This window comes from Psychrobacter sp. LV10R520-6, from assembly GCF_900182925.1.
GTDB lineage: Bacteria > Pseudomonadota > Gammaproteobacteria > Pseudomonadales > Moraxellaceae > Psychrobacter.
Map to the genome: position 1 here is coordinate 229,519 of NZ_LT900024.1, position 57,671 is coordinate 287,189.

46 protein-coding genes, 4 tRNA genes and 3 rRNA genes (2 of these 53 only partly in view) are annotated in these 57,671 nt (G+C 42.9%); 33 read left to right on the top strand and 20 right to left on the bottom strand.

Translation table 11 applies throughout. From position 1 onward, the window contains the following. The 4 genes from U1P77_RS01050 to U1P77_RS01065 form a co-directional block, all read left to right on the top strand. Nucleotides 1-118: the 3' portion of a cold-shock protein gene (locus U1P77_RS01050; protein ID WP_010196799.1), read on the top strand. 95 nt of this gene lie to the left of the window's left edge; the window shows 118 of its 213 coding nt (coding positions 96-213); the start codon falls outside the window, past its left edge; it ends in the stop codon at nt 116-118. Between the two features lie 371 nt (nt 119-489). Beyond that, the gene (locus tag U1P77_RS01055) at nt 490-969 is read left to right on the top strand and encodes a DUF421 domain-containing protein (protein WP_321155602.1); all 480 of its coding nucleotides are present in this window, start codon (nt 490-492) and stop codon (nt 967-969) included. Nucleotides 970-1,417: 448 nt separating this feature from the next. Continuing rightward, the gene (locus tag U1P77_RS01060; RefSeq protein WP_321155603.1) at nt 1,418-2,167 is read left to right on the top strand and encodes an electron transfer flavoprotein subunit beta/FixA family protein; all 750 of its coding nucleotides are present in this window, start codon (nt 1,418-1,420) and stop codon (nt 2,165-2,167) included. 143 nt (nt 2,168-2,310) lie between these two features. Then, entirely contained in the window at nt 2,311-3,252 is a 942-nt protein-coding gene (locus U1P77_RS01065; RefSeq protein ID WP_321155604.1) for an electron transfer flavoprotein subunit alpha/FixB family protein, read from the top strand. Between the two features lie 78 nt (nt 3,253-3,330). On the opposite strand, the gene U1P77_RS01070 is transcribed toward U1P77_RS01065, so the two are convergent. Both U1P77_RS01070 and U1P77_RS01075 read right to left on the bottom strand, forming a co-directional pair. Continuing rightward, a complete protein-coding gene (locus tag U1P77_RS01070; RefSeq protein WP_321155605.1) occupies nt 3,331-4,125 on the bottom strand; it encodes a TrmH family RNA methyltransferase in 795 nt (264 codons plus the stop codon). A gap of 78 nt (nt 4,126-4,203) precedes the next feature. Then, a complete protein-coding gene (locus U1P77_RS01075; protein ID WP_321155606.1) occupies nt 4,204-5,187 on the bottom strand; it encodes a class 1 fructose-bisphosphatase in 984 nt (327 codons plus the stop codon). Nucleotides 5,188-5,621: 434 nt separating this feature from the next. Between U1P77_RS01075 and U1P77_RS01080 the strand changes: the two genes are divergently transcribed. The 3 genes from U1P77_RS01080 to U1P77_RS01090 all read left to right on the top strand — a co-directional run bounded on the left by U1P77_RS01080 (nt 5,622) and on the right by U1P77_RS01090 (nt 8,593). After that, complete coding sequence (locus U1P77_RS01080) at nt 5,622-6,698, top strand: aspartate carbamoyltransferase catalytic subunit (RefSeq protein ID WP_321155607.1); 1,077 nt, start codon at nt 5,622-5,624, stop codon at nt 6,696-6,698. Nucleotides 6,699-6,861: 163 nt separating this feature from the next. Beyond that, nucleotides 6,862-8,043, top strand: coding sequence for a dihydroorotase (locus tag U1P77_RS01085; protein WP_414479056.1), 1,182 nt, complete (start codon nt 6,862-6,864; stop codon nt 8,041-8,043). A 55-nt stretch (nt 8,044-8,098) separates the two neighbouring features. Then, nucleotides 8,099-8,593, top strand: coding sequence for a DUF2127 domain-containing protein (locus tag U1P77_RS01090; RefSeq protein WP_414479057.1), 495 nt, complete (start codon nt 8,099-8,101; stop codon nt 8,591-8,593). Between the two features lie 123 nt (nt 8,594-8,716). Here the strand turns inward: U1P77_RS01090 and U1P77_RS01095 are convergent, their stop codons facing one another. The 3 genes from U1P77_RS01095 to U1P77_RS01105 form a co-directional block, all read right to left on the bottom strand. Then, a complete protein-coding gene (locus tag U1P77_RS01095; protein ID WP_321155609.1) occupies nt 8,717-9,994 on the bottom strand; it encodes a cation:proton antiporter in 1,278 nt (425 codons plus the stop codon). Between the two features lie 145 nt (nt 9,995-10,139). Next, nucleotides 10,140-11,753: a DUF2254 domain-containing protein gene (locus U1P77_RS01100; protein WP_321155610.1), complete on the bottom strand. Its 1,614-nt coding sequence runs from the start codon at nt 11,751-11,753 to the stop codon at nt 10,140-10,142. Between the two features lie 90 nt (nt 11,754-11,843). After that, a complete protein-coding gene (locus tag U1P77_RS01105; RefSeq protein WP_321155611.1) occupies nt 11,844-13,400 on the bottom strand; it encodes a YihY family inner membrane protein in 1,557 nt (518 codons plus the stop codon). 326 nt (nt 13,401-13,726) lie between these two features. Between U1P77_RS01105 and wrbA the strand changes: the two genes are divergently transcribed. Together wrbA and U1P77_RS01115 are read left to right on the top strand one after the other, a co-directional pair. Then, entirely contained in the window at nt 13,727-14,344 is a 618-nt protein-coding gene (gene wrbA / locus U1P77_RS01110; RefSeq protein ID WP_321155612.1) for an NAD(P)H:quinone oxidoreductase, read from the top strand. 261 nt (nt 14,345-14,605) lie between these two features. Continuing rightward, nucleotides 14,606-15,001 (top strand): hypothetical protein, encoded by a 396-nt coding sequence (locus tag U1P77_RS01115; RefSeq protein ID WP_414479058.1) that lies wholly within the window; start codon nt 14,606-14,608, stop codon nt 14,999-15,001. Nucleotides 15,002-15,135: 134 nt separating this feature from the next. Here the strand turns inward: U1P77_RS01115 and U1P77_RS01120 are convergent, their stop codons facing one another. Further along, nucleotides 15,136-15,906 (bottom strand): DUF3108 domain-containing protein, encoded by a 771-nt coding sequence (locus U1P77_RS01120; protein WP_321155614.1) that lies wholly within the window; start codon nt 15,904-15,906, stop codon nt 15,136-15,138. 406 nt (nt 15,907-16,312) lie between these two features. Here U1P77_RS01120 and U1P77_RS01125 point away from each other — a divergent pair, with 406 nt between their 5' ends. The 3 genes from U1P77_RS01125 (at nt 16,313) to U1P77_RS01135 (ending at nt 19,135) form a co-directional block, all read left to right on the top strand. Further along, complete coding sequence (locus tag U1P77_RS01125) at nt 16,313-16,603, top strand: co-chaperone GroES (protein ID WP_321155615.1); 291 nt, start codon at nt 16,313-16,315, stop codon at nt 16,601-16,603. Between the two features lie 157 nt (nt 16,604-16,760). Continuing rightward, entirely contained in the window at nt 16,761-18,407 is a 1,647-nt protein-coding gene (gene groL, locus U1P77_RS01130; RefSeq protein WP_201556562.1) for a chaperonin GroEL, read from the top strand. A 341-nt stretch (nt 18,408-18,748) separates the two neighbouring features. Next, nucleotides 18,749-19,135 (top strand): hypothetical protein, encoded by a 387-nt coding sequence (locus U1P77_RS01135; RefSeq protein WP_321155616.1) that lies wholly within the window; start codon nt 18,749-18,751, stop codon nt 19,133-19,135. Nucleotides 19,136-19,498: 363 nt separating this feature from the next. Here the strand turns inward: U1P77_RS01135 and yaaA are convergent, their stop codons facing one another. Next, nucleotides 19,499-20,299, bottom strand: a complete 801-nt coding sequence (gene yaaA, locus U1P77_RS01140; RefSeq protein WP_321155617.1) for a peroxide stress protein YaaA — start codon at nt 20,297-20,299, stop codon at nt 19,499-19,501. Between the two features lie 392 nt (nt 20,300-20,691). Between yaaA and U1P77_RS01145 the strand changes: the two genes are divergently transcribed. The 6 genes from U1P77_RS01145 (at nt 20,692) to U1P77_RS01170 (ending at nt 25,490) form a co-directional block, all read left to right on the top strand. Further along, complete coding sequence (locus U1P77_RS01145; protein ID WP_321155618.1) at nt 20,692-21,861, top strand: NAD(P) transhydrogenase subunit alpha; 1,170 nt, start codon at nt 20,692-20,694, stop codon at nt 21,859-21,861. 116 nt (nt 21,862-21,977) lie between these two features. Further along, nucleotides 21,978-22,328 (top strand): proton-translocating transhydrogenase family protein, encoded by a 351-nt coding sequence (locus U1P77_RS01150; RefSeq protein WP_321156577.1) that lies wholly within the window; start codon nt 21,978-21,980, stop codon nt 22,326-22,328. Between the two features lie 14 nt (nt 22,329-22,342). Further along, nucleotides 22,343-23,725 carry an NAD(P)(+) transhydrogenase (Re/Si-specific) subunit beta gene (locus U1P77_RS01155; protein WP_321156578.1) on the top strand — a complete coding sequence of 461 codons (1,383 nt, stop codon included), beginning with the start codon at nt 22,343-22,345 and terminating at the stop codon, nt 23,723-23,725. Nucleotides 23,726-24,017: 292 nt separating this feature from the next. After that, nucleotides 24,018-24,554: an acyl-CoA thioesterase gene (locus tag U1P77_RS01160; RefSeq protein ID WP_321155619.1), complete on the top strand. Its 537-nt coding sequence runs from the start codon at nt 24,018-24,020 to the stop codon at nt 24,552-24,554. 157 nt (nt 24,555-24,711) lie between these two features. After that, entirely contained in the window at nt 24,712-24,924 is a 213-nt protein-coding gene (iscX, locus tag U1P77_RS01165) for a Fe-S cluster assembly protein IscX (protein WP_321155620.1), read from the top strand. Between the two features lie 56 nt (nt 24,925-24,980). After that, on the top strand, nt 24,981-25,490 hold the full coding sequence (locus U1P77_RS01170; protein ID WP_321155621.1) for a GyrI-like domain-containing protein: 510 nt from the start codon (nt 24,981-24,983) through the stop codon (nt 25,488-25,490). A gap of 166 nt (nt 25,491-25,656) precedes the next feature. Here the strand turns inward: U1P77_RS01170 and U1P77_RS01175 are convergent, their stop codons facing one another. After that, nucleotides 25,657-27,834: a TonB-dependent receptor family protein gene (locus U1P77_RS01175; protein ID WP_321155622.1), complete on the bottom strand. Its 2,178-nt coding sequence runs from the start codon at nt 27,832-27,834 to the stop codon at nt 25,657-25,659. Nucleotides 27,835-28,214: 380 nt separating this feature from the next. On the opposite strand from U1P77_RS01175, the gene U1P77_RS01180 reads away from it, so the two are divergent. Then, a complete protein-coding gene (locus U1P77_RS01180) occupies nt 28,215-28,694 on the top strand; it encodes a GNAT family N-acetyltransferase (RefSeq protein WP_321155623.1) in 480 nt (159 codons plus the stop codon). A gap of 219 nt (nt 28,695-28,913) precedes the next feature. On the opposite strand, the gene dapE is transcribed toward U1P77_RS01180, so the two are convergent. Further along, nucleotides 28,914-30,161, bottom strand: a complete 1,248-nt coding sequence (dapE, locus tag U1P77_RS01185; protein WP_321155624.1) for a succinyl-diaminopimelate desuccinylase — start codon at nt 30,159-30,161, stop codon at nt 28,914-28,916. Between the two features lie 121 nt (nt 30,162-30,282). After that, a complete protein-coding gene (locus tag U1P77_RS01190) occupies nt 30,283-31,077 on the bottom strand; it encodes a 2OG-Fe(II) oxygenase (RefSeq protein WP_321155625.1) in 795 nt (264 codons plus the stop codon). A 130-nt stretch (nt 31,078-31,207) separates the two neighbouring features. Between U1P77_RS01190 and U1P77_RS01195 the strand changes: the two genes are divergently transcribed. The 7 genes from U1P77_RS01195 (at nt 31,208) to rrf (ending at nt 39,157) form a co-directional block, all read left to right on the top strand. Then, nucleotides 31,208-32,083: a 23S rRNA (adenine(2030)-N(6))-methyltransferase RlmJ gene (locus U1P77_RS01195; RefSeq protein ID WP_321155626.1), complete on the top strand. Its 876-nt coding sequence runs from the start codon at nt 31,208-31,210 to the stop codon at nt 32,081-32,083. Nucleotides 32,084-32,093: 10 nt separating this feature from the next. Continuing rightward, nucleotides 32,094-33,005: a CDP-diacylglycerol--serine O-phosphatidyltransferase gene (gene pssA, locus U1P77_RS01200; protein ID WP_321155627.1), complete on the top strand. Its 912-nt coding sequence runs from the start codon at nt 32,094-32,096 to the stop codon at nt 33,003-33,005. 715 nt (nt 33,006-33,720) lie between these two features. Continuing rightward, a 16S ribosomal RNA gene (locus tag U1P77_RS01205) occupies nt 33,721-35,259 on the top strand. Between the two features lie 158 nt (nt 35,260-35,417). Beyond that, nucleotides 35,418-35,494 (top strand) — tRNA-Ile (locus U1P77_RS01210). 97 nt (nt 35,495-35,591) lie between these two features. Then, nucleotides 35,592-35,667, top strand: a tRNA-Ala gene (locus U1P77_RS01215). A gap of 346 nt (nt 35,668-36,013) precedes the next feature. Further along, nucleotides 36,014-38,873, top strand: a 23S ribosomal RNA gene (locus U1P77_RS01220). Between the two features lie 169 nt (nt 38,874-39,042). Beyond that, nucleotides 39,043-39,157, top strand: a 5S ribosomal RNA gene (gene rrf / locus U1P77_RS01225). The 16S, 23S and 5S rRNA genes sit together here with 2 tRNA genes alongside, the layout of an rRNA operon. A gap of 109 nt (nt 39,158-39,266) precedes the next feature. On the opposite strand, the gene U1P77_RS13480 is transcribed toward rrf, so the two are convergent. After that, nucleotides 39,267-39,383 (bottom strand): hypothetical protein, encoded by a 117-nt coding sequence (locus U1P77_RS13480; protein ID WP_414479027.1) that lies wholly within the window; start codon nt 39,381-39,383, stop codon nt 39,267-39,269. A gap of 307 nt (nt 39,384-39,690) precedes the next feature. Here U1P77_RS13480 and U1P77_RS01230 point away from each other — a divergent pair, with 307 nt between their 5' ends. The 5 genes from U1P77_RS01230 to U1P77_RS01250 all read left to right on the top strand — a co-directional run bounded on the left by U1P77_RS01230 (nt 39,691) and on the right by U1P77_RS01250 (nt 44,542). Then, on the top strand, nt 39,691-42,309 hold the full coding sequence (locus tag U1P77_RS01230; RefSeq protein WP_321155628.1) for an AAA family ATPase: 2,619 nt from the start codon (nt 39,691-39,693) through the stop codon (nt 42,307-42,309). 143 nt (nt 42,310-42,452) lie between these two features. Then, nucleotides 42,453-42,701 carry a hypothetical protein gene (locus tag U1P77_RS01235; protein WP_321155629.1) on the top strand — a complete coding sequence of 83 codons (249 nt, stop codon included), beginning with the start codon at nt 42,453-42,455 and terminating at the stop codon, nt 42,699-42,701. Between the two features lie 271 nt (nt 42,702-42,972). After that, nucleotides 42,973-43,383 carry an OsmC family protein gene (locus tag U1P77_RS01240; protein ID WP_321155630.1) on the top strand — a complete coding sequence of 137 codons (411 nt, stop codon included), beginning with the start codon at nt 42,973-42,975 and terminating at the stop codon, nt 43,381-43,383. Nucleotides 43,384-43,387: 4 nt separating this feature from the next. After that, nucleotides 43,388-43,852, top strand: a complete 465-nt coding sequence (locus U1P77_RS01245; protein WP_321155631.1) for a flavodoxin family protein — start codon at nt 43,388-43,390, stop codon at nt 43,850-43,852. Between the two features lie 12 nt (nt 43,853-43,864). Next, nucleotides 43,865-44,542 carry a DUF938 domain-containing protein gene (locus tag U1P77_RS01250; RefSeq protein ID WP_321155632.1) on the top strand — a complete coding sequence of 226 codons (678 nt, stop codon included), beginning with the start codon at nt 43,865-43,867 and terminating at the stop codon, nt 44,540-44,542. Between the two features lie 113 nt (nt 44,543-44,655). Here the strand turns inward: U1P77_RS01250 and U1P77_RS01255 are convergent, their stop codons facing one another. Beyond that, complete coding sequence (locus U1P77_RS01255; RefSeq protein WP_321155633.1) at nt 44,656-45,447, bottom strand: dienelactone hydrolase family protein; 792 nt, start codon at nt 45,445-45,447, stop codon at nt 44,656-44,658. A gap of 544 nt (nt 45,448-45,991) precedes the next feature. Between U1P77_RS01255 and U1P77_RS01260 the strand changes: the two genes are divergently transcribed. Next, complete coding sequence (locus tag U1P77_RS01260; protein ID WP_321155634.1) at nt 45,992-48,079, top strand: catalase; 2,088 nt, start codon at nt 45,992-45,994, stop codon at nt 48,077-48,079. A gap of 326 nt (nt 48,080-48,405) precedes the next feature. Here the strand turns inward: U1P77_RS01260 and U1P77_RS01265 are convergent, their stop codons facing one another. Both U1P77_RS01265 and U1P77_RS01270 read right to left on the bottom strand, forming a co-directional pair. Then, complete coding sequence (locus U1P77_RS01265; protein ID WP_321155635.1) at nt 48,406-49,560, bottom strand: RNA-guided endonuclease InsQ/TnpB family protein; 1,155 nt, start codon at nt 49,558-49,560, stop codon at nt 48,406-48,408. After that, nucleotides 49,557-50,168, bottom strand: coding sequence for an IS607 family transposase (locus U1P77_RS01270; protein WP_321155562.1), 612 nt, complete (start codon nt 50,166-50,168; stop codon nt 49,557-49,559). The genes U1P77_RS01265 and U1P77_RS01270 overlap by 4 nt, the downstream gene beginning before the upstream one ends. 295 nt (nt 50,169-50,463) lie before the next feature. Between U1P77_RS01270 and U1P77_RS01275 the strand changes: the two genes are divergently transcribed. Beyond that, a complete protein-coding gene (locus U1P77_RS01275) occupies nt 50,464-51,252 on the top strand; it encodes an MBL fold metallo-hydrolase (protein ID WP_321155636.1) in 789 nt (262 codons plus the stop codon). Nucleotides 51,253-51,576: 324 nt separating this feature from the next. On the opposite strand, the gene U1P77_RS01280 is transcribed toward U1P77_RS01275, so the two are convergent. The 6 genes from U1P77_RS01280 to U1P77_RS01305 all read right to left on the bottom strand — a co-directional run. Further along, nucleotides 51,577-51,652: transfer RNA gene (locus U1P77_RS01280), tRNA-Lys, on the bottom strand. 189 nt (nt 51,653-51,841) lie between these two features. Beyond that, a tRNA-Lys gene (locus U1P77_RS01285) sits at nt 51,842-51,917 on the bottom strand. Between the two features lie 428 nt (nt 51,918-52,345). Continuing rightward, complete coding sequence (locus U1P77_RS01290; protein WP_321155637.1) at nt 52,346-54,346, bottom strand: MacB family efflux pump subunit; 2,001 nt, start codon at nt 54,344-54,346, stop codon at nt 52,346-52,348. 83 nt (nt 54,347-54,429) lie between these two features. Then, nucleotides 54,430-55,818 carry a permuted SH3 domain-containing protein gene (locus tag U1P77_RS01295; RefSeq protein ID WP_321155638.1) on the bottom strand — a complete coding sequence of 463 codons (1,389 nt, stop codon included), beginning with the start codon at nt 55,816-55,818 and terminating at the stop codon, nt 54,430-54,432. A gap of 179 nt (nt 55,819-55,997) precedes the next feature. Further along, complete coding sequence (locus U1P77_RS01300) at nt 55,998-57,092, bottom strand: DNA polymerase III subunit delta (RefSeq protein ID WP_321155639.1); 1,095 nt, start codon at nt 57,090-57,092, stop codon at nt 55,998-56,000. A 48-nt stretch (nt 57,093-57,140) separates the two neighbouring features. Further along, a protein-coding gene (locus U1P77_RS01305) for an LPS-assembly lipoprotein LptE (RefSeq protein WP_321155640.1) crosses the window boundary here: on the bottom strand, nt 57,141-57,671 show its 3' portion. 198 nt of this gene lie beyond the right edge of the window; only the last 531 of its 729 coding nucleotides appear in the window; the start codon falls outside the window, past its right edge; the stop codon is at nt 57,141-57,143.

A 57,671-nucleotide genomic window follows, 5' to 3' on the forward strand; every position in this document is an offset into this window, starting at 1 on the left:
TCACTACAGCGCTATCCAAGGTGGCGGTTTCAAAACCCTAGCTGAAGGCCAAAAAGTGTCTTTCATCTTAGGTGATGGCAAAAAAGGCCCACAAGCTGAGCAAATCGAAGCTATCTAATCTTAACTGCTGCTAAGTGTGGCTGATTTATTAGTCGACCTTACTGCTAGAAGATATACAGATACTTAGATCGGTATGTTGTTAACGCAACAAAAATATTGTTTAGATTGTATACTAAAAGCAGCCTCTTATCGGGTTGCTTTTTTTTGTCAAAAAATAAGCTTATAATTCTGAGCTAGCTCTGGGCTAATTTTTAATTAAATGGCTGAATACCTCATTCAGTAATAAACACCAATTTAGCAATTATAAAGAACACGATTACAAATAACACAATGCAATAAGGTAATACTATGAAGTGGGAATCGTGGTTTGCAATAGACTGGTAACAAGTTCTTGGTATCTCTTTATCCGTTATAGGATTCTACTTTTGCTTGATATTATTTACCCGTATTGTGGGTCTACGTAGTTTCTCAAAGCTCTCAAGTTATGACTTTGCGATGACCATAGCTATCGGTAGTATCTTAGCATCAACGGTAACATCCGACTCACCGTCACTGCTCCAAGGTCTGCTTGCTGTTGGTCTGTTATTTATGTTACAAGCACTAATCTCAATGATCAGACGTAGAGTCAAACCTATAAAAGCCTTACTTGATAACCGACCTATTATCTTGATGGCACATGGTGAATACTTCTGGGACAATCTAAAAGAAGCCAATCTAAGTACTAGCGATGTACAAGAAGTGCTGCGGAAGAACGGCTTAAAATCGAAGACTGAAGTGTTTGCGGTTATCATGGAAACCACTGGTGATATGAGTGTGATTAAAAATAATGAAGCAACGCCAGATTGGACCTTATTTGATGATATTCGTGATAGTGAGCTTTTAATTAGACCCATCAAAGATTCTTCGTAGGATGGATAACTATAATAAATAACAACAAAGCGTTAAGTAAACAAAGACCTAACAATGCTATAAAGGTGGGAAGGTTAGAGTAATAAATCAAAGAAAATGATGAGTTTATAGGCTGAGATGTCATTTTTTAAAGAAGGGTGACAAATTTATGACGCATTATTCACGGCGTTGTCTTGACCTTATCGGTGGGCTCACGCAAGATAGATAAGTCTAATAAATAATGGCGGGCTTGGATTCAGCAGGATCAGTTAGCGTCTATTGTTATAAAAGTATAATTTGTTCTGCTATTGATTGTTTGGTATTAGTTGATAGTATGTTACAAACAGTTCTCTGTTAACTAAGTTACAATCTTCAAGTGGCGGCCTTCAAGTAAAATTTTGAACGACAATGAACCAAGGGTTCTTAGTTTACAACTTTTTAATTCATAACATTAACAAACGAGGAACGTATGAAAGCATTAGTAGCGGTCAAGCGTGTCATTGATTATAACGTCAAAGTTCGTGTAAAAGCTGATAACTCTGGTGTGGATTTATCCAATACCAAAATGTCAATTAACCCTTTCGATGAAATTGCGGTAGAAGAAGCAGTACGTCTAAAAGAAGCGGGTGTGATTGATGAGATTATTGTAGCCTCAATAGGCCCAAAAGAATCACAAGAGCAAATCCGTGCAGCCTTAGCATTAGGTGCTGATCGCGGTATTTTAGTAAAAACTGACGATAAGCCATATCCGTTACAAGTAGCCAAAATCCTAAAAAGTATCGCTGAGCAAGAAAGTGCTGATATTGTCTTATTGGGTAAACAAGCTATCGATGATGACAACAACCAAACCGGTCAGATGCTGGCAGCGTTCATGGGTGTCGGTCAAGGTACCTTTGCTTCAGAAGTCAAGGTCGAAGGCGATAAGGTAAATGTTACTCGTGAAGTTGATGGCGGTTTGCAAACGCTTGCCCTGACTCTTCCTGCGATCATCACTACTGACTTACGTTTAAATGAGCCACGTTACGCTAAATTGCCTAACATCATGAAAGCCAAGAAAAAGCAGCTTGATGAAAAAGCGCCATCAGATTTTGGTGTTGATATGGCCTCTAAGCAAGAGATTGTCAAAGTCGTGCCACCTGCTGAGCGTAAAGCGGGTATCAAAGTGGGTTCAGTTGATGAGTTGGTCGACAAGCTAAGAAATGAAGCAAAAGTAATCTAGTTTTTTGCTCGGGTTTGTAAGGGTTTATCAAACCCTCAAGCCTACATTTTAGAAGCTATTCGCATACAGGGTTACGCGAATATTAGTTATGCGAATAAATGACCACACGAATCGATGATACGAATAAATAAAGGATAAAAACCATGGCAATTTTGGTATATGCAGAACATGACAATGCCAGTCTAAAAAAGGCAACTTTAAATACTATCGCTGCCGCCAAGCAAATGGGCGATGATATTCATGTATTAGTTGCTGGTAGTGGTAACCAAGCGGTTGCTGATGAAGCAGCTAAAGCAGAAGGCGTCACCAAAGTACTACTAGTAGATAATGCCGTCTATGAGCACCAAATGGCAGAAAACATCGCGCTGTTGGTTGCTGATATCGCTGGTGGTTCAACTGATTACAGCCATATTATTGCGCCAGGTACAACAACGGGCAAAAACTTTATGCCACGTGCGGCTGCGTTACTTGACGTGAGCATGTTGTCAGAAATTACAGCAGTAATCGATGCTCAAACGTTCGACCGTCCTATCTATGCTGGTAACGCTACCGCAACAGTTAAGACCACAGAAGATAAAATCGTCTTAACCGTACGTACTACTGCCTTTGATCCAGTAGCAGCTGAGGGCGGCTCAGCATCTATTGAGACTATCGATAATGTACAAGATTCTGGTAAATCAAGTTTTGTTAATGAAGAAATGGCAAAATCTGACCGTCCTGAATTGACCTCAGCCGGTATTGTTGTTTCTGGTGGTCGCGCCTTAGCAAACGGTGAAAACTTCACTAAATATATCGAGCCATTAGCCGATAAACTTGGTGCTGCTGTTGGTGCATCACGTGCTGCCGTTGATGCAGGCTATGTACCAAATGATATGCAGGTCGGTCAAACAGGTAAAATCGTTGCACCAGACTTATATATTGCAGCCGGTATCTCAGGCGCTATTCAGCATTTAGCAGGTATGAAAGACTCTAAAGTGATCGTTGCTATCAACAACGATCCAGAAGCGCCAATTGCAAGTGTGGCTGATTACTTCTTAGAAGCTGACTTGTTTGATGCGTTACCTGAGCTAACTAGCAAGATTTAATTATCACTAAATCGATGATTAAAAAAATCCCGCTATCGATGATTGCGGGATTTTTTAGGTTTAAAAGATGCGTGTACTTTAACTATAATGGCGCTGACGCAATGTCTCATACAGACAAAGTGACCCGGCAATTGCGACATTGAGGCTTTCTTGACCATTAGGTTGGGGAAGGGCGATAGGGGTAGCGCATTGCATGAGCTCCTCGCAAACGCCTTGACCTTCATGACCCATAATCCAAGCGACAGGCGAGCGCAAATCATACTCATAAATCAAAGTGTCCGTATGTGAACTGGTTGCCAATAACGGTACTTCAACACAATCGAGGACAGCTGTTACGCTGAGATTTTCATAAATATTCAGCGCAAATTGCGCACCCATGCCAGCGCGTAAAGTCTTTGGTGACCATGCCTGTGCCGTAGCACTGGTACATAATACCGTGCTGATGCCGACGGCTGCTGCGGTTCGCAATAGTGTTCCAACATTACCGCTGTCTTGTACATCATTGAGAATGAGGCAGTCGCTATTAATCGCTGATAAGTGTGGCATGGGTATATGAATAATCGCCATGATATCAATACCCGTACCTAGGCTACGGATACTTTGATATAGCGCGTCAGACAAGATTAAAACGGAAGTGTAAGTGGGCAGACGGGTTAAAATCTGCTGCACTTCGACATGCGTATGCGCTGATTCCGCTAGTAATATTTGAAGGAACGGATAGTCGCTACGTAGGGCGGCATCAATTAGGTGGGCTCCTTCAAGTATCGTTTGCCCTTGTTTCTTACGCTGGCGAGCTTGGGTCAATAAAGCTTTCGCCAGCTTTACCGTTTGGTTTTTATCTGAGGTGATCAGTTCGGTAGTATTTGATGTCATAGTAGACTGCTTCAAAGTAAAGATAGAGTTAAAATACAGACAAGCTTAAAAGCCAGAACACATTATCAAAAGCCAATCTTACTTATCAGCATGCTGTAAGTGTAAGTCTTTCACATAATTGACTTCGTTTTTACTACCGAGTACCACAGGAACGCGCTGATGAATGTCCGTTGGCTCGATATCAAGGATACGACTAACGGCGTCAGTTGCTACGCCACCAGCACGCTCAATTAGCAAGCTCATTGGATTGGCCTCATACATTAAGCGTAATTTACCCGCTTTATTGGCATGTTTGGTATCGAAAGGATAAGTGAATAGACCTCCGCGACATAAGATGCGATGCACATCACCTACCATTGCCGCTACCCAGCGGGTATTAAAGTCGCGACCGCGCACGCCATCTTTACCAGCAATTAGCTCATCAATATATTGTTGCATAGGTGCACGCCAGTAACGATAGTTTGAGCCATTAATAGCGTATTCACTGGTGTCAGCATCAATTTGAACGTTGTCTTCTATCAACACATAGTCGCCGCTGTCTGGATCTAGGCTAAACATGACCACATTATCAGCCACCGTCAACGCTAGTACTGTAGAGGTGCCGTATAATAAATAACCTGCTGCCAGCTGTTGATTACCAGCCTGTAAAAAATCACTATTCTCACTATCGTGACCTTGATGCTGATAAGGTAGAATAGAGAATATGGTTCCTACTGCCATATTAATATCAATATTTGATGAGCCGTCGAGTGGATCGAATAGTACTAATAGACTGCCATCAGCATTGGCAGAGGTAGCATTATCCAGCTCTTCTGAGGCGACACCCGCGCAATGTGAATTTTGTGCCAAAGCATCTAAAAGTAAATCGTTGGCAAGGACATCGAGCTTTTTTTGTTCTTCGCCTTGGACGTTCTGATTGCCTGCTTCACCTAAGATATCAGCCAATGCGCCTTTTCTAAGTAACTGTGAAATCGTTTTGCCGACGTCAGTAATGCTAGTAATTACGTCGCTGACCGCAGGATTGGTTGCGTGGTCGTTTAGGTAGTTTGCTAAGGTCGTCATAATGCTTCCTAATAAAAAATGGGATCAAAAATTAAAGAGACAGTTGAGGTCAAAAGGACGATTAACGTCAAAAAAAATACTTAGTAAATGAAACCAAACGCGCAATAAACGACTAAATTGGCAAATATTTAAATGGCTTGTACGGTATCTTTGTCCTGGTCATAAAATCAGCTACACTATATTTGTTGTTATTCATAGCTTGATAACGCTTATTGCTCATTATAGTTAATATAGATACTATGGTTAGTATGTAACTTATAATAGCTAACAAGGCTGCTAAGTCTGTTTATACTACGGGTGCCATTGCGGTAAAGTGTAGCAAATAAGCGGCAAAATGTCCCTGTATCTGTGCTCATAGTTATAAATGAATGAGCAATTATTGTCTATGTAATATAAATTAAATTCATATAAACCAACAATAAAGATGTGCCATTATGTCAAACTCTATAAATAGCCGTTCAACAAATACGGTATCGTCGTCTGAATATGCTAAGTTCGATCCTGAGACCATTCATCAAAAGTTAAATACCTCGCTAAGCCGTCCGCAGTTAAATAGCGACGGCAGTATCCGTCACTTTTTGGGCGTAGAAGGGCTTAATAAGGCTCAGCTGCAAGCTATTATTGCTAAGGCAGAGACTTTTTTTGATGATAGTGGTCAATTGATTAACAGCCCTGAGCTTGACGGTTGTACGGTAATGAACCTATTTTTTGAGCCATCAACGCGAACGCGAACTACCTTTGAGGTGGCAGAAAAACGCTTGGGTGCTAACGTGCTCAACATTGATATTGAGCGTTCTAGCACCAAAAAAGGCGAAAGCCTACGCGATACGCTATGGAACTTACAGGCAATGACCGCCGATATTTTTGTAGTAAGGCATTCAGCGTCAGGGGCGGCACATTTTATGGCCACTGAGGTGACACCAAACATTGCTATTATCAATGGCGGTGATGGTTGGCATGCCCATCCGACCCAAGCGATGCTCGATATGTTGACTATTCACCGTGAAGCCCCGCGTCCTTTTGAAGAGTTGTCAGTCGCTATCATTGGGGATATTAAGCATTCACGGGTAGCGCGTTCAGACATTAGCGCTCTCCAAACACTAGGAGTAAAGGACATTCGCGTTATTGCGCCACGTACTTTACTACCCAAAGGTATTGAACGCTTTGGGGTACAAGTGTATGAAGATATGAACCGCTGTGTGACCGACTGTGATGTCATTATGGGGTTAAGAATACAAAATGAGCGCATTGGCTCGCCACTTCTAGCCTCATCGAGTGAATATTATAAGCATTATGGTATTACACCTGAGCGGGTAGCGCTGGCGAAGCCGGATGCGCTGGTTATGCACCCAGGGCCGATGAACCGGGGCGTTGAGATTGCTTCAAGTGTCGCTGATGGGGCGCAGTCAGTGATCTTGAAGCAGGTAAATAATGGTGTCGCTATTCGTATGGCGGTATTGGCACTGGCGATGCAAGGGCAACGCGCGCATCAAGCAGCTAGGAAGGGATAACCAGCGCTGAAATCATAAAAACGCTGATTACGTCAGCGAATTTATTTTGCAGGCGACCTATTTATCTTGTTTTTAGCTTGCCCCTCCTTGCTATGTTATTTAATTAATTTTTATTGATACGGTAATAACCTCTATGACCAATGTTAAAGCCCCTGATGCGCAGATGATTGATTTACTTCCCAAAATATTCAAAGATTCACTACCAAGTGCTGCAACAGATAAACTGGCAAACCTTGAGGCTGGACGTGAAATGTGGCTGCTACCGCCACTGGTTGATTTGTGCGCCCGTCTACGTGAACCCGGGCAACAACAGCACGGAACACTCGCCTCAGAAGGTCATGCTGCGCGTGCTAATGGTTTTTTGCATGTTGTTATTCCACCCGATACCAATCCTATTTTAGAAAATGGTTCGCTACTTAAAGGTTTGCGTGAACGAGCACTTGAGGATGGTGGTATTTATTTGCATATCCTTGGTGCGTTAACCGCTGGGCTAGAGGGCGAGCGCCCCTCCAATATTGCTGGGCTAAAAAAAGGGGGCTGTATTGCGGTCTCTAACGCTCGCCAGCCTTTTGTTAATGATATGGCGCTGCTACGGACATTAGAGTATGCGGCAACCTTTGGTATGAAAGTATTCTTTTATCCTGATGAACCCAGCCTATCTAGTGATGGGGTCGTGCATGAAGGTTATATTGCTTCATATCATGGTCTGCAAGGTATTCCGTGGATTGCTGAGACCGTAGCATTATCGACTCAGCTGTTGATGGTTGAAGAGACTGGCATAGCCGCACACTTTAGCCAACTATCCTGCAAGTCTTCGGTGGAGTTGATGCGCTGGGCAAAGGACAAAGGTCTACCGGTCACTTGTGATGTGGCCATGCATCAGTTGTATTTAACCGATGATAACTTAGAAGGCTTTAACGCTATGGCCTATGTGTTACCGCCACTGCGTAGTAATACTGATCAGCAAGCACTACGCCGCGGGCTTAAAGACGGTACCATTGATGCGATTTGTAGTCATCATGAACCGCTAAACAGCACCGCAAAAAAAGCTCCATTTTCTGAAAGTACACCGGGCATTTCGAACTTTGACACTTTTATGGCACTGGCCTGTCAGCTGGTAAGCGATGAGGTGCTTACCTTGGAACAGCTGGTGGATAAAATTTGTCTTAATCCGGCACGAATTGCGGGTATTAGCATCCAATATGAAGATATTGGCGGCGCGGTAGTGGTTGATCCCAATCTTAAGTGGCAAGTGACCGCAGAAACCATGCAATCCAGTGGTAAAAACACCCCCTTCTTTGATCAACAACTGCAAGGGTGCGTTGTGGAGACTTTCTTTGGCTAACTTGCCCCGTCAGGATGATGATCAGCAACCGTCCTCGGTGGGCCAAGACCCTGATATTATCTGCCATGATGACAAGCTGCGCCCTGATAATTATAAGTCTAGCGAATCAATCAAAGCAGTCGCGATTTATGAAGTCGTCAAAGGCATAGGTGCGCTATTTGGAGCTTGCGCGTTATGGTTATGGCATGCTGATCTTGATCATTGGCTGGTGCGCGCGACAGACTCTTGGCGACAGAATTTTGGTCATTTTTTAGCACCGCAAATTGAAAGCTCGTTGCAGATTGCGCAGCAAGCAAGTAAAAACTGGCCGCTATTTTTATTATTAATTTTTGCTTATGCCAGTTTGCGCTTTATTGAAGCTTACGGATTATGGCAAGATAAAACCTGGGCATACTGGTTTGGTGTGGTGGGCTATGGCATATTTATTCCCATTGAGCTGTACTACCTGATTGTAAGCCCGTTTGATTGGTTTAAGCTGGGAATTCTGATAACAAATATTATTATTATTATTGTGGTTTATCGCAATATGAAACGCAAAGGTTTGCTATAGAAGAAACTTGCATGAAGAATTTTACTAAGTAATACAGACTTCAACAATAAAAAGCCAGTATAAAGAGGATATCTCTAGTGCTGGTTTTTTATTTTTGGCTTAAAGGACACTATTCTAGTTGGTCTAAACCTTTAATTGCTTTTCCTCAATAGGGCGAATTGATTGGGCCACTTTGCCCACACTCAAACCTTGAATCAAAATAGAGAACACTACCACCGCATAGGTCAACGCCAATAAAATATCGCGTTCCGCTCCTATAGGTAACTGTAAAACTAGCGCTACGGAAATACCTCCGCGCAGACCGCCCCATGTTAAGACTTTCCATGCGCCAGAGGGCAAAGCGAGCTGCTTACTAAAGGTCTTGGTAGTCATTCCCACTACGATAAAACGAGCCAGTAGCGCAATGATAATGGTTAGGCCGCCAGCAATAAATAAATTACCTGAGAAAGCAATTATCACCACCTCTAAACCGATTAAAACAAACAAAATAGCGTTTAGAATCTCATCAATCAATTCCCAAAATAAATCAATGTAGTGGCGAGTCTTATCGCTCATCGCCAGCTCCCGCCCGCGGTTACCGACCATTAGCCCCATCATGACCATGGCCAGCGGGCCTGACAAATGCCAATGACTGGCCAGCGCGTAACCTCCTATCACGCCAGCTAGGGTTAATAGCACCTCTTCTTGATAACTATCAATGCTTTTAATTAAGTAATATAAAATTGCCCCCAGCACCAAGCCAAAGACGATGCCGCCACCAGCCTCGACTGCCAGCGTATGTGCCACATAGTTGACGGTTGGAATATCACCGCTAGATAAAATCCCGAGAAGTATCACAAAGATAACGACGCCGATACCATCATTAAATAGAGACTCGCCAGCGATGACAGTTTCAATACTTTTCGGCGCGCCTGCTGACGCTAAGATACCCATCACAGCAATGGGATCGGTAGGTGATATCAAAGCACCAAATAACAAACACCAAATGAATGGCAGACCAAAACCTAACAGTGGTAACATAAAATAAATAGCAGTGGCAATGAGCACCGCGGATATGACCGTACCTAGACAAGCAAGAATACCAATGGGCAGTTTATAGCGCTTTAAATCCCCAATATTGACATGCAATGCACCCGCAAATAGCAGCATGGAGAGCATGCCATCAAGCAATACTTCGGTAAAATCAAGTTGGTCTAATAAGCTGACCTCATAATCAATCAGCTGATCGAAGCCTAAAAAGCCTAAAAATATCGCTACAATAGACAAGAGGATAGAGATGACCATTACACCGATGGTCGTTGGTAGACCGATGAAGCGATGATTAACATAGGCCAGCGAGGCAGTAACTGATAAAAAGATGGCGCTGATTTCAAGTATGGTCAGGCTGGTTGCAGATGCCATAAAAGGAGTCTCAAATTAATATAAAGAGTTGCCATAACCCTAAAGCTTGATATGGCGATATGCCGTGCTTGTTTTGTTATTTTACTCGTACTCGTTTGTGTTTTCATGTGTATATATATGAATACTATACTTGTCATATGAGAAGTTAGCTCGACTTTGTCTGTAATGCTTTATGAATGTGTGCTGAAAACTCGCTAACATATTCAAAGTGTTGGTGCTTGGCGTCCTTATTATGGATGAACTGCCGCGCCTGACTGCACATCGCCATCAGGTCAACTATTAGCTCACTATAGCTAAGGTTTTCTTCGCCTGCACGCCCAATTAAGCTCAGCTCGTGTAGTAGTGTTTGCCGTTGAGCACTGTTCACGCGTGCATAATTAAGATCGGTCATAGACTGACATAGCGCTTTTAACACCATCAGATCAGTCGTGGCATAACGGCGTATCTCCCCAAGAGATATGTCGATAAAGTCAGATATCTTGGGCGTTTTAGTAATGACTGCCAATATCGCCACGCGCGGCTGGTTTACTGTGATGTTAGAGGTGTCTTTATCATGAGGCGGTGTATAAAAATGATAGGGGCTGGGCGGTTGGCGGCGCATCATGATACTCAAGCAAGTAGTCAATGACTGCAAACAGTTGATCGCCGTTTTAGGATCATTAATACCAGGCGATAGCGCGCGTATCGCAATCTCAGTCACTTGTCCTAAGCTATAGGCAATGTCATTAGAGTGGGTTGGCCTGCGATCAAGACGAATACAGGTCGCAAAACGCTGCCAGAACACTCCATCAGGCCTGCGCGGCATGATAGCTAGATGTGAGGTTTTGGTTTTTTGTAGGTAATTTAGGTGATCTGCTGGACGCTGGTAAAAATACCCCATGACGTTCTTGTCGGTAACAAAGTTCCCCAGATTGGTACACATCTGCAGCACGCCGCCGTAGTCTTGCGCCAATGTGACCAGCGATTCAATATATGTCTGCTGAAGATAACCTGAGCTTGGCGCATAAATAGCAGTTGCTGGCCAGTTAGAAAATTGCGTAACATCTTCACTTGCCACGTCGCGCTGATGCTGAATATCACAGTTATCATTATACCAATAATGAATATTTTCAATCGCATCATCACTGGCATCTTTAATAACATGGGATGCCTGAATAGCATGCACCATATGCTGCACAAAATAAACCAGCAACAAAGCACAAATAATGGCCATGATAATGGCAAAGGTCACCGCTAACTGTGGTACACCAAATTCAACATCGTACTTATGAATAGATTTTAAAACCAATAAGCTATAACTAAAGGTGCCAATAAAGGCACCCAGTACAAACTGGTTGGGGGTGTCGGTCAAGAAGTTACGTAGCAGCCGCGGTCCAAATTGCGATGAGGCCATAGATAGTACGGCAATAGTAATCGAAAATGTCGTTCCTGCTACCCCAAGTACTGCTGCTGCAATCGCGGTCATGATCGCGCGCGCCGCCTGATCATCACCCGTAAAAGCAAAAGTGAGTTCCTTGACGGTTTGACGATCAAAGTGCTCATCGATAGAGACCAGTATCGGGGCTAAAAAAATACCTAATAGTACACAAGCTGTTGGAATAAACCAGTAAGAGCCAATCAGCTGTTGCCATATGTTTTTTAGGCGATCAGGCAAACTGGTTAGTGTCTGCAACGACCACAAGTGCACGAATTGCTTGAGCCAGCGTAGGCTTGCCGCTAAGGTACGTTTGGGCAAGCTGTTTCCAGGGGTTTTGTTCAACGTTGTTAGCTCCAGAATTCATACCAGTTTTTTAATTTTTATAGTAGATGTCTCATACTGCTCAGTAGTGAAATTGTTTACTTATGACGTTTACTTATGACTTTCTGGATTATCCGCTTCAGTAATGATATTGCCCTTACGGTCATTATTTTTATTATTGGGTGGCTGTTTTTCATTAGTATCGTCAGGTATTAAAATTTCACGTCGATAGTTATCACAGTCCACTTCACTGTCTTTATCATAAGCTACGGGATCAAAGTCTGGCGTAGCCTTGCTAACTGAATCGCTATCTAAATCGTCTTTAGAAAGCCTGCTAGACTTAGTGTCAGCAGATGTTTCAAATACTTTGCGATTACTGTGAGTAACTTCTTCATCGGAAGGCGATTTTTTGCGCGGCTGACTGTGAGCAAAGATAGTAGCTAATGGCAAGTCAAGTTGGTCACGCGCGCATGTTTCCGTATTCTCAAACCGCTGCACCAACAAGCCTAACCATGGCTTCTGATCTTCTTGCTTCATCTCATCCAGCTCGTCTTTGATCGGTAGCGGATAAGGTAAGGTACGATAAAAATCCCATAGCGACATATTGCTAAGATCTTTTTTGAGCACATATTCGTCATGTTCGGTCGTGGTAATCAGATTGCAGTCTTTAAGGTAGTTAATATAGGTGTACCATTTTGGCAGCTCTTTACGGCCCAGCACATCACGTAGCTCTTGCTCACTGACCGCGTCGCCTCTTAAATGATGGGTATAGACCAGATTAAGCATATCTAATAAGCTCAGTAACGGGTGGCGCGGATAAACTTCCTCGGTCTCAAAAATCGTTAGGGTATAGCTAATCTCAACCCCTAGTAGAATTAAATTCCACGATAAAAAAATCCATAATAAAAAAATAGGTACCGCCGCAAAGGCCCCATAAATCGCTTCATAACTGGTAAAGTTAGTCATCACGGTACCGAAGATGTGCTTGAGCAGCTCAAATACGATGGCGACAAAAATACCCGCAATAGCAGCATTCTTAGCTGGCACGCGTGCTTTTGGGATGAACCAATACATGCCAATGAAGCCGGCTACCGTTATCCCAATCGAGACTGCCTGCACCCAAAATGACCAGTCAATACCATAACCGCCGATTTGACGGTTTAAAAAGCTGAGACTCTGCACGGTGCTAGAAACGATAAATGCGGTGCCCAGTACCAATGGACCCAAGGTGACAATGGTCCAATAACGCAGCATACTCTTCATACCACCAGAACGGTCTTCTACTCGCCAAATCTGATTAAAGGCACGCTCAATGGTAGTTAAGGTCAGGATAGTAGTAATAAACAGTATCATCGCCCCGATAGCGGTCAAATTCGAGGATTTTTCAGCGAAACTATTGATGTATTTGCTGACTTGTAAGCCTGATTGCGGTAGCAAATTACTATAGATGACCTCATAAATCTGTGCTCTAACCGAAGCGAGCGCTGGTACCGAAGATAGAATCATCAACAACACCGTCAATATAGGAACAATTGACAGCATGGTGGTGTAAGTAAGAGAGGCAGCTTTTTGTTGGCAATTGTCTTCGAAGAAATGCCGAGTCAAGAATCGTAAAAATAGAAACCAGCGTTGCTGTAAAAAAGGCAGCTTTTTTAATAAGTTTTCCATGTCGACCATTTAAGAGGGGTAAAAGTAGCAATAGTGTAACAAAAATGTGCCACCAGCATCTGCTCCTTATTTGTGTCAAAATGCATAGCGCTGCTAATAACAATGCAGAATAGCCGTACCGGACGTTACGTTTGCATATGAGCTGACGAGTCGGGCATAATGTGAGCATATACTCATAACAGCGACTGGTTAAATCGTACATTCATAGCTCACAGCACGATATAAAGGCTACTCTAAGCGCTTTTATTAATGAGGTGCTGCTACCGGTGATCTTATAAGAATAATCAAATAGTTTAAAACTAAATTTTTAAAAGGAAGCTTTGCTCATGAGTCAGACCACCCCTTATGTTTTGATACTTTATTATTCCAGTTATGGCACCACTAAGACCCTGGCTTACTCCATTGCTCAAGGTGTTGAAGAGGCGGGCATGACTGCGCGTATTCGTACTGTGCCAATGGTCGCGCCTGAGACCACATCAAGTAAGCCTGCGATTCCTGAAGAAGGCGATCTCTACTGTACGATGGATGATCTCAAAGATTGTATGGGTTTAGCACTAGGCAGTCCCACTCATTTTGGTAATATGGCCGCGCCAATGAAGTACTTTTGGGACAATACCGTTACCATTTGGCTGGCAGGCAATCTACAAAACAAGCCGGCGTCAGTATTTACCGCAACCGGCTCGATGCATGGCGGGCAAGAAACGACTCTGTTGACTATGATGTTGCCGCTAATTCATCATGGCATGATGATTGTTGGTATACCCTATGCAGAGCCCGCGCTTAATCGTACCCATCGTGGCGGCACGCCTTATGGCGTGAGTCATGTCAGCGGTGCTGCCCATGATCAACCTGTATCCGATGATGAGCGTGAATTAGCCGTAGCCCAAGGTCGTCGTTTGGCGATTAGTGCTAAAGCTCTGGCGCAAGCTGACTGGAATCGTTAAGCTTGTTTATTATAATGGCCTGTCTTAATGGTTTATTCTAATGGTGTGGCCTGCTGGTTCTAATGATGTATCAAGGGTTTAATGATGTATTATTGATACTAATGAGTAGTAGCCGCTGAAGAAACATTACTCTGTTTAAGAGTAGTGTCATCAACTGGGAAATAAACATATCTAATGTCGAACACTTCCAATCCTCCTAATCGTCAAACGCCGACGGAAAATTCGGCTAAGCCTACCAAGCCTAAAAAGCCTATTGCCCCAATGCAGCAGCGCTTAATGCTGACGTGGTTGGTATGGCTGATTTATCGGCTGTTAGGACTGCCTATTTTAATCAGTATTTTTAACCCGATGAATCCTGATATTATCGGTGGTATTGCCTGGCAAGCACTATGGTTGGTGCCAGCCTTGGTTTTAACGCCGTCGATACTACGCGGACGCTCGCCTTATGCGCTATTGGTAGATAGTATGGTTACCTTGGTTTATTTAGGGGCTAGCGGGGTCGTGCTGTTCGCCCGCATTTATGGCAGTAGCTGGGCAGAGTTGGCAGTCTATTTGCTTGATTTTGTCTTAATATTTTTGATTAATACCTGGTTATTCCTGCTATTAAAACGTCTACCCTCAATGAACAATGTAGAAAAACCCCCCAGACAACACTAGCCTTGTTAAAGGTTCTAGGTTTAAAACCATAAAAGAAAGCCATAAAAAATCGGCGCTCTAATAGTTAGAGCGCCGATTTTTTATATAATGATTAGCCGGATACTAATCTAAAGTACTCAAAGTTAAAGCACTCATTAATTTACTTTGGTCAATTCTAGATCCATTTTTTTACCATCATTTATCTGGCTAACTTTCACTGGTAGGTAATCCAAGCTTGGCGCTAACCAAAAGCTGGTAGAGCGACTACTATCATCATGGATGCGGTCAACGCGCACGGTATCGAACGTACCGGCAGGAACGGTTATTTTAGTATTGCCAGATTTTTTAAAAGGTGTTTTCTCAATTTTATCTTTTTTGGCCATGTAGTAATTACCAGAGAACTTACCATTGAGTAAGTCTTGGCGAATCTGCACCTCAAGGCTTAAATCATCAAAAGCTTGCTGAGCCATGCTTAGATTGATGGTTTTGCCTTTATACGTACTGGCCACTTGTTTTTTGCTCGGATTAAATTTGAGATTATGGGTGCGCCCAAAGCCTAGCAACTTATAAGTAGTGCTGGCTTGCGTAGGGCTAACATTGTTACCTACTATAGTGAAGGCGCTACTTTGTGAGGCGCTAGCAATACCGGCAACGCGTGCCTTAACATCATATTTCCAGAGGTTACCTGATTTACTTATATTTCGGGTTGCTGTCCCTTTATATTTATCTTCTACGGTAAAGCTGTAATCAGCACTTGATGGCTGTATGTTTTTTGCGCTGGCAAGGGTGGGGGCAGTCATACTTAACGCTCCAATGGTCGCGATACTGGCTCCAGTGGTAAATAGAGATAGGAGTTTGTGTTTACCACGTTTTGTGTGATTAGAATGGGGGGCTGTAGATGGCTCATTGATTGACGAAAAACTCATGAATGTTCCTTAATTGGTGGTCGTGCTGCTATTTCGATGCTTATTTGATACCGTGCAGTCTTTTTGATAGCTATTATTTATTGCTTGAGGACTATAATGGTCATATGCTGTTACATTTTCAAGAGTAGTAAGCATAGTAGACGTTTGGCTCTTGTAGTTAATGTTGCCACAATCGCCTATGGCATCATTATAAGTAAAGCTTTGTCAGTAAAGTTACTGATAAGCATAAATAAATAACTCATTTTACGAAATCTTCTTGTAAATTTTTTAGCTTTACACTTGAAGCTATCTCCTCCTGTCCCCATTTTTTGGAACAAGCTCAATGCTTATCTTTAAGATTGGCTATTGAGACATTTAGATAAAACAATTCCTTAATTCAAACAATCAACCTTTTGGAGTCATATCGATGAATATTCGTCCTTTGCATGACCGTATTGTCGTCCGCCGTATAGAAGAAGAAACAAAAACTGCTGGTGGTATCTTATTACCAGGTTCAGCCCAAGAAAAACCCTCACAAGGTGAAGTCTTAGCCACGGGCAATGGCCAGATTCGTGACAATGGCGAAACTCGTGCGTTAGATGTAAAAACTGGTGATAAAGTCTTGTTCGGTCAATACGCAGGCCAAACCGTTAAATTTGACGGTGAAGAGCTATTAATTATGAAAGAAGCTGATGTATTGGGTGTATTAGAAGGCTAATTATAAATAACGCTGTTATCTGTAGATAAATACTTTTACAGAGACGTAGTAAGGGTTTAAAACTAAAGCAACGCCCTTATAACAATAGCTAACTTATTTAAAAACATTCTTGATAATCTCATCAGATTATTCAACCAAATTATTGGAGTAATTTAACATGGCAAAAGACGTAAAGTTTGGCAGTGATGCCCGCAAACAAATGATGGATGGCGTAAACATCCTAGCAAACGCCGTTAAAGTCACTTTAGGCCCTAAAGGTCGTAACGTGGTTATCGATAAGTCATTTGGTGCCCCAACGATCACCAAAGATGGTGTATCTGTAGCCAAAGAAATCGAGCTTGAAAACAAGTTTGAGAACATGGGCGCACAATTGGTACGTGAAGTAGCAAGCCGCACTAATGATGTTGCTGGTGATGGTACAACGACTGCTACCGTATTGGCACAATCAATCTTGCAAGAAGGCATGAAATCAGTTGCCGCTGGCATGAACCCAATGGATCTTAAGCGCGGTATCGATAAAGCCGTACGCGAAGCCGTTAAGCAAATTCATCTGCTAGCCACCCCAGCTGATGATCAAAAAGCGATTGCCCAAGTGGGTTCTATCTCTGCTAACTCAGACACTAAAATCGGTGAACTGATTTCGCAAGCTATGGACAAAGTCGGCAAGCAAGGCGTTATCACGGTTGAAGAAGGGTCAAGCTTTGAAGACACTTTAGAAGTCGTCGAAGGTATGCAGTTTGACCGTGGTTATATCAGCCCGTACTTTGCTAATAAGCAAGACAGCCTAACTGCTGAGTTTGAAAACCCATATATCTTGCTCGTTGATAAAAAAATCAGCAATATTCGTGAAATCGTGCCATTACTTGAGCAAGTAATGCAGCAGAGCAAACCTTTGCTTATCATTGCTGAAGACGTTGAAAACGAAGCATTGGCAACTCTAGTAGTCAACAATATGCGTGGCGGCTTAAAAACTTGTGCTGTAAAAGCACCCGGTTTTGGTGATCGTCGCAAAGCAATGCTACAAGATATCGCAACCTTGACAGGCGGCACGGTCATCTCAGAAGAGATTGGTCTGACCCTTGAGACTGCTACCCTTGAGCAGCTTGGTACCGCCAAAAAAGTTACTGTCGGTAAAGAAAATACCGTTATCGTCAATGGTGCCGGCAACACAGCTGATATCAATGAGCGTGTAGACTCTATCCGTCGTCAAGCTGATGAATCAACGTCTGATTACGACAAAGAAAAGCTACAAGAGCGCATGGCAAAACTATCAGGCGGCGTTGCAGTCATCAAAGTTGGTGCGGCAACCGAAACTGAAATGAAAGAGAAGAAAGATCGCGTTGATGATGCCTTGCATGCTACTCGTGCTGCGGTTGAAGAAGGCGTTGTCCCTGGCGGCGGTGTCGCATTAGTTCGTGCCATGAATGCATTGGCTGAGCTTAAAGGCGATAACGACGACCAAGACGCCGGTATCAATATCCTACGCCGTGCGATGGAATCTCCATTACGTCAAATCGTGACCAACTCAGGTGAAGAAGCCTCAGTTGTCGTTAACGAAGTGAAAAACGGTACGGGTAACTACGGTTACAACGCTGCTACTGGCGTTTATGGTGATATGCTTGAGATGGGTATTCTTGATCCAGCGAAAGTTGCACGTTCAGCACTAGAAAACGCTGCTTCTATCGCTGGCTTGATGCTCACAACCGAAGCTATGATTACTGACCTACCAGAAAGCGATGACGGCATGGCTGGCATGGGCGGCGGTGCTGGTGGTGGCATGGGCGGTATGGGCGGCATGATGTAAGCTGCGCTAACACCGATATTCCTATCTGCTAAAAATCATCAATAATAACTATTGGTGATTACAGCTAAGAAAAAGCCCCAACTCATTGAGTTGGGGCTTTTTTAATGTGCGTTTAATTTTAACCAAGTATGACAAGAAGCTTAATATCTCTCCGCTAGATAATACGAATTAGCTTGTCTAGTTTGTGCTAAACAGAATAACTAACGAATATTGGGTAGTTTTAATCTTATTCATAGAGTAAGTTTGAATTTTTCAATATTTACGTTCATACTCTAGTAACAAAAAGTAGCATCAGAAACACATATGAGATATTAGTCTTATTTTAGACCGAGGAAGTAATAATGAAAAATAAATTACCCACTATACTTATAACTTTAGCTACCATTTTTATCCTAGGTGGTTGTGCTAGTAAATCTATTAATATTCCTACAACTTATGTATCTCCAAATCAATATGCTAGTTTTAGCTGCCCTACTTTGGAAAATGAAATGAGAGATATATCGCAAAGAGTAGCCACAATTACTGGTCAAGTAGATAAAAAAGCATCAGCTGATTCATGGCAAATGGGTGTTGGCTTAGTATTGTTTTGGCCTGCACTTTTCTTTTTAGAAGGAGGTGATGGAGCACTCCAATCCGACTATGCCCTTTTAAAAGGTAAATATGAAGCAGTATCAGCGCAGTACAATCGAAAGGACTGTGCGGTTATGACTGAAGAGGTCGCTGGATAACTATGCTTTGCCAAATAGTTATTTTTAACACAGTGAAATCTAGTGGCTTATTTCTATTGATATGAGCCACTTTTATAACACTACCCGTTTCACCTTCCCTCGACTTGCCTTATTAGTATTTGCCCTTCTACAAGAATGGACTCAATAGACCATTCTCCATGCATACTTGTACATCGTCTTTAATCGACTAATGTAATCTGATACTGTAGAAGGAAAATAATCCTCAACAAGATATTCAATTAGTGTTGTCAATTTTTTATGGTTAATAACGCTACTACAAAACAAAACCCCGATAGGCTTGGCTTTTCGGGGTTTTTTAACGGGTATTTTTAGAATTAAGGAAGCTTTACTTAATTTTTATCATTACTGATCCACAGCATCCCGTCTAAACGTCCAAGTCTTATCATCAGAAGCCTCCGCACAATAATAATATCCTGCTAGATTAAACGCCTTGAGCTGTTCTGCGCTGGTAAGTCTATTATCAGCGGCATACTTTACCATCAGTCCACGTGCTTTTTTTGCATAGAAGCTAATGACTTTATACTGTCCATTTTTCTCATCTTCAAAACGTGGCGTGATGATCAATGCATCCAATACCTTTTTCTTTACCGCTTTAAAATATTCATTCGATGCCAAGTTAATTAACACTGGCGGCTCATTTGCTGATTGTACATCCCTGATACGCATGTTCAGTAGCTCGGTAATCTGCTCGCCCCAAAACTCATATAAATTGGCACCTTGCTCATTTTGAAGCTTAGTTCCCATCTCTAACCGATACGGCTGGATTAAGTCCAATGGTTTTAGCACACCATATAAGCCTGACAATATCCCCAAGTGTTCATTTAAATATATGATTGTCTCTTTATCCATGCCATAACTGTCTAATCCCGTATAGACATCGCCTGCGAATAAGTAGCTAGCCGCTTTGGCATTGTCAGTGGTAAAGGGCAGCTGCCAGTTGTGATTGCGCGTCGCATTAAGGGTAGCAAGATCAGATGAGATACCCATAAGCTCTTGCAAATCTATCGGATCTTTGGTTTTAAGTTGTTGAATGAGCTGTGCTGATCGGTTAATGAGTGCAGGCTGACTGTAACAACTGTCAAGGCTTACGGGTACAGCATCCGTTTCGTTCAATGATTTAGCAGGGGAGAGTACAAAATACATAATCATTCCTTATTTAGTAGACCAATGACAAATCTGTTACGGTATCAGATTCGCTCAACGTATTACATTTAAAGTTTGCATCTATCTTTCTCGTACCCGTATTATATGGGTCTAGTTATAGATTACAGCGAGCTGAAAAAATAAAAATTTCAAATATAACAATAAAATTTATGGAAATGGTGTAAGAACCTAACTTTTTATTATACTTATGAGTCATGAATAAGCAATGAAAGTTGGTAAACGAAGTCTCTATAATAAAAAGGCGTGATGGTAAACTAACTATCATTTATTAAATTGATAATCTTTGGTTAGATTTATGATTTGAACAAGGTGCTTTGAGAGGTATCAAAGACAGAAATTCGACGTATAGTAATTAGAGGTGAGGAGACGGTATGAAAATCGGTGTAATCAGTGCAGATGTTGCCCATGAAAACCGCGTGGCGCTAACCCCAGACGCGGTCAAAAAACTGCGTAAGCTTGGGTTTGAGGTAGTCATACAGTCCGGTGCAGGTCAAGCAGCCTATTATTCTGATGACAGTTATCAAGCGGCGGGCGCTAATATTGCAAACAGTAGCAGCGATGTCATTGCTGATGCGCGTATCATCACCACGGTGAATGACTTGCCAGCGACTATAGTTGATAGTTTGGCGTCTGGTCAAATTGTCATCGGCATGCTTGATCCTTACCGTAATACTCAGCTTGACACTTATGCGGCGCAAGGCGTGTCTGCTTTTGCGATGGAGCTGCTCCCTCGCACATTGTCACGGGCGCAGAATATGGATGTCCTGTCATCGCAGGCCAATCTTGCCGGCTACAAAGCCGTATTGCTTGCTGCTAATGAATACTCGCGTCCTTTCCCGATGTTTATGACTTCAGCTGGGACGGTCAAGCCAGCCAAAGTAGTTATTTTGGGCGTTGGGGTTGCGGGCTTGCAAGCGATTGCAACTGCCAAGCGTCTAGGGGCTGTGGTTGAAGCCAGTGACTTACGTCCTACTGCTAGAGAGCAAGTTGAATCTTTGGGCGGAAAATGGCTTGATGTACCGATGAGTGAAGAAGAAGCGCAAAAGGCCAAATCGACTGGCGGTTATGCGTGGACGCCATCAGAGCAATACATGAAAGATCAATCAGCTGTCGTAGACAAAGCGCTGAGTGGTGCTGACATCGTCATTACGACTGCGCAAATACCCGGTCGTCAAGCACCGCGTTTGGTACATAAAACCACGCTCGATAAAATGAAAGCGGGCTCAGTACTGATAGATATGGCTGCTGGAACGGGCGGTAACGTCGAAGGCAGTGTCGCTGACCAAACCATCACTACAGACAATGGTGTGCGTATTGTCGGTGCTGCTAACATTCCATCACAGCTCGCAGCGCAGTCATCAGATTTGTATGCTAATAACCTCGTCAATTTTATCACCACTTTAATTGCCCCCGCAGCAACCACAGAAGCGACAGATAATGCTTCATCCAATAAATTGACACTTCACCTAGATATGGAAGATGAGATTCAAGGCGCATTAGCAGTCACACATGAGGGTCAAGTACGCCTCGCTAAGCGTTAAATATTTTAAATATCAGGTTTTACCTGTCTCGTTTTATATATTGTCAGTAATGAATAAATTTTTAGGAGGATAAGATGATTGCCACTGTTTTAGCGGCGGCACCAGCTGGTGCGGCCATGGGTAGCACCCCATTTGTAGCAATTTTTACCGTATTTGTACTCGCTATTTTTGTCGGATATTACGTCGTTTGGGGGGTCACGCCAGCACTCCATACGCCATTGATGGCAGTAACCAATGCGTTATCAAGTATTGTCATTGTAGGCGCGATGCTTCAGACCGTCACTATCGATGGCGATATGTTTACCGCGACCAGCTTACTCGGTACTTTTGCCGTATTTTTAGCCAGTGTCAATATCTTCGGTGGTTTTGCGGTGACTGAGCGTATGCTTGCCATGTTTAGGCCCAAACCTAAAAAATCGCCGATTGTTACTACTGACAGCACTACTGAGAGCGGAGGCAATGTATGAGTGATTTAAGCACTATGATTGCTGCCAATGCAGACTGGTTTTATTTAGTCGGTGCCATCTTATTTATCTTGACCTTACGTGGTTTATCTAGTCCCAAAACGGCTATTCGTGGTAACCGTTTCGGTATGGCAGCGATGGCCATTGCCATTGTCACCACCTTCTTCTTAGCCGAAGGGCCTATCCTATGGATGATTATTGGCGCTATGGTGCTAGGGGCGGTCGTCGGTTTGTGGAAGGCTAGAACAGTAGCAATGACCCAAATGCCAGAAACCGTCGCTTTGATGCATTCGTTCGTCGGTTTAGCGGCGGTGGCCATTGCTCTAGCAACGGTGCTACATACTGAGGAAGCGTACAGTACTATTACCCGTCTAGAATTATTTATCGGTTGCTTTATTGGTGCGATTACCTTTTCAGCCTCATTTTTTGCCTTTGGTAAATTGGCTGCTAAAAGTTGGGCAAAAACGCTCGTTGGTGGTTGGGTCAAACCCGTACAAGCCATTCTATTTGTTGCGATGGTTGGTTTTGGTGCGGTCTACTTTATGACTGATTCGCTACCCGCCTTCTATGCGATGACCGTATTAGCCATTATCTTTGGTTGGATGTGGATTGCACCGATCGGTGGTGGTGATATGCCAGTGGTGGTCTCTTTACTTAACTCATTCTCAGGTTGGGCAGCAGCAGGGATTGGCTTCACACTTGGCAACTCAATGCTGATTATTGCAGGCTCGTTGGTTGGTTCATCCGGCGCCATCTTATCTTATATCATGTGTAAAGCCATGAATCGCTCATTACTCAACGTCTTATTTGGCGGTATGGGTATATCAGCCGTTGCAGCAGGCGATGAAGATGGCGCACCAAAGAACTACAAATCTGGCTCAGCAGAAGATGCTGGATTCTTGATGGCCAATTCCAGCGACGTGATTATCGTTCCTGGGTATGGTATGGCGCAAGGGCGTGCACAAAACGCAGTCAAAGAGCTGTACGAGTTACTAAAGGAAGAAGGGGTCAGAGTACGCTTTGCTATTCATCCAGTAGCTGGTCGTATGCCAGGTCACATGAACGTTCTACTGGCTGAAGCTGACGTACCTTATGACGATATTATTGAGATGGATGAGATTAACTCTGACTTTGCTGGTACCGATGTGGTGCTGGTAATCGGTGCTAATGACGTCGTCAATCCTTCGGCTAAAGAAGACCCTACTTCGCCAATATTTGGTATGCCAATATTGGAGGTGACCAAAGCGCAAACGGTTATGGTCATCAAGCGTTCTATGAATACAGGTTATGCTGGTTTAGATAACAGCTTGTTCTATATGGACAAAACCATGATGATATTTGGTGATGCCAAAAAGATGGTAGAAGAAATGGTACGTAGTATCAATGGCGCCGGTCATTAAGTTGGTATTAGATTAAGAAGCCATTAAACTAACAGGCCACTAGATTAATCAACTAACCACTATCAAACTGATTTTGCAACAACCGTCAGCGTCTAAGTTGCTCACTGTCAAAAGTGAGCAGTGATGTTAAAATAGATAGAATGAGTTAGCCGCTATTTTTGTGGTCTTAATGGCCTTAAGAACTACTGAGAATCGCTAAAAGTCACTGAGGTGGCTTTTTTTGCGTTGAGTCAATTTACTTTTTTCCGATGCTAGCCATTAGCAGTCGATGTACTTAATAAGAGAGTCATTCATGAACATGTTGCTGCGTTTCTTTATCATGATTAGTTTGCTTAAGCAGCAACTTAAACAGCAGTCAGTTGATGGCGAGCTTAGTATAGAGATGCTTACCAAACCTGTTGTGCGTCGTTATCGGATATTACCGCATGACATGGGTTTTCGCGATCATTTGCCCAATTATCGCTATTTATCCTTCATTGAGCTAAATATTACCCGTTGGCTACTGGCATGTTGTCATCAAAAAAGTATTGAGCCATTGCAATGGATTATCGCCATGCAGGAAATGGTTTATCTCAAAGAGATTAAGTTTTTGGATAAAATGACGGTCAGTAGCACGCTGGCTGGTTGGGACCATAAATATATCTACTTTGAGCATCGTTTTTTTGTAAAAAACCAGTTAATGGGCGTAGGCATGACTAAGTTTGTGTTGATGAATAAGCAAGGTAAATGCGAACCTAATAGCCTCAATATGTTAGGGGAGCAGCTCAACGATGTCATCACTTCGTGGAACAAGCATCAGATAGCAGTGAAGTCTGCGCCAACGCCATAAATAGAGGGTTATTAATTTAGACGGTTGTTAATAATTGTGAGGCTTGGCTATACATCATCAGGCGAAGTTTGCTAGGATAGAGCACATTGACTTGGTACCCTGTTAATGAGTGGTATCACTAGTTGTAACCATTGTAATTTAATTTTAAGGAGCCGTTATGATCCCGCAGCCATTAAAATGGACAGATAGCTTAGATATCGCTATTGAGCTTTACGAAAAATTTCCTGAGACCGACCCACAACAAATACGTTTTACCGATTTACATCGTTGGATAACAGAGCTTGAGGGCTTTGATGACGATCCCAAAAAATCGAACGAAGGTATATTAGAATCCATTCAAATGAACTGGATTGATGAAGCTGCTGACTAGTTCGATTTTACTACTTTAAGTACGACCTCAAATAAAAAAATAGGACAGGCAGTATCATGACTTCACCAATTAAAGAGCTAACCGAAGCGGTAGCTTGTAAAGGCATCAGCATTCGTACCACCAACATCGCTGAAATCAGCCATGACACTGCTAAATTAGGTAGGTTATGGCAAAAGTTTTATCAAGGTCATGTGAGTCATCTCGAAGAGGGTGAGGATATTTATGGTATTTATCACAACTATGAGAGCAATGATGAGGTCGGCGCTTTTGATGTCGTAGCCAGTTGGAAGGTGGGCAGTCAGCAAGGCGAGCAAGACCAGCCAGGCAAAGAAGCTACTCTCAATGCTGGCAGTGTGATGACAGTAACTATTCCTGCAGGAAAGTATTTGATATTCTCTGAACATGGCAACATGCCTAATACGGTGATGAATGCTTGGGAGAAGGTTTGGGAATACTTTAATGACCCAAGCTGTGAGCACACGCGAGTTTACGATGTCGATTTTGAGCGTTATGTCGATGGCAATCTAGAATACGGTCAAGTTGATGTCTACATTGGTATCGAGTAAATTCAGTCGTGTGATGAGCCCTAAAAGGACAGTCTGTGACGACGCATCAGGTAACCTATCAGATCAATAGCTCAATAAAAAAGCCCCATCTGTCATTATAGATGGGGCTTTTTATATTATGAATAACCATACTAAGTATGACTATCCAAGATCATTTTAAGTCTACTTAAAACGTTTTAGTGACGCCAAGGGTAAAGGTACGCGGTAGATTTGGTCTAGCACCGTACGGTGTACGGCTCACAATCACCTGTTTATCTGCGATATTCTCCACTTTACCAAATAGTTTGGTACCATAGCCGATAGGGTAATGGGTGATGGCATCAATAGTGAATAGTGACTTGGTTTCGCTACGCGGGGCATTGGTACGACTGCAGCCAACCTCTTCACAAATACCGCCGGTATATATGGCTGTCACATACGTATCCCATCCCGAATCCATCTCAATACCTGCGCGCAAGCTGGCCTGATTTTCGGGCACTAGCGTGAGGCGGTCACCCTTGAGCGTGTTCTCATAATCTTCAGTCAGCTCAGCTTGGGTGTGAGTATAAGTGGCATTAAGTGGGATACGGTAGCCTGACATCTCAAAGCTTGTTCCTGCTGACAGCTCAAGTCCGGAGATAACTGCCGAGCCGCTCTCTTTTTCTATACCTGAGGTTCTTGGGCCACAAGGCGCATTTTCCGTGCAGTTTTTTAGTACCGAGTCAAAGTCGCTATAGAATCCGACTGCTTCGACATAATTATTACCAGCAATATAGCGCGTGCCGAGCTCGTAGTTGATACTGACTTCAGGGTCAGTGTTATCACTTTCAGACACGCCGGCCCCTAGTGGACTGAAGCCTTTATGAACACCAGCGATTAACTGCACGTTATCGTTGAGCTGATAGCTGCCGGACAAACCGGGTAAAAAAATGGACTGGGTGTTACTGACTCGTGCTTGCTGATCGGTATTAAGACCGCGGGTCTCCTCTGTATCTATGTGCTCGTAGCGCATGGCAAGATTTAAGGTTAATGGGTCAGTAACCTGCCATGTATCGGTCAGCCAAAGACTGGTCGCATCTGCTTTTTCTTCGCGGTTATTACTGCCACTAGGCGCTTTGGTACTTTGATAAATCAAATCGCCATCAACCTGATTAAAAATATCACTGGGCTGATAACGTTCGACCTTATCACGGTGGTAGCGCGCGCCGACATCAATATTGTGGTCGCCATAGCGGGTCAAAACATCGGTATTAAAGTTAGTTTGAATACCAGTGCTGTCATAGTCACGATCATTGGCTTTAATCTCAATACCGGGGAGGTCTTCGGTACCCTCTAATTGTCCTTGAGTGACATCCCCTTTATAAAACTTCTCGACCATATTGCCATTGAGCTTATACCAGTTACGATGGGTTTTATTATAATAGGCAGTTGTACGCAGCTCAGCGTTATTGTCCAGCAGCCAGTTATGGGTCAAATTCAAACCGGTATGTTCATTCTGCATATTATCAAGACGCGACATAGGGTAGCGTCTATTGGGGTCTTTATTGAAGTCATCATCCGTCAAGCCTAAATAAGTCTCATCACTGGATTTTTCTGAATATTGAGCTTTAGCAAATAGACTATGATCAGGATTGAGCTGATAGCGACCTTTTAGCACGTAATCTTGGTTGTCATAGTCGCCTGTGTCTTGACCATTGATTTGCTTAAAGCCGTTACCTTGCTGTTGCACCGTCTCAATAGAACCTGCAAAGTCGCCTGAGCGTCCGCCCGCATAAGCATGGACATCAACGCCGCCACGGTCATTAACAGCTGCGGTCACTTGTCCACCGTTTTGATTGGGAATAGGGGTTGATAAATAGTTAATCACGCCGCCGGTCGTTTGTGGGCCATAACGTAGTAGCGGGGCACCTTTGATAATCTCAACTCCTGATAACCGTAGGGCAGTCGGATGGTAATAGGCGGCAGGGGCAGCATAAGGAGCTGGCGCGATGGGCACGCCATCTTCCATTAAATGAACCTTACTACTACGCTCACCAATACCAGCACGAATACTAATGTTTGGACGCAGACCTAAGCCATCTTCTTCAGAGACGTAAACCCCAGGTACGGTTTGTAAGACTTGGTGAATATCTGTGATTTGCTCATTTTCTAGTTGTTCTTTATCCACATAATAGTTTGATCCCGTCATTAACGGCACATTATCTTTACTACCGATAATGGTAATTTCATCCAAGGTCACCGTAATTTCTTCTGCTACCGTGGTAGGGTTTGGCTGATTGTCTGGGTTTTGTGCATAAGCGGCCTGCATTGATAAAGCTAAGGTTGAAAGCAAAAACACAGTAAAAGACTGATAGGGATGAGACATCTTGTGGGCTCCGTTGCCAAGATATTTAGAAGTAAGTTATTTAGAAGCAAAGCATTCAAAAATAAGTTTGATTTAAGATTGAAAGTAACGAGACAGTTAAAAAAGATAACGTTATTACGACAATTTAAAACGGTGAATTTCAATAGCGTATGTTTGTGGAAACAGACAATATCAATAATGATTATCGTTTGCAACTAAATTCTCATTTATTAATAAATTATTATTACTTACGTTTGTATTGGCTATCTATCCTAGAGGCGGTCTTTACTGCTTTGTTAAGATATAAGTACTTACTGTGCTAAGCTATTATCCACTGAGGATATAGGCGATAAATATTGGCTTATACAATTTGGAATATGTAATATTTAGGATGGCATCACGTGGCAGTTACCTATCAAATAAATACGGCTATTAGCCCTGAACAGTTCATCGAACTATTAAACAAGTGTAGCTTAGGCGCGCGCCGACCAATTGATAACTACTATGTAATAAAAGGCATGCTTGATAATGCGGACCTATTGATTACCGCATGGGTGGGTGAACAGGAAGATAAAGAGGCAAATAAAGAAATAAGGAGTGGCGCTCACGATGACAGCCGTATAAAAGAGCTGATAGGGGTTGCCCGCTGCGTAAGTGACTTTAGCTATTGCTGTTATTTGTCGGACTTAGCAGTAGCTGAAAATTACCAGCATCAAGGTATCGGTAAATTAATGATTAAAAAGATTGAGCAGCAATTGCCACCAAGCTGTAAGATTATTTTACTGTCTGCTCCGCAAGCCAGTGATGCCGTTAATAAAATAAGTTATCCTAAGATTGGTTTTACTAAGCATGAGAATGCGTGGGTGAAAATGGTAAATTGATAACTATTTTAAAACGTAGCTAATTGTTTACTATTGACCTATTACTTGATATGACGGGCTATAGTTTGAAGCGCATAACTCATGATTTGAAGCTCGTCATAATCCTTATTACATACAGCCTTTATTAAAAACAGTCCTTATTAAAAATAAAAAAAGCGCTACTTGCTAAACAAGTGGCGCTTTTTTATGGATAAAATATAATCAGTCTCACTGAAGTTCTTAATCAAGCAATAAATTCTCTAAAATTCCTTCATATATCTGTGCTAATTTTCCTAGATCATCAATCTCAACCTTTTCATCCACTTGATGAATGGTTGCATTACGCACGCCAAGCTCAACCACTTGCGCACCCGTTGGAGCAATAAATCGTCCATCGGAGGTGCCACCAGAAGTGGATAAAGTAGTACCAGTATTGGTAACTGCTTTAATCGCTTGCTGGCATGCTGATACCAGCTGGCCTTCAGGGGTCAAAAATGGCTCGCCTGATAGTTTCCAATTAATCACGTAACTGGCTGTGCTATCTTTGAAATACTTATCAAATATCGCGTGAGTTTTCGCTTTTAGCTCATCTGCCGTGGTTTCAGTGGAAAAGCGAAAGTTAAATACCACCTCTAACGTTCCAGGAATGACATTATTTGCGCCAGTGCCGCCATCAATATTAGATATTTGCAGTGAAGTGGCGGGGAAGTAAGTGTTACCCGCGTCCCAAGTCGAACTGGTCAATTCCGCCAGTGCTGGCATGACCGCATGAATAGGATTGCTCGCCAAATGTGGATAAGCAACATGACCTTGTTTACCAGTAACGGTTAAGATTGCACCCAATGAGCCACGGCGACCGTTTTTGATAATATCACCGAGGGTATCGGTACTCGATGGCTCACCAACTAAGCAATAGGTGATCTTCTCTTGTCGTGCTTCTAACGCTTCAATGACTTTAACTGTGCCATTAATTGATGGGCCTTCTTCATCGGAGGTGATTAAGAATGCAATAGAGCCGTTATGTTCTGGATGATTGCGCACAAAGCGTTCGGCGGCAACGGTAAAAGCGGCAATGCCGGTTTTCATATCAGCCGCACCGCGGCCCCATAGATAACCATTAGCAAGCGTTGGGGTAAATGGTGGATAGGTCCAATTGTTTTCATCCCCTGTGGGCACGACATCGGTATGACCTGCAAAACAAATCACTGGCTCAGTCGTTCCGCGCCGCGCCCATAAGTTTTTGACTTCAGCATGTTCACCGCTTTTTTTCTTATCACCAAAATACATAAACTCGCAGTCAAATCCTGCTTGTTCCAAATGCGTTGACAAGATATCTTGGCAACCGGTATCGTCAGGTGTCACTGAAGGGCGTTCCATCAATGCCATGCTTAAGGCTAAAGTCGCTTGCTGATGAGTATCTATTTCAGAGTTTTTAATACCTTCGATGTTATTGTTGGCAGTTTTTGGGGTTGAGTCATGATTTGACATTGGGAACCTTTTTAAAGTTAAAAGTAATTAATGATAAAATGATAGAGAATGGTCACGCTAATGGTTTATTGTTTGAATTCTCTCTAACATTAGGTGTTTTCAATATTGAGGGGTTTCAAAGCTAAGGGTTTTCAATAAAAGGCACTAAGCTATCGCGTCGCATCCAAGTGGCAATAGAGTAGCGTTGCCGATGGGCGATTTGTACTTGATGTTGTAAATCACTGTCAAATATTATCAAGCGATTGGCAACCGGCATGACGTTGTGGTGCGCACCATGATTATCAATCACTTCTAACGCACCGCCGTCACTTGCTTCCCAGTCATCATTGAGATAAAAAACTGCTGAGATAACGCGCTCATTACGGTTAGAAGGATTGTCGCTATGCCATTGATAGCCAAAACCAACCGGATAGCAGGCATAATGTGCCTCACTATGACGAATGCCTGTGAATAAGCTACGGTTGAGGGTGAAGGCCAGGGCATTGATGCTTTGCAAATAATAATATCCTGCAAAGAAGTCTTGGGTAATCCAGCGAATTTTATCACCGCGAATATCACTGACCCGAATACCGGTGGTCAGCTTTGCATCGCGATATTTAATAAAACCACTTTCAGCTTGCAGTGCCAATAGAGCTTTGCTCTCAAACACCTCATCAATAACAATCCAGCCATCATCGACCAGCTGATCAAGCTGCGCATTAGTAAGCCTATCTTCCCAGCTAACTTCAAAATCGGAAATCTGAAGGACCTGTTGAGTAAGCGGGGTATCGTTAGCATTACTATCGACAGTGGTGTCCATAGCTTCACTGACATTTGGAATAAGCAGCGGCGGATTATTGTCACCTATCGGATCATCGATGCCCAACTCTGTTGAGCTTAAACCTACTAAGTGAAGGTTGCTGATAATCTCTGTCATTTTATTCCTTATTAATATCTGCCCTTATCAATCAGTAATTAATCAACGCCTATTTACCAAAACCTTCGTTATATTTTACTCCACCTATGCTACCATAGATGCAATTTTTCTTATTTAAACTTTTAAACTTATGAATTATAAACACGCCTATCACGCCGGTAACTTTGCTGATGTGGTCAAACACATTTTATTGGTACAACTGCTTAATCAACTAGGCCAAAAAAACAAGCCTTTTTATGTGCTTGACGCTTACGGCGGTCGTGGCCTGTATTCGCTTAGCAGCGAAGAGGCCCGTAAGACGGGTGAATCTAGAGGTGGTATTCAAGCTTTGATGAAAGCTGACACCGAAAAGGCACCAGCAGCTATCAAAGATTATGTGGAAGGTATCAAGCAAGCCAGATTCACTTATGACAAAAAAGTCTATCCTGGTTCGCCTTGGTGGATTGCCCATCATGTCGAAAAAAATCCTGATGGCGGTGTTCGCGGCGAAGCGTTTGAAGCAAAAGCCACTGAATACGACGCTCTTAACTATCAGCTACATAAGTTGCCCATTGGTATCCATCATCGCAATTCGTTTGAAGGGATTGCTGCTGTTATCCCGCCAAAAGAGAAACGTGGTCTAATTTTACTTGATCCTCCTTATGAGCAGGAACATAAAGACTTTACCCGTCTGATTAATTTGTTAGTAGCTTCGTATAATAAATGGCCACAAGGGACCTATGCGCTATGGTTCCCAATTAAGAACATCGAAGCGGTAGAGTTGTTTTATAAAAAACTGAAACGTACTGATATGAGACGTCAGCTGGTTTGTGAGCTAAATATTTATCCTAATGATATTGCTGTGGGTCTTAATGGTACGGGCATGCTTATTATTAATCCGCCATGGCAGTTTGACAACCATGCGCGTGAAATATTGCGTTTCTTACAACCTATATTCAAGGTCGCTGATGCGCCAGATCTAACCCCTGATAGCGCGACCAACGTGCGCTGGCTAGTGGGCGAATAAGGACACTGTTATGACTACTGAGCAATCACCCAATGACACTCGTTCAAATGATGGCTTACAGGATGGACTGTTACAGGACGGCTTATCACGTGACAGTGCAGCTACCCAGCCACCGTTTATCGATGAGCATGATTTTAATATTCGCTTAGCGGACAATGATAATTATGATGGTCTGACCTTTGAGGTGATTGAAGCAGAAGTTGCTGAGGGTAAGCAAGTGGTGAGTCGCGGTGTTTATTTAGCACCTAACCTAATTACTACCTTATCACTGCTATCTGGTTTTTATTCAATCTTGGCTAGTACAGATGGTAAGTTTTATCAAGCGTCCTTAGCGATTTTCTTATCAGCTATTCTGGATGGTGCGGATGGTCGAGTTGCACGGATGCTTAATGCACAAAGCCCATTCGGTGAGCAGTATGACTCTTTAGCGGATATGCTCGCTTTTGGTATTGCGCCTGCAATTTTGATTTATAGCTTTGCTCTAGAGCCATTAGGTCGCATTGGTTTAGGTTGTGCGTTTGTCTTTACTGCTTGTGGGGCATTCCGTTTGGCACGCTTTAACGTGCAGGTTGGTACAGTCGATAAAAAGTACTTTGTCGGTCTAGCAAGTCCGCTTGCAGCTATCTTGGTAACGGCTGCTGTCATGGTTGCCGTTGATCATAACGAGTGGGTGGGACAATACGATAGCTTAGTAATTGCTTTGTTTGCTGCTTGGGTGGTTATATGTGGTTTACTAATGGTCAGTAACGTTAAGTATTATAGCTTTAAAGAGTTCGATAAAAAGAAAGTTCCGTTTGTCGTTCTTATCGTTGGCGTACTGGTAATGAGCATAGCAATATATGACATACCAGTTGGTATCTTAGCTATTGGTATTATCTACGCCTTATCAGGTATCGTCACGACATTAAAGAGCAAAATATAAAGCTAAAATTTAGCAGCTATTTAGTCTAAAAAGAGCCATCCTAATATAGGGTGGTTTTTTTAACTTCGATTTAATGAATATCATAAAATATTTCCAAACCCCCTTGACGCCCAATCAGAACTGCGTATAATACGCCCCTATCGGAACGGAGCTGCTTCAAATAATATAGATACTATTTATAGTATCGACTATAGAATAAGGAGCCAGCTAGATTGGAAGTAGAGTTTGAAATTAAACTTTAAAAACCAATTAAAAATAAGTTCTTGACACCAGCAACAGATTCTATATAATACGCCCCTCAGCAAAGGAAGCCAGCGACATAAGTAACCTACTTATAACCTGACTCACTTACTGAAACGAATTAGAACAAAGGGTTGACAGACTATCAAACGATGATATACTAGTCAGCTCGCTAAACGAGATAAGCAAATTGCTTTGATTGATTAGCTGGACAATTATTTACTGGACGACAGTAAATAAACACTATTTAAAAGCATAACTAAAGAACAACTTGTGTGGATTTTTGCTGATTCAGAATGCTAAAAAATAAAGTTGGTTGAGTCTCTTTTCGAGGCGATGCTAACTATAAAAATTATCATTTAAGACAGCAAGAAAACTCAAAGTTAATTCATTACGAACATAATTACGAGCGTATAATTGCCAGATTAAATGAGCCAAGTTTAGTAACCTCTTTAAAGGGTTACATAGCAAGATTAAACTGAAGAGTTTGATCATGGCTCAGATTGAACGCTGGCGGCAGGCTTAACACATGCAAGTCGAGCGGAAACGATGGTAGCTTGCTACCAGGCGTCGAGCGGCGGACGGGTGAGTAACACTTAGGAATCTACCTAGTAGTGGGGGATAGCTCGGGGAAACTCGAATTAATACCGCATACGACCTACGGGAGAAAGAGGGCAGTTTACTGCTCTCGCTATTAGATGAGCCTAAGTCGGATTAGCTAGATGGTGGGGTAAAGGCCTACCATGGCGACGATCTGTAGCTGGTCTGAGAGGATGATCAGCCACACCGGGACTGAGACACGGCCCGGACTCCTACGGGAGGCAGCAGTGGGGAATATTGGACAATGGGCGAAAGCCTGATCCAGCCATGCCGCGTGTGTGAAGAAGGCCTTTTGGTTGTAAAGCACTTTAAGCAGTGAAGAAGACTCTGTGGTTAATACCCACAGACGATGACATTAGCTGCAGAATAAGCACCGGCTAACTCTGTGCCAGCAGCCGCGGTAATACAGAGGGTGCAAGCGTTAATCGGAATTACTGGGCGTAAAGCGAGCGTAGGTGGCTTGATAAGTCAGATGTGAAATCCCCGGGCTTAACCTGGGAACTGCATCTGAAACTGTTAGGCTAGAGTAGGTGAGAGGAAGGTAGAATTCCAGGTGTAGCGGTGAAATGCGTAGAGATCTGGAGGAATACCGATGGCGAAGGCAGCCTTCTGGCATCATACTGACACTGAGGCTCGAAAGCGTGGGTAGCAAACAGGATTAGATACCCTGGTAGTCCACGCCGTAAACGATGTCTACTAGTCGTTGGGTCCCTTGAGGACTTAGTGACGCAGCTAACGCAATAAGTAGACCGCCTGGGGAGTACGGCCGCAAGGCTAAAACTCAAATGAATTGACGGGGGCCCGCACAAGCGGTGGAGCATGTGGTTTAATTCGATGCAACGCGAAGAACCTTACCTGGTCTTGACATATCTAGAATCCTGCAGAGATGCGGGAGTGCCTTCGGGAATTAGAATACAGGTGCTGCATGGCTGTCGTCAGCTCGTGTCGTGAGATGTTGGGTTAAGTCCCGCAACGAGCGCAACCCTTGTCCTTAGTTACCAGCGGGTTAAGCCGGGAACTCTAAGGATACTGCCAGTGACAAACTGGAGGAAGGCGGGGACGACGTCAAGTCATCATGGCCCTTACGACCAGGGCTACACACGTGCTACAATGGTAGGTACAGAGGGCAGCTACACAGCGATGTGATGCGAATCTCAAAAAGCCTATCGTAGTCCAGATTGGAGTCTGCAACTCGACTCCATGAAGTAGGAATCGCTAGTAATCGCGGATCAGAATGCCGCGGTGAATACGTTCCCGGGCCTTGTACACACCGCCCGTCACACCACGGGAGTTGATTGCACCAGAAGTGGATAGCCTAACCTTAGGGATGGCGTTCACCACGGTGTGGTTGGCGACTGGGGTGAAGTCGTAACAAGGTAGCCGTAGGGGAACCTGCGGCTGGATCACCTCCTTATAGACGCATTCGGTCAGCAAGAATTCACAACAAGTTGTTCTTTAGTTTAAGCTATTATTTATTAGCTTTAGCCGTAGTTGGCAGACGACAGGAGATTCCCTTTAAGGAATATCCTCTTGCGAGCCTAACAGAGCGATGCTCTGTATTAACGGCTCTCAGGGTCTGTAGCTCAGCTGGTTAGAGCACCGTGTTGATAACGCGGGGGTCATAAGTTCAAGTCTTATCAGACCCACCATTTATCCACATAGGTGAAGTAGCCATTAGCAAATTCCCTTTAAGGGATTTACTCTTGCGCTCGGATCGAAGCAGTGCTTCGATTGTATCCTCGCTCAGGGGCCATAGCTCAGCTGGTAGAGCGCCTGCCTTGCACGCAGGAGGTCAACGGTTCGACTCCGTTTGGCTCCACCATAATAAATGATAAATAGCTTAGTGTGCGAATAACATAGAAAAAAGTGATTCAGATATATGAACTATATCATAAGATTACTTCTTTCTGTTTTATACAGAACCTACTACTCGACGAGAGAGTAGGAACTATTTAAAAACATAGATATGAGTCTGGGTTAGGAACAACATGTTCACGTGTTGTTTCTAACCTGATAATCAATGCTCTTAACGACATCAGTTGTTATCCCAGGGGATTGATTATCAAATAAAAAAGAGAACTGAATCAAGCGTATAAACATAGGTGATATCGTTATCATAATTAGACTGATACAACACTAGATAGTTGAAAGACTACTTGGGGTTGTATGGTCAAGTAATGAAGCGCACACGGTGGATGCCTTGGCAGTCAGAGGCGATGAAAGACGTGACAGCCTGCGATAAGCTTCGGGGAGGCGGCAATATCCTGTGATCCGGAGATTTCTGAATGGGGAAACCCACCTACCATAAGGTAGGTATCTTGTACTTGTACAAGAAGCGAACGAGGGGAAGTGAAACATCTCAGTACCCTTAGGAATAGACATCAAATGAGATTCCCCAAGTAGCGGCGAGCGAACGGGGAGAAGCCGATTAATTCTAGAATAGAAGAACAGCGTGGGAAAGCTGACCGTAGTAGGTGATAGTCCTGTATTTTAAATTCTAGAGTTAACATATTAAGTAGAGCGGGACACGAGAAATCCTGTTTGAAGATGGGGGGACCATCCTCCAAGGCTAAATACTCCTGACTGACCGATAGTGAACCAGTACCGTGAGGGAAAGGCGAAAAGAACCCCTGTGAGGGGAGTGAAATAGAACCTGAAACCGTGTGCGTACAAGCAGTGGGAGCCTTAATTTATTAGGGTGACCGCGTACCTTTTGTATAATGGGTCAGCGACTTATGTTCTGTAGCGAGGTTAACCATTTAGGGGAGCCGTAGGGAAACCGAGTCTTAATAGGGCGACTAGTTGCAGGGCATAGACCCGAAACCGAGTGATCTATCCATGAGCAGGTTGAAAGTGCCGTAACAGGCACCGGAGGACCGAACCCACTATCGTTGAAAAGCTAGGGGATGACTTGTGGATAGGGGTGAAAGGCTAATCAAACTCGGTGATAGCTGGTTCTCCCCGAAAGCTATTTAGGTAGCGCCTCGGACGAACACCATTGGGGGTAGAGCACTGTTTCGGCTAGGGGGTCATACCGACTTACCAAACCGATGCAAACTCCGAATACCGATGAGTGATATCCGGGAGACACACAGTGGGTGCTAACGTCCATTGTGGAGAGGGAAACAACCCAGACCGCCAGCTAAGGCCCCAAATTCCTAGTTAAGTGGGAAACGAGGTGGGAAGGCATAGACAGCTAGGAGGTTGGCTTAGAAGCAGCCATCCTTTAAAGAAAGCGTAATAGCTCACTAGTCGAGTCGGCCCGCGCGGAAGATGTAACGGGGCTCAAACTAGGAGCCGAAGCTGCGGATTTGAATTTGTTTTCAAGTGGTAGGGGAGCGTTGTGTAAGCCTGTGAAGGTGTGTCGTAAGGCATGCTGGAGGTATCACAAGAGCGAATGCTGACGTGAGTAACGATAATGCGAGTGAAAAGCTCGCACGCCGGAAGATCAAGGGTTCCAGTCCAACGTTAATCGGGGCTGGGTGAGTCGACCCCTAAGGCGAGGCCGAAAGGCGTAGTCGATGGGAAATCAGTTAATATTCTGATACTTGTTTATAATGCGATGGAGGGACGGAGAAGGTTATGCCAGCCTGGCGATGGTTGTCCAGGTGGAAAGATGTAGGTTTACAGTTTAGGCAAATCCGGACTGTTCTATACCGAGATCTGATAGCAAGCTGTACTTGTACAGTGAAGTGGCAAATACCATGCTTCCAGGAAAAGCTTCTAAGCAATAGTTATAAACGAATCGTACCCTAAACCGACACAGGTGATCAGGTAGAGAATACCAAGGCGCTTGAGAGAACTCTGCTGAAGGAACTAGGCAAAATGGTACCGTAACTTCGGGAGAAGGTACGCTGCTGATGGTGAAGGACTTGCTCCGTAAGCTATCGGCAGTCGCAGATACCAGGCTGCTGCAACTGTTTATTAAAAACACAGCACTCTGCAAACACGAAAGTGGACGTATAGGGTGTGATGCCTGCCCGGTGCTGGAAGGTTAATTGATGGGGTTAGCGTAAGCGAAGCTCTTGATCGAAGCCCCAGTAAACGGCGGCCGTAACTATAACGGTCCTAAGGTAGCGAAATTCCTTGTCGGGTAAGTTCCGACCTGCACGAATGGCATAATGACGGCAGCGCTGTCTCCAGCAGAGACTCAGTGAAATCGAAATCGCAGTGAAGATGCTGTGTACCCGCGGCTAGACGGAAAGACCCCGTGAACCTTTACTACAGCTTTACATTGAACTTTGACCTGACTTGTGCAGGATAGGTGGGAGGCTTTGAAGCAAACACGCTAGTGTTTGTGGAGCCAATCTTGAAATACCACCCTGGTCATGTCGGGGTTCTAACTCAGGTATAACAATACCGAGGACAATGTATGGTGGGTAGTTTGACTGGGGCGGTCTCCTCCTAAAGAGTAACGGAGGAGTACGAAGGTGCGCTCAGAACGGTCGGAAATCGTTCATAGAGTATAAAGGCAAAAGCGCGCTTAACTGCGAGACCCACAAGTCGAGCAGGTACGAAAGTAGGTCTTAGTGATCCGGTGGTTCTGTATGGAAGGGCCATCGCTCAACGGATAAAAGGTACTCTGGGGATAACAGGCTGATACCGCCCAAGAGTTCATATCGACGGCGGTGTTTGGCACCTCGATGTCGGCTCATCTCATCCTAGGGCTGAAGCAGGTCCTAAGGGTATGGCTGTTCGCCATTTAAAGAGGTACGCGAGCTGGGTTTAGAACGTCGTGAGACAGTTCGGTCCCTATCTACCGTGGGCGTTGGAAATTTGAGAGGATCTGCTCCTAGTACGAGAGGACCAGAGTGGACGAACCTCTGGTGTTCGGGTTGTCACGCCAGTGGCATTGCCCGGTAGCTACGTTCGGATGGGATAACCGCTGAAAGCATCTAAGCGGGAAGCCCACCTCAAGATAAGATTTCCCTAAAGAGCCGTTGAAGACTACGACGTTGATAGGCAGGGTGTGGAAGCACAGCGATGTGTGTAGCTAACCTGTACTAATTGCTCGTTTGGCTTGACCATACAACACCCAAGTGGTTTGTATGAAAGCTCTAATTAATCTATCTTGTATAGCTTCATGCTATAGAATATAAATATATTTCGATATCACCTTTAACCTTGATTCAGTTAGGTTAAGTGATACTTAGTCAAAATAAGTAAAACTAAAACAGACTCATATCTAACCCCCTTTGCTGACGACAATAGCATGATGGAACCACCTGATCCCTTCCCGAACTCAGAAGTGAAACATCATCGCGCCAATGGTAGTGTGGGTTCGCCCATGTGAGAGTAGGTCATCGTCAGCTCTCTATTCCTGAAAGCCCCCTCATACATTAGTATGAGGGGGCTTTTTTATGGGTGTGATTTAGCCTTTGTATTAAAAAGCCCTCAGTGCTACGCACTGAGGGCTTTCCTTTAATTTTTATATTGGTCGTAGGTGGTTGCGGCAACACCATCATTTGCTAATGCGGTAAGAAATTCTTCTGTTTCTAATTTGCCCATATCTTTAGGATGGCGTTTGTTGTGGAACAAAATATAGCGTTTTTCAGTTTGATAGCTTTAATGTTTTTGTTTTATGTTTTGCCTGGCTTGATATAATAATTTTATGGCTATAAACCTACTAAAATGTGATATTCAATACTTTTTGGCTATCATATTATCTACAGGTATGAAATAGTACATGACGTGCCTTTAATTGCTATATTTATAATGTTGATTTGTAATATTAGTATTAAATTTGCAGGATAATAAATTGTTATATACTCTGTGCAGTATTGGCAACTTGTTCTCTAGTTATTCATTTTTAGAGGAAATACGGTTGTGAAAATAGGGACGTTTTATGATCCATGCTGAGTACTTACGTTTTTTGCAAACTCTTGATGCAGATGCTATTTCCGAAGATGAACGTAAGATAGCTAATCTTATTCTTACAAACTTAGATTATTTAGTATCACTAGGTACGCATCAAGGTCAGCGCGTTAAAGCAGTTGTTCAGCTTGCTCAAGCAGGTTGGAGTACTTTGAGTTCCGAGATTCAGCCACCGCCAGAAACTTTAGCTATTAATAAACCTCCAATAACTCAGCTAAAAAGTTTAATAGTAGGTCCATTTCGTGGATTTTCTAGGGAAGAGAGTTTTGACTTAACCCATAAATTAGTATTAATTTACGGGCCAAATGGAACAGGTAAATCAAGCTTTTGCGAAGCACTAGAATATTCACTTTTGGGAAATGTTGCGGAGGCAGAAAGTAACCGTTTTCAAGATCAGCAAAGTTATTTCAAAAATGCACATGTAGATCGCTTTAGTGCTCCAAAGCTTTCTGGACTAAACCAGCAAAGTGAAGAAATCATTATCGATGCTGATGATGCACTTTATAGATTTTGTTTTGTTGAAAAGAACAGGATTGATAACTTTTCGAGAATTGCAGGCCAAGCACCTGCCAAACAAACAGAGTTAATTTCAACGTTATTTGGTTTGGATTCTTTTAGTGATTTTGTTCGAAAATTCACGGCTGAAATTGATCTTAGGTATATTGATCTTACTGGCCAGAAATCAGGGCTGTTAGCACAAAAGCGACAAGCACTTGAGGGGACTAAACAGCAAATAGAAATGAATAACGCTGAATTAATAAAGATTAATACTTCTGAGCAAACTTTAGCTAGCACCTACCGGGAAGGCTCGAGCTTCAGCCAATTGGTGCTTGAAGTACTTGGTAATGATGAAAATATTGGGTTAATTCCGAAGATAGAATCTGAAATACAGCAACCTTTAACTATCAAGTCGTCTTTGAGTCTCGTGACATTAGATGAGTTAGGTGGAAATATAGTTAATCATCTAAACGAGGATAATGCTTTACGCCAAGAGCTAGCTGGTGCAAGTCAGCAAATATCATTCAAGAATCTGTACAATGCTGTAACGCAAGTGCAAAAAAGTAGTCCTAATAATTGCCCAGCTTGCAAAACCCCGCTTGACCAAGTTACAGTAAATCCATTTATTCATTCCGATGAAGAGTTACATAAGCTATACTACTTGGCTGAGCAGCAAAATACACTTCAACGTTTAGAACAGAAAGTACATCAGGGATTACTTTCACTTGCTCAAATAGTAAATGCTTGTTGCAGCCGATTTGCTCCGAATGTACTTACTCAGTATCAGGTAACACCTAGTATTCAGGAAAACACTGAATGGTGGAATGGCTTACAACAACCTATGCCAGATGGTTTCACTGCGTGGCAGCATTTACGTTCACAAGTACAACAACTTGAGGATACAGATAAGGAAATTGACCAGGCTGTTCACTTACGCTCAATAAAACAAACTGAACTAAATCGACTACGTGATTTCTCACGCAATATTACTGTTCTTATAACGCGCAGGCAGACTGCCAACCAAGCATTTTTAAATGCCAAAAAGACAATTAATAGCTTCGATATTGAAAATGCTCAGTTAATAGCTGATGTTCAAGCTGAAATACCCAACATCCAAAGAAACCGTTCTATCTCGGAAGCCTACAAGAACTTCGTAATACTCTTAAATGCTTACAAGGAGAAACTTCCTGCACAACTCGTAGCCGATCTAAGCGAGCAGGTTGTCGAGCTGTATAATTCATTTAACCGGAATGACTTGCCCTCAGAACTTCTGGCCACAGTTAAACTCCCTTTGGCTCAGAATCAACGCCTCGAAATATCATTTCAAAATAACCCAGATCAGTTCTACGATACATTGCATGTGCTTAGTGAAGGGCATATCCGCTGTATTGGCTTATCCATCCTTCTTTCAAAGAACCTGAAAGAAAATTGCCCACTGCTGATTTTTGATGATCCTGTGAATGCTATTGATGACGATCATAGAGAATCAATAAGGCGCACGCTATTCGAAGATCAGTTCTTTTCTGGAAAGCAAATAATTTTGACCTGCCACGGAGAAGAGTTCTTCAAAGATATTCAAAACCTTCTTCCTGCTCAAGTTGCTGCTCAGACTAAATCGATTACCTTTTTACCTAGGCTCGAAGAATCCCATATAAATGTGGATTTTAACTGTGCCCCTAGGAATTACATTATCGCTGCTAGAGAGCACTTTAATAAAAATGAGATTAGAGAAGCTCTATCCAAATCAAGAAAAGCAATGGAGTCTCTGACTAAAGGAAAAATCTGGCGTTATGTGAGTAGATATGGTGATGGTAATCTGAGTCTAAAGTTACGTGGCGCTTCAGCTCCAATTGAATTAAGAAACTTGTCTGAGCAGCTTAAATCCAAAATTGGTAAGCCTGAGTTTTCTGACCAAAATAAGAGCACTGTTTTGGTCCCTCTTAGTACTTTGATTGGATTAAATGGTAATTCGCGTGAATGGAGGTATTTGAACAAAGGCACGCACGAAGAAAACGATAGAGCAGAATTTGATAGAATCACAGTTTCTACAATGATTATTGCTTTAGAAGCCTTAGATCAGGCTGTTATATAGATGTATATTATGCAAAAAATATTTATAAGTAAATACGCATATAACAAACGAAGTCAATCTGACTGTCAAAGTTGTCACGACTTTTTCTCCAAAAGCGGCGGCATCTTTACCAGCAGTTGCTGCGGGTGTTAGCCGAGAATAATATGAATAACCAACCAACTACTCCACCCCAAAAAATAGAATCCAACAAACCATGGGTTATTTTAGGGAATGGCAAGAAACACTATATGCGAGCAACTACTTTCGACATAGTAGTATCTATATTTCTTCCTATATTAAGGCTTATATTGGGTCTAGTTGCTTTAATAAAGAAAGAATATAAAAGAGGGGGGACTATGATTGTCATTGGCTTTATAGTTTCAATTGTATTTACTTTATTATCAGTTTTGTAATCAAATATATGTCTAAAAAATCGCTGCATCTGACCGTTAACCGCGTTCGACTTCAGCTCGGTTAATGACGAAACAACCCTTTTAGATTAATCATGTTTGACCCGGCAGCGATTGAGCTATACGTTACACACAAACTCTTGTTCTAAAAATTTCTAAGCCTAAAACCTCATATTTTAACTATCAAAACTAAAGCACTTATTGTCTATTAGCGAACTATTTAAAATTTTTAAAGAGCATCAATCCAACAACGATAACTATCAAAGAGAAAGCTATGACAACTTCTAAAGTGACTTATCGAGGGCAATTGCGTACTGCAGCGGTACATTTACAGTCCAATAGTGAAATCATCACTGATGCGCCTGTAGATAATCATGGTAAAGGCGAAGCCTTTTCGCCAACTGATTTGCTAGCGACCAGTTTAGCCAGTTGTATGCTCACTATTATTGGTATAAAAGCCGCTGATATGGGTGTCGATATTATAGGCACGACGGCTGAAGTCACTAAAATTATGGTTGCTAACCCTAGACGTGTTAGTGAAGTGCATATTGTGATGACTTTCTCACAAGCATTAGATGAGAAGACGCTAAAAATCTTTTATAACACTGCTTTGACATGCCCAGTGGCTAATAGCTTGCATCCTGATATTACGCAAAACTTAGTCTTTAGTAATGGCAATAGGTAATAATATGACCTCTCAAACTCTGCTTATCGTTGCTCACGCGCCATCGCCAAATACTAAGAAGCTAGCACAAGCTGCTTATAACGGTGCTAATCATCCGGATATAGATATCAATGTGGTGCTAAAGTCCCCACAGGAAACCCAGCCTGAAGATGTGCTGGCAGCTGACGCGTTACTTTTGGGTACGACCGAGAATTTGGCATACATGGCTGGTCTGACCAAAGACTTCTTTGATCGTTGTTATTATCCAGTATTAGAAAAGAAACAAGGCATGCCTTTTGCGTTATATATTCGTGCGGGCGAAGACGGTACCGGTACCAAACGCGCGATACAGACGATTACGACTGGTTTACGTTGGTCTTGGATACAAGAGGCATTGATTTTACAGGGTGATTGGCAAGATGAGTTTACTGAACAGGTTGAAGAGCTGGCAATGACCCTTGCTGCTGGCGTAGAAGCTGGTATTTATTAATAGCCTGTTGTTATGGATAAAAATAATTTAGGAAACTTAAGTAATACTGATAATTTAGGTAATATTGATATGAGCTTATCTGCTGCACTACCGTTTTCTCGAGCTTGTGAGAATAATAAGCATGCAATCTTAGAAGCACTAAAAACAGAGCTGATATCTTCTAAGCATGTGCTTGAGATAGGGTCGGGTACTGGTCAACACAGCGTGTATTTCGCGCCACAGTTGCCAAAGATAACTTGGCAAACCAGCGACCTCGTAGCTAATCATTGGGCTATTAATGCTTGGCACGATGCCCATCCCGCAGCTAATCTCTATAAGCCTCTACCTTTGGATTTGGCGGTTGATCCCTTACCCATCAGTCTTTCTTCTAATCGACCTTATGATGCGGTGTTTACGGCTAACACGCTACACATCATCGCATGGTCTCTAGTCGAAAAACTATTTGAATTGGTGGGTAATGCATTATCTATCGATGGCAAGCTGCTTATTTATGGGCCATTCAATGAGAGTGGACATTATACCAGTGAGGGTAACCATCGTTTTGATGAAATGCTACGTCAACAGAATCCCAGCAGTGGTATTCGTCATAAGGAAGATGTTATAGAGCTAGCGGACCAACATCATTTAGTATTATGTGCTACCCATGCAATGCCAGCCAGTAACCAGCTACTGATTTTTAAAAAACGATAATACTTTTGAGTATTAGAAAATTAGTATCAAAAAAAACTCTCTTAATCGATCATGATACGATCTGAATTAAGGGAGTTTTTTGAGTTTGCTTATGTTGTTTTTTTTCGATAAAACTATTTATATTCCTCTGCTAAAAAATCCATATAACGTTTCCAGGAACGCTCATCTGCGCGCGCGTCATATCTATCGCTATCGAACACAGTGAAGGCGTGTTTTGCACCACTATAAGTAACCATCTCATGTGGTACGTTCGAAGCCTCTAATGTTTTACCAAGCACGGTAAAATCCTCTAAAGGAACTGACTCATCAGCTGAACCGTGAAAAACAAGTATCTCTCCAACTGTCTTATCATAGTTTTGACCGACTGGAATATCGAGTCCACCATGAAAGGGCACAAAGGCTTTTTGCGGGAATCCTGATCGTGCTAACTCGAGAGCAACGGTGCCACCAAAACAATACCCCATCGTAGTACCTCTACGCACATCATTACCTTGTTTCTGCCCTACGTTCAACGCTCCTTCGAGTAGTTTGCGCATCTTCACCCGATCGTCATATAACGCTGAAGTGAGACGTTTTTTGTCTGCGATTTCAGTAGGATGAACGTCAAGCCCAAACATATCCGCTGCTAAAACATTGTAACCTTGGTTTGCTAACATATCAGCACGTCTTCGCTCATAGTCTGTCAACCCATCCCAATCATGAATCAATAGGATAAAAGGAGCGTTAGGTTTGTCAGCTTTTGCGTAATAGCCTTGATAAGGTTGGTTGTCTACCGTATAAGTGATTTTTTTGGTAGTGATAGCGATTGCCGTTTGGCTAAAAGTCAGTGCCATCAAGCCCAACGATGTGCCAAGAAATAATGAACGAAAAGAATTGGTTGGTGAGTAAGTAGCTTTTGGTAACATAAATAGCCTTATAACTCAAAGTAATAAAGATGAACATAGGGCTAAAAACATTGTCAATTTCGTTTATCAGTGATATGTAGAGCCCAATAAAATAATACCTTAAAGAATATCTACATTACAAGAGTCGATTGTTGATATTAGCAAACACTAAAAAAATATAGAATATTTTACTTTTGTTAGGTGCAAACTTTAACTAAATATCAACAATGTTCACTGTATACATGCCTAATTTTTTGGGTAATATAGCCTATCAACCTATTTATGTTTTTAATGATTGGTAGTGTTAACAACACAGAAAACCAACCAGCATATGGAATTATAATCGTCTTAAATGACCCTCAATACGCGACTCTCAACTTAATAGGGGCTATCGTAGGCTGGCGCTTTTAGCCCAGTCAATCGTAACCATTTGCCAAAAACGCTGGGCTAAAGCCACAGCCTACGCCAAAAATTATGATAGTTGAGAGTGGGGTCCTCAATCTGTGTAAGTACTTTTTTGATGGTTTCTTTTAAGCCCATTTTTACTCATTAGCTAGGATATTTTATGAAAAAGGATCTTGATCATACCGACCCAGCCAAAAATATGAACACCGAACGTGGCAATGGTGGCGAGACCCACCAGCGTGCAGGTGAAGACACAAAAGTGCTGACTACCCAGCAGGGTGTGCCCATTGCTGACAATCAAAATTCGCTAAAAGTCGGCGCCCGTGGTCCGACATTACTAGAAGATTTTGTCTTACGCGAAAAAATTAATCACTTTGACCATGAGCGCATTCCGGAACGTATTGTGCATGCCCGTGGTAGTGCAGCGCATGGTTATTTTGAATTAACTGAATCACTAGAAGAATACACAACTGCAAAAATATTAACTGAAACCAGCAAACAAACCCCACTATTTACGCGCTTTTCTACTGTAGCTGGTAATAAAGGCTCAAAAGATACCCCGCGTGATGTGCGTGGGTTTTCAGTAAAGGTTTATACTGAAGAGGGCAACTGGGATCTCGTTGGCAATAATATGCCAATCTTCTTTATCCAAGACGCTATTAAATTTCCAGATCTTATTCATGCTGTAAAGCCTGAACCGGATCGTGGATTTCCACAAGCGGCATCTGCTCATGATACATTCTGGGATTTTGTCTCTTTAAGTCCAGAAACGATGCACAACGTTATTTGGCTAATGAGTGATCGAGGATTGCCACGTAGCTTTAGCATGATGGAAGGCTTCGGTATTCATAGCTTTAGACTGCTAGATAAAGAAGGTAAAAGTACCTTTGTACGTTTCCATTGGAAACCAGTACTAGGCGTGCAATCTACTACTTGGGATGAAGCGGTCAAAATATCTGGCGCTGATCCTGATTATCATCGTCGTGACATGTTTGAAGCTATCGATAACGGCATGTATCCTGAATGGGAGTTTGGCGTTCAGTTATTTACTGAGGAGCAAGCAAACGAGTTTCCATTTGATCACTTAGATTCTACTAAGTTGATTCCAGAAGAAATGGTGCCCGTTAAAATAGTAGGCAAAATGGTACTTAATCGCAATCCAGACAACTTCTTTGCCGAAACGGAACAAGTGGCCTTCTGCTTGTCACATGTACCACCAGGCATTGATTTTAGTAATGACCCACTATTACAAGGTCGTCTGTTCAGTTATTTGGATACGCAATTGAAGCGTCTTGGATCGCCGAACTTTGCCCAAATTCCTATTAATGCGCCAAAATGTCCGTTTGCCAATAATCAGCAAGATGGTCATATGCAGATGCAAGTGCCTAAAACTCGTGTCCTTTATGAGCCCCAAAGTCTAGATCCAACCAGACCGCGTGAAAGTGTTGAAAAAGGCTTCGAATCGTTCCATGAGAAAATGGATGATGGTGTTAAAGGTCGCATACGTGCCGAGAGCTTTGCGGATCATTATAGTCAACCGCGTATGTTCTATCGTAGCCAAACGACAGTTGAGCAAGCGCACATCGCTTCAGCGTATGCATTTGAACTTGGTAAAGTAGATACAGCGCATGTGCGCACCCGTACAATCAGTCATCTGCGCCATATTGATGAAGATTTGGCCAGCCGTGTCGCAAAAGCGCTTGGTATGGAATTGCCAGAAGCTGCTGATGCGGCCGCACCCGTGCAAGATATGGCTACCTCTCCTGCCGTAAGAACGATTGGTCTTTCACCTAAAAGCTTAAAAGGTCGCTTGATTGGTATTTTAGTCGCCGAAGCCTCAAAGCATAGTGAAGTTAAAAAGTTTGAAGATGCTGCCAAAGCTGAAGGTGCAAGCGTGAAGATTGTCGCGCTTAGTAAAGAAGTGCTACTAGACGATGATACGCGTATACAAGCGGACGAGCGTTTGGCAGGTGGTCCGTCAGTTATGTTCGATGCCGTAGTCAGCATTATTATGCCGGATCAAGCTAAAAAGCTGGCCAAAGACAGCGCTGCATTAGATTGGTTCACTGATGCCTATGTACATTGCAAGGCTATAGCCTATTGTGGAGCTACAGATGAATTCATTCTAAGTAAGCTACCAATTGAAAAGGATGCTTTTGTGACCCCACTCGCAGATTTGGATACTTTTATTGAAAATGCCAAATCGCGTCTATGGGAACGTGAGCCTAAGGTTCGCGATCTTGCTTAATAATTGGCATAAATGTGACTTGGCATAAACAAGGTTAAGCCAGCTAATAGTATTAACTTTAATTTTCGAAACGAACTGTTATAACCTTAAACTCAGCCTATGTGCTGAGTTTTTGTATTTATAAAAAGTTATATTTAACAACAAAGTACAACAGTGACCCGTTCCAAAAATATTACTCAAATCTCACTAAATATATCTAACTAGCTAGATTTAAAATTTTCTTTCTGCTTCAATGCCATGCGCTACCTCTCGTTTGAGACTTAGACTGACTACGACTCCACAGACTTTTTTAATTGGCGATGGAACTCACCGACCAATGAGCGGGGTTATGCGACTGTTAAAATAACAGTCGCGTTATTTAAAATATTGATACTGGCGTTGAGATCGCGGTCATGTTTGGACTGACACTCAGGACACGTCCATTCGCGCATCTTTAGTGTTAATTCATCTTTGCCAAGGATGTGACTGCAGTTTGAGCAAGTCTTTGAGCTTGGGTAAAAACGACCGACTGACTTCACAACCTTGCCTTGCTCATTGGCTTTATAGATAAGCTGACGCTTAAATTCAAAGAAACCCAAATCACTAATGGCGCGTGACAGCTTTCTATTTTTAACCATGCCTTTGACATTAAGACTTTCAATCGCAATCACATCAAACTCTCTGACCAAGCTAGAGGTTATTTTGTGCAACGAATCCTGCCTGATACCTCTGATCTTATAATGCAAACGAGAGAGCTTGGTTTTCGCCTTTTCTCTGTTTTTACTGCCTTTTTTAGTGCGACTCAGGTTTTTATTGAGTGTTCTTAATTTGCTTAAATATTTAGCTAAGGGCTTAGGTGCTTTAATTTTGGTGCCGTCTGATAAAACTAATAAATCGGTAATACCAAGGTCGATACCAACGCTTTTACCTGTCTTGATAATCTTTTTAACCCTGTGGTCTAAATCAACTGCAACGCTGACAAACCATTTCCCGCCGCGCTTAGAGATGGTGGCCGCCATTATTTTACCGTCAAACCGTAAAGCCTCTTTCATGCGCACCCAGCCTAAATTAGGGATGCGAATGGATTTACCTTTAATGGCAAATTGGTCGTTAGAGAGACTGAATCTATCGTCTTTACCACGCTTGCGCGTGACGGGGTATTCAGCCAGCCCTTTAAAAAAGTTGTTATAAGCATCGCCCAGTTGCATGATTGCGGCTTGCGGGGCACATTTTGTCACTTCCGTCATCCACGGGAATAGCTCACGTTTAATGGCGTTCAATTCGCGTCTGAGCTTGGCTTGTGAGGGTCTGTTTAGATTTTTGGAATCAATCTCAATACCAGCCAATAAACAGGCGTCACGGTAGGCCTTGTCCTCTCTATATTGACGTTGCCACTCATGCAAGGCCCAGTTGTAAGCTTTCCGCGCCACACCGCAAGCACGGGCAAAATGGTTCGCCTGTACGTTGTTTGGTTTGAGTTCGATGATATGACCACGGATCATAATACTTGTTTAACCGCCTCTATTAGTTTTTGATTTTTCTTGCTGCGAGAACCGTAGAGCCTCGCTGAAAATACAGTGATAATCTCTAATACATCTTGGGCTAATTCTTGCTCAAAACTAAGTTCCTCGCCTTGATTGATAATGACCACCTTAACATCACGCGCCTCACATAGCATAAACACCAATTCAGCACCAAAGCGTAAAAGTCTGTCTTTGTGGGTGATTACCAGTCGCTCGACTTTGTTGTCAAGAATGTCGTCAAGCAGGGTTTTTAAGCCTTTCTTCTTATAGTTCATACCACTACCAAAATCGGTGATTGTCTCGAAACGCCAACCTTGTTTGGCACAATAAAGTTCCAAAACCTGCGCTTGGCACTGCAAGTCATCTTTTTGGTCACGACTTGAAACACGAGCATAAGCAATGGTTTTTCGGTCTAATTTTGGTGGTGTATTTAAAGGGTGTGGTCTTACTTCATTTAAATCATAACGTCTGTGACCATTTTCGGTTCTTTTGGCGACTAACGTACCATCTTCATCCCAACGTCTTAATGTCGATTGAGCAACCCCAAAATGCTTGGCCGCCTCCCCAATACTAACCAGTTTTCCCATAACCCTATCTCTTTATTGTTTTTTAATTTACTTATTATAGATATAAATGATTAGAATTGGTTATATTTTAGGTAACTGTTCGTAACCCTATCGCTATAAAAATAGTCACGTAAAGCATAAAAGTTATAAGCGACATAATTAAAATATGGACACAAGCGTTCACTCAAAATAACTTATAGTGATACTATCGACGTTATACTAGAGACAACATGATTCGACAAATGAAGAACGATGGATTCTAACAATAATAATGAGTGATAATAGTAAATGAGTGATAATAGTATAAGGAAGAGTAATGAGTTTATGTGAGATCGTACGTTTAGAGGGGTACATTCAAAGTACTTATCTGGCGGTGTATCCTAACAAAATCTTACTACTGGATGGCTGTTGTCGTCCTGATGTGAAGATAGTGCTGGATTACATCCAAACGACCTTACAGCGGCCCGTTAGTGATCTAAAAGTAGTAATAGTCACACATATGCATCCCGATCATGCGGGCGGAGCGAACAAGCTTAGAAAGGCAACAGGCTGCCGTATTGTATCCGCAGATAAATCAAAACAGTGGTATAACAGTATTGGGGGTCAGGCGATGCACTTGGTCGATATTGGCTTGGCTCATTATGTGGCTAAGCGTCAAGGTCGTCCGTTCAAAAAACTATGGTATTCGGCGCATCTCCATCCTGACACTACGGTTCAAGACGGTGATCTCATTCCTGAGTTTGATGACTGGCAAGTATTAGAAACCCCAGGGCACACCGATCGAGACTTATCCCTTTTTCATTTACCAAGCCATCAAGTTTATACTGCGGACTTGATTATTAAGCTGCGGCATAAGTTCGTTGCTCCGTTTCCAATTTATGATCCTAAAACCTATATTCGTTCTCTACAAAAGATTAAAGATCTGAACCCATCAAGCGTGATGATGGCGCATGGACGTAGCCTCACGATTGATGCGGCGACTTTCGATATGCTAATTGCTCAAGCTCCTAAGCATCGGCGTACGGTAAAAGATACCATTCGTCATAAATTGTTATGGCGACAAAATTTTGATTCTTATTCGAAGAGGCAATCTAAGAAAAAGTAATTTAAGTCTATAAGGCTGGCCTAATATAGTCGATTGACAGTAAAATCGTTACCGTATCAACCGTACTAATCTATAGCTGACACCTGGTTTTACTGTGCCAGGATTATTATCCATTGACTGGGTAAACCTATTACAGTTTTAGATTGAACGAATGAAGGCAGTTGCTTTACTAAGCCAGCTGTCATCATCTTTTAGTATTCCGTCATCTTTCTTATGTTTGACTCACGATATATTATTGACACTTTATAGGGTAAAAGAGTCTTTAAGAAATATTAAGCAAAAAAAAAGCCCAGTCATTATATATAATGACTGGGCTCTAGAATATGGTGGGCCGTCCGCGATTCGAACGCGGGACCAATTGATTAAAAGTCAACTGCTCTACCAACTGAGCTAACGGCCCTGAAGAGCGGATAAAAAAAGCACTGCTTTTTTAGCTTCGCAAGTTAAATTTCCTTAAAGGGAAATTTATTAAAGCTTGATATCTGTAAGACATCAATTTTGAATTTACATTGTCGTAAATTCTGTAGAACTTAACTTATTAAGCCAAAGCCGAATAGGGCAAAATGCATAATAAGGTCTAACTGAAATATGGTGGGCCGTCCGCGATTCGAACGCGGGACCAATTGATTAAAAGTCAACTGCTCTACCAACTGAGCTAACGGCCCTGAAGAGCGTATAAAAAAAGCGCTGCTTTTTTAGCTCTGCAAGAGAAAATCTTTTTGACAATATTTTCTAAAAACTATGCTAATAATTGATGTATCTTGTTATTAGCAAGTCAAAATCCTTTAAATAGGATTTTGTTAAAACAATGCAATTAAACAGATATCTCTGTCCGAGCGCAAGAGAATTTATATTTTCGTAAATTCTACAAACTTATAGTTTAAAAAAAATAGACATTAATCTTGTTTCACTGTTTAGAAATTTTGTATCCCTAAACGTGAGAGCACATTATATATATTACTGTGATAATTACAACCCCGTAGCCTAAAAAAAGTGCAATTGACGCCATAAAGTAAACATTTTCACAAAATATTGCCCAGAGGTTGTCTTTTAAATTCTTTAAACCGTTATCAAGGTTTTAGTAAATATGGATTCAATCTCTAGAAAGGGCTTCTACAGGATCAAGTTTTGCCGCATTGCGGGCAGGTAAGAAACCAAAAATAATACCGATAAGCGTCGAGCAGACAAAAGCGGCAATGATAGATGTTGGGGAGTAGATAACTTTAAAGCTATCACCGCCAACACGGTTAATCAGCTCACCGATGGCAAACGCTAACCCGATACCAAGTAGACCACCCAAAATACAGACCAGTACGGCTTCAATCAAGAACTGTTGCATGATATCGCTTTGACGAGCACCAACAGCCATTCGCACTCCAATTTCATTGGTGCGTTCAGTGACTGAGACTAGCATGATATTCATAACGCCAATACCGCCAACAACTAAGGAGATAATGGCAATAGATGAAATCAGCAAGGTTAGGGCAGCAGTGGTAGATTCGATAGTTTGGCGAATAGAGTCTGAGTTGCGTATTCGAAAGTCATCCGTACCGTGACGACTTATCATTAGCTCAGAGATGGCAGACTCTGCGGCAGAGGATGAAATATTATCATCAATGAGTGCCACGAAGCTTTCGATATAAGCACTACCTATAAGCCGTGACATCATAGTGGTGTAGGGCATATACAGGGTCGGAGAGTCCAGACTGCCTCTACCAAAACCGCTGTCGTTGGGTGCCAATACGCCAATCACTCGCCCTGGTACGCTACCTATCAAGAGTACTTCACCGATGGGATTGGCATTATCAGGGAAAAAGGTTTGCTTGGCATTGTTATCAATAATAATATCTTGGGTACGGCGTAAGATACTTTGCTCATCGAAGCCTTGACCTTGAATCAAGGTTTCACCACTGACATTGAGATAGTCTTTACCGACCCCGCTGACACTGGTGGCCTCTTGTATATTACGATAGCGTACGTTGGTATTGCTATCGAGCTGCGGGCTAACACTAACAACATACGGCTGATCAGCGACAGCTTGTGCGTCTTGCGGGGTTAGGTTGTCATCCCCATAACTGCGCCTTGGATCGCCATACGGATAGCCGTCAGAGATGGTGATGGTATTGGTACCAAGTGAGCTGATATTGGTTAAGATTTGCGCTTGTGAGCCTTTACCTAAACCAACTACTGATACGACCGAGGCAATACCAATAATAATGCCTAACATGGTTAATAGAGTACGCATTTTATGAGCGCGCATGGCCAGTAATGACATCTTGAACGCTTCAAATAAACGGTCAATAAAGCTACTAAAGGCACTCTTGCGGTTTTTGTCTAAAATAGGTTCAGGCTGAGCTTGTGTCTGTTGATAATGTTCAGTTTTATAATCAGCGATAACATAACCATCTTTGAGCTCAATCACTCGCTCAGCTTGAGCCGCCAGATTGGGATCATGAGTAACCATGATAATAGTGTGACCTCGAGCGTTTAAGTCTTGCAATATTTGCATCACATCGTCGCCGGACTTACTATCCAGCGCGCCGGTTGGCTCATCCGCTAAAATAATATCACCGCCATTCATTAGCGCTCGCGCAATAGAGACCCGTTGCTGCTGCCCACCAGACAGCTGACTGGGACGGTTGCCGACCTTATCTGCCAGTCCTAAGTCCGTCAGTAACTGCTCGGCACGCTGACTGCGCGCTTGGCCGTCCATACCTGCATATACTGCAGGTACTGCGACGTTGTCTCGAGCATTGATGTCACCGAGTAAATGATACCGCTGAAAAATAAAGCCAAAATGCTCACGGCGTAGTTTTGCCAGCTCATCAGCCTCTAAGCGACTGACTGACTGCCCAAAAATTTGATAGTCGCCAGCGCTTGCTTGGTCCAAACAACCTAGAATGTTCATCAAGGTAGACTTGCCAGAACCTGACTGTCCAATAATGGCGACCATTTCGCCTTGGTTAATGGTCAGATTGATATCATGCAGCACGCGAATAATTTGCTCGCCGGCCTTGAATTCTTTAATCACTCCCTTGACTTGCATCAAGGGAATCTCCATCGCGGCGTTTGTAGTAGGGTCTTGGATGCTCATCTGCCATGCTGCCTATATCAATATTGCTTCTATAAATCAATGTCAAAAGCTAGTCTTTTTCGTCACATGCTGAATACTGACCATTAGAACGGTCCACCACCTTTACTGGATTTTTCTAATCCTTCTTCGCTCAAAATAACTTCGTCACCCACACTTAATCCACTTAAAATTTGCGCATTAACGCGGTTATTTATCCCCACTTTTACCCGTTGGTCAACGACTTGTCCATCGGCTTTGAGAATGCGTACTTTGGCTATTGTGGTGTTTGAATTGTTACTACTAGAGCTGCTATTGCTAGAGTCGCTATTGTTAGCGCTGTCGTTCTGAGCAGTAGGATTGTCGCTACTATTGGTTTTTTTAAGCTTACCCGCAGGTTGCAAGGCGGCGGAAGGAATCAGTAAGGCGTCTTTGGCTTGATCAATGACAATATAAACTTGCGCGGTCATATCAATACGAAAGCGGCGCTCGGTATTGGGCACTTCAATGTAGCCGACATAATAGATAGCAGAATCGGTTGAGCTGGTATCGCTGATAATCTCAGGTGCCGGTTCAATGGCCTTAAGTATGGCATCGTACTTTTGATCAGGATTACCGATGATATTGAAATATACTGGCATTCCTGCCTGTACATTGATGACATCAGCTTCAGAGATTTGCGCGTTAATACGTACCGTTGATAAGTCGGCTAAAGTAACAATCGTTGGGGCAGTTTGGTTGGCGTTGACGGTCGTGCCCTGCTCAGTAGTAATGGATACTACAGTGCCTGTTATGGGGGCGCGAATGGTAGTGTAGCTGAGGTCTTCTTGCGCGGTGTTGACGTTAGTTTGTGATTTGCGTAGCGCAGCCCGTTGGCTATTAATATTCGCTTGCGTGGTAGCAATTGCGGCTTTGGCGGTATCGATGGCGGCATAGGAATTGGCAACCGCGGCTTTAGCAGTATCAATAGCCGTCGCTTGGGTATCGTACTCTTGCTGCGAGATGGCATCGATGGCGACCAAAGACTGCAAACGTGCAAAGTCAGACTGGGCTTGTTTTAACTCCGACTGACGACTGGCAAGGTCAGCATAAGCACTTTTCAGGCCTGCCTCCTTACTTAAGGTTTCGGCTCTTGCGCTTTGAAGTGCGGCTTCACTTTGCTCAAGGCTGGCTTGCTCATTACTCAGGTTATTCTTTTGCGTGACTTGGTCAATTTGTGCGATAAGGTCGCCTTGTTGTACCTCGTCACCCACTTCAACGAATAGCCGTTTGACTTCACCAGACACTTGCGCCCCAACGTCGACGGTATTGAGTGCTTTGACTTTACCAGAAGCCATGACGTTATTTTCGATATCGCCAATCTCAGTAATCGCAGTGAGATAGTTGGGTTGGGTTTCTTTTGGTTTGAAGATGTTGTAGGCTAAAGCTACTAACGCTATGATTATTAAGGCAATAACGCCCCATTTAATAGCAGGATTTTTGCTAATTTTACGCATGACGACAGTCCAATCACAATTAAATCGAGTGTAAGTATAGTAAAGGCTTGATGTGCAAAAGGGAATGGTAATTAGTTTGCGAAAGGTTAAGGGAACACCCTAAGGCAGGAGTAAATCTTTGATCATAGTAGTAAAAAGTGACTCATGTGAAGGGTTAAGAGGACGACAGTGTTCACTTATTAAGCTGCAAACAACCGCTGTCCCGATAATTCCAACGCTGCTTGCAATAACAACTCCCATGCGGGTTGACGCACGACACCTTTAATCGCTTGGTCACAGCGATAGATTAACGTGGGCCACTCGGCCGTTTGTGCTTTTGATTGCCGGCGAGAAGCTTGTTGGTACAACCCTTGTTTGCTACGCCAAATACCTAATGCTTGCGGGTCTTGACCATCAAGTAAAGCCATGATGTGGCGCATGTCTTTACTGATTGCCCATAGCACTAAGGTGGTTGGCTCATCTGTGGCTTTGAGCTGAAATATAATTTTTGCGACTTGGGCACTATTACCCGCTAACATGGCATCGGATAAATCAAACACGCTAAACTGCGCATCACTGACCAATGCCGCTTGTAAATCAGTGATATCCAGCGCTACGTTTGCAGAAGTATTGATAGAAGTGCTGCTCTTATCATTGGCTTCAGGAATATTTGCGGCTAACTGCTTATTATTATCTGCCAGCTGTGGAGCAAACAGATAAGACAAACGCCATAAAGTCTGATAGGCACTTAACAGATGATGCTCAGTATGTGACATCAAAAGCTGCCAAGCTTCTTGTGATAGCCTTAGTCCGAACTGTTGCGCTTGTATCTGTAACAGTTGTTGGCGTTGTTGCTCGTTGTATAAGTTGCAATCAATAATGTTACCGTATTGAGCAAAAGGAGCAAACCATTTGCTGCTTTGGGCGCGGCGATCTTGCTTGGGTGTCAGCCATAATAAGCTGTGGCTATGTGCGCCAGTTTGTGCGTCCACTGCAAAGCGTTCAAGCTCAGCGATGACAGCTTTATCTGGCTTATGATTGCCTGTCACAATCAAAGCACTGGCATCATCAAATAAGGATTGGCTACTGAGCTCTGATAACACTTCTTGCCAGCTCTTAACGGAGACCAGCTCGATACGCTTCCTGGCATAGTTTTGCGCGCGCCAATGCGGACGCAACGCATCAATAAGCCACTGATGCAATAGCGGCTCATCACCATGCGCCAGCCACAAGCCCGCTACCGCAACTGAAGGTTGCAATAGCTTGGGATAGGCTTGTATAAAGGACTCTTGCATAAGGTTTTGAGCCATCAGTTTATTGAGTGAAGGAAAGTACGATAGAAATTAAGAGGGGGGTGCGATAATGGTCGTCGTAGAAGGCATTGCTGCTGAACCCCTACTAGATTGCGATAACTTATTAGCGCTGGCAGGAGCCACTTTTGGCAGACCAATCGCGACATATTGATCGGTAATACGGCGCGCTAAGCTGTCATAGAGCCAGTCACGAATTTGGTTGCCTTGTTGGTCGCCAGTACTGACTGATGCTTCGTTATATTGATAGCTACGCTCAACTTGGATGGCATTAGTCAGAGTCACTGGTTGACCATTTTGCATGGTTTGATAATTGACATCTGCTGACAATACCAGTCGAATCTCTGTTAGGACGCCAACCAACTCATAGCGCTTAAAGCGTACATTATTGACGGTAATAGTGGCAATTTTATCAGCATTTTTATTATCTGCGGTATTGTCACTTGTGTTTTCTATCAGCGCCATACTGTCGACCACATTGACACCCAATGCCTCTAAACGCCTTGTTAACGGTAGCTTTAATGGAAATGAGGTGCGATTATCCTCAAGGATGATGGCAGTCTT

Bases quoted from the DNA above. Each gene is read 5' to 3' on its own strand.
- U1P77_RS01060 (WP_321155603.1), top strand. From the start codon at position 1,418: ATGAAAGCATTAGTAGCGGTCAAGCGTGTCATTGATTATAACGTCAAA.
- U1P77_RS01065 (WP_321155604.1), top strand. From the start codon at position 2,311: ATGGCAATTTTGGTATATGCAGAACATGACAATGCCAGTCTAAAAAAG.
- U1P77_RS01070 (WP_321155605.1), bottom strand. From the start codon at position 4,125: ATGACATCAAATACTACCGAACTGATCACCTCAGATAAAAACCAAACG.
- U1P77_RS01075 (WP_321155606.1), bottom strand. From the start codon at position 5,187: ATGACGACCTTAGCAAACTACCTAAACGACCACGCAACCAATCCTGCG.
- U1P77_RS01080 (WP_321155607.1), top strand. From the start codon at position 5,622: ATGTCAAACTCTATAAATAGCCGTTCAACAAATACGGTATCGTCGTCT.
- U1P77_RS01085 (WP_414479056.1), top strand. From the start codon at position 6,862: ATGATTGATTTACTTCCCAAAATATTCAAAGATTCACTACCAAGTGCT.
- U1P77_RS01095 (WP_321155609.1), bottom strand. From the start codon at position 9,994: ATGGCATCTGCAACCAGCCTGACCATACTTGAAATCAGCGCCATCTTT.
- U1P77_RS01105 (WP_321155611.1), bottom strand. From the start codon at position 13,400: ATGGAAAACTTATTAAAAAAGCTGCCTTTTTTACAGCAACGCTGGTTT.
- wrbA (WP_321155612.1), top strand. From the start codon at position 13,727: ATGAGTCAGACCACCCCTTATGTTTTGATACTTTATTATTCCAGTTAT.
- U1P77_RS01115 (WP_414479058.1), top strand. From the start codon at position 14,606: ATGCAGCAGCGCTTAATGCTGACGTGGTTGGTATGGCTGATTTATCGG.
- U1P77_RS01120 (WP_321155614.1), bottom strand. From the start codon at position 15,906: ATGAGTTTTTCGTCAATCAATGAGCCATCTACAGCCCCCCATTCTAAT.
- U1P77_RS01125 (WP_321155615.1), top strand. From the start codon at position 16,313: ATGAATATTCGTCCTTTGCATGACCGTATTGTCGTCCGCCGTATAGAA.
- groL (WP_201556562.1), top strand. From the start codon at position 16,761: ATGGCAAAAGACGTAAAGTTTGGCAGTGATGCCCGCAAACAAATGATG.
- U1P77_RS01135 (WP_321155616.1), top strand. From the start codon at position 18,749: ATGAAAAATAAATTACCCACTATACTTATAACTTTAGCTACCATTTTT.
- yaaA (WP_321155617.1), bottom strand. From the start codon at position 20,299: ATGTATTTTGTACTCTCCCCTGCTAAATCATTGAACGAAACGGATGCT.
- U1P77_RS01145 (WP_321155618.1), top strand. From the start codon at position 20,692: ATGAAAATCGGTGTAATCAGTGCAGATGTTGCCCATGAAAACCGCGTG.
- U1P77_RS01150 (WP_321156577.1), top strand. From the start codon at position 21,978: ATGGGTAGCACCCCATTTGTAGCAATTTTTACCGTATTTGTACTCGCT.
- U1P77_RS01155 (WP_321156578.1), top strand. From the start codon at position 22,343: ATGATTGCTGCCAATGCAGACTGGTTTTATTTAGTCGGTGCCATCTTA.
- U1P77_RS01160 (WP_321155619.1), top strand. From the start codon at position 24,018: ATGAACATGTTGCTGCGTTTCTTTATCATGATTAGTTTGCTTAAGCAG.
- iscX (WP_321155620.1), top strand. From the start codon at position 24,712: ATGATCCCGCAGCCATTAAAATGGACAGATAGCTTAGATATCGCTATT.
- U1P77_RS01170 (WP_321155621.1), top strand. From the start codon at position 24,981: ATGACTTCACCAATTAAAGAGCTAACCGAAGCGGTAGCTTGTAAAGGC.
- U1P77_RS01175 (WP_321155622.1), bottom strand. From the start codon at position 27,834: ATGTCTCATCCCTATCAGTCTTTTACTGTGTTTTTGCTTTCAACCTTA.
- dapE (WP_321155624.1), bottom strand. From the start codon at position 30,161: ATGTCAAATCATGACTCAACCCCAAAAACTGCCAACAATAACATCGAA.
- U1P77_RS01190 (WP_321155625.1), bottom strand. From the start codon at position 31,077: ATGACAGAGATTATCAGCAACCTTCACTTAGTAGGTTTAAGCTCAACA.
- U1P77_RS01195 (WP_321155626.1), top strand. From the start codon at position 31,208: ATGAATTATAAACACGCCTATCACGCCGGTAACTTTGCTGATGTGGTC.
- pssA (WP_321155627.1), top strand. From the start codon at position 32,094: ATGACTACTGAGCAATCACCCAATGACACTCGTTCAAATGATGGCTTA.
- U1P77_RS01230 (WP_321155628.1), top strand. From the start codon at position 39,691: ATGATCCATGCTGAGTACTTACGTTTTTTGCAAACTCTTGATGCAGAT.
- U1P77_RS01235 (WP_321155629.1), top strand. From the start codon at position 42,453: ATGAATAACCAACCAACTACTCCACCCCAAAAAATAGAATCCAACAAA.
- U1P77_RS01240 (WP_321155630.1), top strand. From the start codon at position 42,973: ATGACAACTTCTAAAGTGACTTATCGAGGGCAATTGCGTACTGCAGCG.
- U1P77_RS01245 (WP_321155631.1), top strand. From the start codon at position 43,388: ATGACCTCTCAAACTCTGCTTATCGTTGCTCACGCGCCATCGCCAAAT.
- U1P77_RS01250 (WP_321155632.1), top strand. From the start codon at position 43,865: ATGGATAAAAATAATTTAGGAAACTTAAGTAATACTGATAATTTAGGT.
- U1P77_RS01255 (WP_321155633.1), bottom strand. From the start codon at position 45,447: ATGTTACCAAAAGCTACTTACTCACCAACCAATTCTTTTCGTTCATTA.
- U1P77_RS01260 (WP_321155634.1), top strand. From the start codon at position 45,992: ATGAAAAAGGATCTTGATCATACCGACCCAGCCAAAAATATGAACACC.
- U1P77_RS01265 (WP_321155635.1), bottom strand. From the start codon at position 49,560: ATGATCCGTGGTCATATCATCGAACTCAAACCAAACAACGTACAGGCG.
- U1P77_RS01270 (WP_321155562.1), bottom strand. From the start codon at position 50,168: ATGGGAAAACTGGTTAGTATTGGGGAGGCGGCCAAGCATTTTGGGGTT.
- U1P77_RS01275 (WP_321155636.1), top strand. From the start codon at position 50,464: ATGAGTTTATGTGAGATCGTACGTTTAGAGGGGTACATTCAAAGTACT.
- U1P77_RS01290 (WP_321155637.1), bottom strand. From the start codon at position 54,346: ATGAGCATCCAAGACCCTACTACAAACGCCGCGATGGAGATTCCCTTG.
- U1P77_RS01295 (WP_321155638.1), bottom strand. From the start codon at position 55,818: ATGCGTAAAATTAGCAAAAATCCTGCTATTAAATGGGGCGTTATTGCC.
- U1P77_RS01300 (WP_321155639.1), bottom strand. From the start codon at position 57,092: ATGCAAGAGTCCTTTATACAAGCCTATCCCAAGCTATTGCAACCTTCA.